This is a genomic window from Flexivirga lutea (assembly GCF_054778955.1).
Map to the genome: position 1 here is coordinate 480884 of NZ_BAAGZB010000001.1, position 56599 is coordinate 537482.

Here is a 56599-nt window from a genome sequence, read left to right on the forward strand (position 1 = left end):
ACCGCGCTCATCGAGTCCGGCTCCCGCATGGACGAGGTCATCTTCGAAGAGTTCAAGGGCACCGGCAACTGGGAGCTGCGCCTGTCGCGTCAGCTCGCCGAGCGTCGCATCTACCCGGCCGTCGACGTCAACCAGAGCAGCACCCGCCGCGAGGAGATCCTGCTCGGCAACGACGAGCTGAAGATCATGTGGAAGCTGCGCCGCGTGCTGGCCGCGCTCGACTCGCAGCAGGGCATCGAGGTGCTGCTGGACCGGTTGAAGAAGACCGGCTCCAACACCGAGTTCTTGATGCAGGTCCAGCAGACCAGCTCCATCAAGCTCGACGACGAGGACTGAGTCCTCTCGCTGCGCTCCTCGCAAGACAAGGCCGGCCCCGCACGAGCAAGCTCGTGCGGGGCCGGCCTTGTCTTGGTCGTCGCTTCGCGGGCGTCCACTTATCGTTCGGTTGCGGTCTCCTGGCCTCTTACTGTGGCCGGCCTTTCGTGCGGTTGCCTTCTCCTTGCCTGTCGCCCGCGTGGCTGGGTCGTCGTTTGGTGGCCGGCCGTTCGTGCGGTTGCCTTCTCTTTGCCTGTCGCCCGCGCGGTCGGCTCGTCGTTGGTGGCCGGACCCTCGTGCGGTTGCCCCCTCTTTGCCTGACCTCCTGTCACCTGCGAGGAGTCGGAGCAATCAACTCAACTCGACGTCGTCGGCCCGGACGTACATGACCCGGTGGCCGAAGTAGACCAGGTAGTACTTCGTCGTGCCGACGATGTCGATGTGGTCGTTCGGCGTCGTGATGTCGTAATACCAGGCCTTGTAGTAGTCCGTCGGCACGTTCGTGTCCGCGATGACGTACTCCTGGTCGGCACCCCACACATAGTTGAACGGCGCCACGCCCTGGTCCCACGACGGGTCCGGGTATGCCGACGACTCCGGGTAGGCGCGGCCGTAGACCTGGATGTCCTTGCCGTTCGGCTTCGCCTTCACGCCCTTCTTCAGGATCCGGGCAGTCGGTGACGTCCGCGGGTTGTGGAACCACGACTTCTGGCCGAGGTACCAGATCGCGGTCCAGTCGCCATACACATCGGCGACGACGAAGTCGGTCCCGGCGTTGGCGCGCGCACCGACGTCGTCCGGCTTGGTGGTCGACGCGGAACCGTCGGGATGGAGCCCGATGTCCTTCACCAGCGGGGCGCCCTCGTCCGGCTGCTGGTGCAGCGCGACGAAGTTGGTCGCCGGCTGCGGCCCGTCGACGACACAGATCGGCGGGTTGTTGGTGTCACAGCCGGTGACGATCTGTTCGTTGCCGTCGAAGCCCGGCAGGATCCGGATGAGGTCGCCCACCGCGAACTTCTTCTTGGCCTTGGTGCCCTTGTCGAGCGGGGCGCCGAGCAGTTCGAAGTAGTGCTCCCAGTCCCAGAAAGGACCCGGGTCCCAGTGCATCGACCGGATGCCGGCATTGGTGGTGGCCGGCACCTGGTCGTGGCCGATGATGTGCGCCCGGTCGACCGGGATCTTGTACTCCTTGCACAGGTAGGCGATCAGCCGCGCCGACTTGCGGTACATCGGCTCGGAGAACCACGTCGGTCCCGACACCGCGAAGCCCTCGTGCTCGACGCCGATCGAGTGCGAGTTGACGTACCAGTTGCCCGCGTGCCAGCCGACGTCCGCAGCCTCCAGGTGCTGGGCGATCAAGCCATCGCTGGAGCGCACCGAGTAGTTCCATGCCAGATAGGTCGGGTCCTGCACCAGCTTCAGACTGCCGCTGTAGTAGCCCTCCATGTCGTGGATGACGATGGTGTTGAGCGCGGGGGAGGCGGGCCGGCGGGCGAGATCGTGGTTGCCGTAGTTGCCCGGGTCGGCGCTCAACTGCTCGTAGGGCGCAGGCACCCAGTCGACCGGCAGGTTCTTGGGCGCGTCGATCGGGTATGGCGCGGGCTTCTGCTTCGTGGCGGCCGTCTCGACCCGCCGGGTGATGACCGCACGCTGGGCGGTGACACTGCCGACCTTGCCGGCCCGCAACTGCAGCTGGACACCCGAGGCCTTCTTGGCCACGCCGGACCGCAGGTCGCTGATCACGTCGTCGGCGAAACTGCGCTGGCTCGCTGCGGTGGCGAAACCGCAGCTGGAGGCGATGGCGGCATACCAGGTGGCCGGGTCGGTGTGGACGCCGACGGCGTGGCCGAGGGTGCGCTGGGCGTCGGCGAGGACCGCGGCGGCGCCCATGATGTTGGCGGCGGTGTCGGTGCGCAGCGTGTCCTTGGACAGACCGGTCAGGGTCGACGCCTGGCCGAGGGTGTCGACGACTCCGGCGGTGTCCGCGCCCTTGCCGGCGGCGGCGTCCCGCTGGGCCTGCGCGGCGGCGCCGTCGATCAGGTGCATCGGCCCGTAGCCGAGGCTCGTGCTGGGCCGGCCGGCATGGTCCTCCCAGCGGGTCTGGCCGTAGGAGATCGCGGCCAGGACGGCGGCCGGCACGCCGTACTTCCCGGCTGCCGCGGTGAACTGGTCGTGCTGGTCGACCGCGAGCGCGGGACCGGCGGTGGCGGCAGCGGTTCCGGCGGCGACCGGCACCGCCAACGCGGCCACCAGGAAGTTGCGACGGGACAAAGGACGACTCATGGTGACTCCGTGATCATCAAGGGGCGATCGGCCCTGCGAGAGCTGACTCTTTCACCTTGCCACTCCGGAACGCGTAAATGGTTTCCAGTGACCGACGACTTCGCCGAGACCATGACCAGGTGACAGTGAAGGCCCGGTCGAGCGCGCTCGACCGGGCCTTCGCTGTCACTCGCGAGGAGTCGACGCGGAGAACTCAGCTCAGCCGCACGTCCTTGGCCTGGACGTACATGACCCGGTGGCCGAAGTAGACCAGGTAGTACTTGGTCTTGCCGACGATGTCGATGTGGTCGTTCGGGGTCGTGGCGTCATACGTCTTGGCCTTGTAGTAGTCCGTCGGCACGTCCGTGTCGGCGATGACGTACTCCTGGTCGCCGCCCCACACGTAACTGAACGGCGAGATGGCCTGCACGTCGGCCGGATCGCTGTATGCCGAGGCCTCCGGGTAGGCGCGGCCGTAGACCTGCACGTCCTTGCCGCGGCGTGGCGTGGCCTTGACGCCGTTCTTGACCAGCCGGGCGGTCGGCGACTTGTGCGGGTTGTGGAACCACGCCTGCTGGCCGAGGTACCAGATGGCGGTCCAGTCGCCATACACGTCGGCCACGACGTAGTCCTCACCGGCGGCGGCACGCGCTCCGACGTCGTCCGGCTTCGTGGTGGACGCCGAACCGTCGGGGTGCAGTCCGATGTCCTTGACCAGCGGGGCGCCCTCGTCCGGCTGCTGGTGCAGCGCGACGAAGTTGGCGGCCGGCTGCGGGCCGTCCACGACACAGATCGGCGGGTTGTTGGTGTCGCAGCCGGTGACGATCTGCTCGTTGCCGTCGAAGCCGGGCAGGATCCGGACGATGTCGCCGACTGCGAGCTTCTTCTTCGGGCGCGTGCCGCGGGACAGCGGGGCGCCGAGCAGCTCGAAGTAGTGCTCCCAGTCCCAGAAGGGGCCCGGGTCCCAGTGCATCGACTTGATGCCGGAGTTGGTGGTGGCCGGGACCTGGTCGTGGCCGATGATGTGCGCCCGGTCCAGCGGGATCTTGTATTCCTTGGCCAGGTAGGACACCAATCGCGCCGACTTGCGGTACATCGGCTCGGAGAACCAGGTCGGACCCGCGGTGGCGTATCCCTCGTGCTCGATGCCGATGGAGTGGGTGTTGACATACCAGTTGCCCGCGTGCCAGCCGATGTCCTTGGCCTCCAGGTGCTGGGCGATCAGGCCGTCGCTGGAGCGGACGGTGTAGTTCCACGCCAGGTAGGTCGGGTCCTGCACCAGGCTGAGCGCCTCGTCGTAGGAGCACTCGGTGTCGTGGATGACGATGGTGTTGAGCGCGGGAGTCACCGGTCGGCGGCCCAGGTCGTGGTTGCCGTAGTCGCCGGGGTCGTCGCCGAGCTTCTCGTAGGGCGCCGGAACCCAGTCGACGGGCAGGTGCTTCGGCGCGTCGATCGGGTATGGCGCCGGCTTCTTCTTCCTGGCGGCCGTCTCGACCCGCTTCGTGAGCACCGCGCGCTGGGCGGTGACGCTGCCGACCTTGCCGGCCCGCAACTGCAGCTTGACGCCCGAGGCGTTCTTGGCGACGCCGGACCGCAGGTCGTTGATCACGTCGTCGGCGAAGCTGCGCTGGCTGGCCGCGGTGCTGAAACCGCTGGTCGTGGCGACCGCTTCGTACCAGCTCGCGGGGTCGGTGTGGACGCCGACGGCGTGGCCGAGGGTGCGCTGCGCGTGCGCGATGACGGCGGCGGCGCCCATGATGTTGGCGGCCGTGTCGGTGCGCAGCGTGTCCTTGGACTGGCCGGTCAGCGCGGCGGCGCGGCCGAGCGTGTCGATGACGTGACCGGCGGACTTGCCGGCGGCCGCGTCGCGCTGGGCCTGCGCAGCGGCGCCGTCGATCAGGTGCATCGGCCCGTAGCCGAGGCTGGTGCTGGGCCGGCCGGCGTGGTCCTCCCACCGGGTCTGGCCGTAGGAGACGGCGGCCAGCACGGAGGCGGGCACGCCATACCGGGTGGCCGCTGCGGTGAACTGGTCGTGCTGGTCGACCGCCAGGGCCGGTGCGGCGGTCGCCGCGGTGGCGCCGGCCGCGACCGGCACGGCCAGGGCGGCAACCAGGAAGTTGCGTCGGGACAAAGGACGATTCATCGTGACTCCGTGACCATCAGAGGAAATGATCAGCCCAGGGGAGAGCTGACTCTTTCACCTTGGCACGACGGGACACGTAAATGGTTTCCGGAGAACGGCCAATTTCCCCGGCGCGCCGGCAGGGGTGCGTGCCACGGAATATGCCGGGCAGCGTTCTCGTTTGGACTGGACGTCTGCCAGCTGGCAGAATCATCGGTTGGTCCACCGGTTCACGCGGGCGCACTCAGCGGCTGCGACCCGGAGGGCAGAACATCGCGAGGAGATTCCCATGAAGAAGGACATTCACCCGTCCTACGGTGAGACCCAGGTGACCTGCACCTGCGGCGCCACCTTCACCACCCGCAGCACCGCCCCGTCCGGCTCGATCAGCGCCGACGTGTGCTCGCAGTGCCACCCCTTCTACACCGGCAAGCAGAAGATTCTGGACACCGGTGGTCGTGTCGCCCGCTTCCAGGAGCGCTACGGCAAGAAGGCCGCCAAGTAGCTTCGCCGCACCGCCGGTCCCACTCTCGAACGAGAGAAGGGGCCGGCGGTTTGCTGTGCCGCCACGCCCGAGCTGACGAAGAAGGCCCACCCATGATCGAGTCCGCAGCAGCCGTCGCCGACGAATACGCCGACCTGGAGCGCCAGTTGGCCGACCCGGCCGTGCACGGCGACCCCAAGACGCTGCGCCGGCTCAACAAGAGGTATGCCGCCCTCGCGCCGACCGTCGCGGCATACCGCGCCTGGACCGCGGCCCGCGACGACCTGGCCGCTGCGCGCGAGCTCGCCGCCGAGGACGACGCCTTCGCCGAGGAACTGCCGGCTCTGGAGGAGGCGGTCACGGCGACCGAGGACAAGCTGCGCAAGCTGCTGCTACCCCGGGACGAGGACGACGACCGGGACGTCATACTCGAGGTGAAGGCGGGTGCCGGCGGCGCCGAATCCGCTTTGTTCGCAGCGGATCTGGTGCGCATGTACCTCCGGTATGCCGAGCACGCCGGCTGGCGCGCGGAGATCACCGACGGCACCGAGTCCGATCTCGGCGGCTACACCGACGTGCGCCTGACGATCCGTGCCAAGGGTCAACCCGAGCCGGGGCAGGCGCCGTGGGCGAAGTTGAAGTACGAGGGCGGCGTGCACCGGGTCCAGCGGGTCCCGGTCACCGAGAGCCAGGGACGCATCCACACCTCCGCCGTCGGTGTGCTGGTGATGCCGGACCTGGACGACGGGGACGACGAGGAGATCGAGTTCGGCCCGAACGACCTGAAGGTCGACGTCTACCGCTCGTCCGGTCCGGGCGGGCAGTCGGTCAACACCACCGACTCCGCGGTGCGCATCACCCACCTGCCGACCGGCCTGGTGGTGTCCTGCCAGAACGAGAAGTCGCAGCTGCAGAACAAGGAAGCGGCGTTGCGCGTGCTGAAGGCCAGACTGCGCCAGCTGGCGCAGGAGGAACGCGACGCGGAGGCCTCGGCCGCCCGCCGCTCGCAGGTCCGCACCGTCGACCGCAGCGAGCGGATCCGCACCTACAACTTCCCGGAGAACCGCATAGCCGATCACCGCACCGGTTACAAGTCCTACAACCTGGACGCCGTCCTCGACGGCGACCTGGCAGCGGTCATCCAGTCGGCCATCGACACTGATGAGGCGGCGAAAATGGCTGCCGTCGCTGAAGGTTCGACCACGTCGTGAGCGATGTCCGCTCGCTGCTCGCGTCGGCGACCGAGCAACTCGTCGCGGCGGGTGTGCCGAGTGCCGCGGCCGACGCGCGGCTGCTGCTGGCTCACTCCTGGGCGGTGTCGCCGGGGGAGCTGCAGCGCCGGCAGGTGCTTGGCCAAACGCCGGACCACGAGACCGAGGCGCGGTTCCGGACGTTGGTCGACCAGCGAACCGCCCGGGTGCCACTGCAGCATCTCACCGGCACTGCACCCTTCCGCGGCCTCGAACTCCACGTCGGGCCAGGGGTTTTCGTGCCGCGACCGGAAACCGAGATCGTCGTCGACATCGTGCTCGCAGAGCTTGCCGGGCATGCCGACGCGCGGGTGGTCGACCTGTGCACCGGGTCCGGTGCGATCGCGCTGGCGATCAAGCACGAGGCGCCCGCCGCAGAGGTCGCGGCGGTCGAACTCGACCCGATGGCACACGCCTGGGCAACCCGCAACGCGGAGCTGCTCGGCCTGGACGTGCCCATCGACCTCGGTGCGGCGCAGGAGGCCTTCGCCGGTCGCGAGGGATCCTTCGACGTCGTGGTGAGCAATCCGCCATACATCCCGGTCGGCATGGTGCCGGTCGATCCCGAGGTGCGTGAGCACGACCCGGAGATCGCCTTGTACGGCGGCAGCGACGACGGGCTGCGCATCCCGCTCGAAGTTGCCGACCGGGCGCGTGCGCTGCTGCGTCCCGGCGGTCTCCTGGTGATGGAACACGCTGACAGCCAAGGTCATTCGTTGCCGGGCGCACTGTTGCGACGAGGTTGGACCGATGTCGCGGACCACACCGACCTGGCCGGACGGCCGCGGGCGACGACAGCGCGCAGCCGACCTCTAACCTGACAGGCATGACGGGTCGCTGGACGGTGTGGGCGATGCTTCTCGGGGCGATCGTGCTGGAGGTGGGGGCGACGCTGAGCCTGCGCGCCTCCGACGGTCTGCGACAGCTGCTCTGGCTGATCCCGATCATCGTCGGGTATGGCGGCTCCTTCGTGCTGCTGGCCCAGGTGCTGAAAGACGGTATGCCGGTCGGTGTCGCCTACGGCATCTGGTCGGCGATCGGTGTCGCATTGACCGCGCTGCTGGGCAAGGCGATCTTCAGCGATCCGCTCACGATGAAGATGGGCATCGGCATCATGCTGGTCATCGGCGGCGTCGTGCTGCTGGAGAGCGAGTCCGCCCACTGACGGAGCGTGCATAACCGGCAACGGTCGCTGGAACGGCTGGGATCTGGGCGGAGTCACGTGCATAACCGGCAACGGTCGCTGGTTGGGCACGACCTCTGCCGTCATTGGACGATGGTCACCCCGGCGAGCTCGGTGATGATGTCCTCGGCCTGGCGCCCGGTGATGATGGCGCCCTTCAACGCACGCAACCGATCCACGTCGCACGGGCCGAGGGCGGCGCCGCGCAGGTCGGCGCCGTCGAGCTTGGCGCCCGCCAGATCTGCGTGGATCAGCTCGCAACCGTCGAACACCGACGAGCGCAGGTCCGCGCCACGCAGCACCGCCTCGGTGAAGCGGCAGCCGGTCAGGTCCGTGTGCGAGAGCACCGCGGCGGTCAGGTTCGCGGCGAACAGGTTCGAACGGTGCAGCGAGAATCCGAGGCCACGGGTGTGCGGCAGCGCGGCCCCCATCAACCGGCAGCCGGTGAACGTCGCCCCGCCGAGTGACGCGCCGTCCAGCCGGACCTCGTCGAGCACGCAGTCGGTGAATGTCACCTCGGTCAGGTCGGCATCCCGCAGGTCCGAACCGCGCAGGTCACACCGGACGAGAGTCAGCGGTGTCTCGGCGCGGGCCAGCACGTCGCGAAACGCCGGCCCGTCATACACCTCGTCGATCAGCTCCATGGGTGGCGAGTTTGTCAGGTGCTCGCGACAACGCAGCGGACCTCACGAGAGCACAACAATCGAAAAAGTCTACTTTTGCTAGAATTTCCTCATGAAGACGATCACGGTGGGGCAGCTCCGACAGAACCCGACGGCCGCTCTCGACGAGGTCGAGAGGGGTGAGACGTATGTCGTGACGCGCCATCGCCGCGAGATCGGTCGCCTGGTGCCACCCCCGCGTCGCAGCAAGGTGTCCGCGGAGGACTTCGCGGCGGCCGTGCAGACCAGCCCGCTCGCACAGGACTGGGCGGCAGAGATTGCCGAGCAACGTCGTGACGCCGACGACGTACCCAACCCGTGGGATGCGCGGTGATCGCACTCCTCGACACGAACATCTTGATCGCCCGCGGCACGCCGGACGAGCCTGCGCCCGACCTCTCCGGCTTCGACGATCTCGCGGTTAGCTCGCTCACGTGGGCGGAGCTCACGAAAGGGCTGCACACGACAGGTCAGCTGGCGGTGTTCAAGGAGCGATTGTCCAGACTGACCGCATTGCAGCGCACTTTCGGTGCGGGACTGCCGTTCGACGACGCGTGCGTGAGCGCCTATGACACGATCCTCGCCAGAGTCGCAGCGACGGGCGGGTCGGCTCGTTCCCATGTGGTGGACCGGATGATCGCCGCGACGGCGATGGCACATGGGTGCGTGCTGGTTTCGCGTGATACGAACGGTTTTCGTGGGCTGGAGGACCTGCTCACTCTTGAGGTTCGCTGATGGTCGGATCGATAACCGGTTGCCCCCGGCACTACGCGACACGTTGAATCGCGCGCATGGTGGACGTTCGCGAATTGAGGGCCGACGACCCCGCACTGGGTGCCTGGCGGGACGCGATTCGAGCCGCACACCTGGCCGGCCGGCAGGCGTCGTGGTGGGAGTCGCTGGAGTCGATCCGGGTCTATCTGGCACGTGACTCCTCGCGCGTCGCGCGCCACGCGATCGGTGCCTTCGAAGGAGGCTCCTGCGTCGGCGGCGCGGAGGTCACGCTGCCGCTGCAGCAGGACACCGAGACCATTGCCGTTGAGCTCGGTGTCGTGCCCACGCATCGCCGTCGCGGCGTCGGTTCGGCACTGCTGGCGTATGTCGAAGGCCTTGCGACACAGCGGGGTCGCACCATTCTGCAGGCGGAGTTGCACGTGCCGGCCGACCGGAGGCTGGAGGACACCGACGGCGGTCGCTTCGGGTTGCGCCGTGGCCTGCGATCGGTCAGCACCGAGGACCGTTTCCTGCTCGACCTGCCGGTCGACGAGTCGCGTGTGGCGGCGCTGGGCGGCGGCGAGGACGGTTACCGGGTGCTGTCGTTCGTCGATCGAGTGCCGGTCGAACACGTCGTGGAATGGGTGCGTATGGCGACGCAGATGAACGAAGACGTCCCGGTGGGGGAGCTCACCCACACCCCGGAACAGATCGACGTCGACCGGATCCGCCGCGCCGAGCGCGACTTCGCTGAACAGGGCTGGACGCGGCTGCGTTCCCTGGCACTGACCCCGGACGGGCTCGGCGCGGGATACACCGAGATGTTCGTGTCCCGGTATGACGCCGAGTTCGCCATACAGGACGACACGTTCGTCGACCGGGCGCACCGCGGACATGGGCTCGGCGCGCGGCTGAAGCTCGCCAACCTGCGCAACCTGGCCGAGCACGCGCAGCGCACCGGAGGGACGTGGCGGTGGGTGCAGACCTACACCGAGCAGCACAACGGCGCGATGCAGCGCACCAATGAGGCGCTCGGCTTCCGCCGGGTCGACGTCCTGCACGAGTTCGAAGGCCCTGTCGGTGGGCGCGACTAGTTTTGCTCCATGGCTATCGCACGCACTCCGAACACCGTGATCGACTGTCCCGACCCCGGGCAGCTCGCGACCTTCTACGGCAAGCTGCTCGACTTCGACGTCAAGGTCGACGAAGACAACAGCTGGGCCGACATCCGCAGTGGTGACTGGCCGCCGATCAGCTTCCAGCAGGTCGACGACTACCGGCCGCCGCAGTGGCCGGGCCAGGAGCACCCGCAGCAGATGCACCTCGACGTCGAGGTCGACGATCTCGACGCTGCGGAGGGTCCGACGCTGGAGCTCGGCGCGACCAAGCACAACGAGCAGCCCAATCCCGCCTCGTTCCGGGTCTTCCTCGACCCCGCCGGACACCCGTTCTGCCTGTGCGCTGCCTGACGCAGGACCCTGCACCGCATCACTGAGACACCACCGACGGCGCTCGGTGCCATCTGACACACTTGCCAGAGTGAGCCCTGTCTTCGATTGCAATCTCCCGGAGTCCCGGGGCGTTGGTGTCAGCACCGCCGCCGAGGCGATCTTCCGCGGCGAGTGCGTGGTCATGCCGACCGACACCGTTTACGGCATCGCCGCAGACGCCTTCAACCCGACCGCGGTGGCGCAGTTGCTGGAGGCCAAGGGGCGGGGTCGCGACATGCCGCCACCGGTGTTGATCCCGTCGCGGCAGACGGTCGACGGACTCGCGATGTCCGTGCCCTCCTACGCCGGCCGGTTGATGGACGCCTTCTGGCCCGGCGGCCTCACCCTGGTGTTTCGCGCGCAGCAGTCCCTCGCCTGGGACCTCGGCGACACCAACGGCACCGTGGGTCTGCGGATGCCGGACGACGAGATCGCGCTCGCGCTGCTGGAGAGCACCGGTCCGCTCGCGGTCAGCTCGGCCAACCGCACGGGCAAGCCCTCGGCGACCACCGTCACCGAGGCCGGCTTCATGCTGGGTCACTACGTCGACATCTATCTCGACGGCGGTGAGCGCGGCGCCGACACCTCCTCCACCATCCTGGACTGCACCAAGGCCGACCCGGTCGTGCTGCGCGAGGGCACCATCAGCAACGACCAGCTGCAGAAGGTCCTCGGTGACGTGGAGCTGATCACCGGCCGCGCGATCAATTCACCGGTCGACGACATCGAGGACGACATTCCGGACGACAGCCAGGACGAGGTCCAGCACGATGTCCAGCACGATGTCCAGCACGACGTCGAGGACGACATCCGCGACGACGTGCAGCACGACGCGGCGGCGGCCGTGGATCTCGACAAGCCGGCCGATACGCCGGCCGATGCGTCTGCCAATACGCCTTCAGTGACCACCCGCGACGACGAATAAGGTGTCCGACATGACCACCCCCTTCTACGGCTCCGACTTCGACGCGCTCGAGCAGTTCGACCCCGACATCGCCGGTGTGCTCCTCTCCGAGCTCGACCGCATCCGCAGCGGCCTGCAGCTGATCGCCAGTGAAAACATGTCCAGCCCCGCGGTGATCACCGCGCTCGGCTCCACCCTCACCAACAAGTACGCCGAGGGTTACCCCGGTCGCCGCTATTACGGCGGCTGCTCCGAGGTCGACAAGGCCGAGACGCTCGCGATCGACCGCTGCAAGGCGCTGTTCGACGCCGACCACGCCAACGTCCAGCCGCACTCCGGCGCCAGCGCCAACCAGGCGGTCTACGGCGCGTTCCTCAAGCCCGGCGAGACGATCCTGTCGATGTCGCTGCCGATGGGCGGTCACCTCACGCACGGCACCAAGGTCAGCTTCTCCGGCAAGTGGTTCAACGCCGTCACCTACGGCGTCGACAGGGAGACCGAGGACATCGACTACGCCGAGGTCGAGCGCCTGGCCAAGGAGCACAAACCCAAGGTCATCCTGGCCGGCGGCTCGGCGATCCCGCGCTTGATCGACTTCGAGTTCTTCCGCAAGCTGGCCGACGAGGTCGGCGCGATCTTCTGGGTGGACGCCGCCCACTTCATCGGCCTGGTCGCCGGCAAGGCGATCCCCAGCCCGGTCCCGTATGCCGACGTCGTCTCCTTCACCACCCACAAGGTGCTGCGTGGCCCGCGCGCCGGCGCGATCGTCTGCAAGGAGGAGCACGCCAAGGCCATCGACAAGGCCGTCTTCCCGATGATGCAGGGCGGCCCGCAGATGCACTCGATCGCCGCCAAGGCGGTCAACTTCAAGGAGTGCGCGACGCCCGAATACGCCGCGTACGCCCGGCAAGTCATCGCCAACGCACAACAGTTGGCGGCGTCGCTGGGGGAGCACGGCATCCGCCCGACCACCGGCGGCACCGACACCCACCTGTCGCTGCACGACCTGCAGGGCATCGGCGTCACCGGCGCCGACGCGGAGCAGCGGGCCGACGCCGCAGGCATCGTCCTGAACAAGAACGCCATTCCCTTCGACCCGGCCAAGCCGAACATCGCCTCCGGCATCCGCGTCGGCTCGCCCTGCGTCACCACCCAGGGCATGGGCACCGAGGAGATGAAGTTGATCGCCGACCTGATCCACACCGCGATCACCGAGGGTGACGGCGACCGCGAGCACGCGGCAGCCAAGAAGGTGCGCGCGCAGGTCACCGAGCTCGTGGAGCGTTTCCCGGCATACGCCCGCTGACGCTCCGTGCGGGAATATCTGCTCATCGCGATCGTCGCCGCGGCGATCACCTTCATCACGACCCCTGGCATCCGGTGGGCGGCGGTGCGCTGGAACGCCGTCACACCGGTGCGTGGGCGTGACGTGCACACGGTGCCGATCCCGCGGCTGGGCGGCGTCGCCCTGCTCGTCGGCTTCGCGGCGTCGATCCTGGTGGCCCGCCAGTTGCCCTACCTGGGCAGCAAGATCGACTACACCAGCCTGCTGTGGGTGCTGGCGGCGGCGGCGATCGTCACGGCGCTGGGCGCCATCGACGACCTGCGCGAACTGGATCCACTGACCAAGGTCGCCGGTACGATCGTCGCGGCGCTGGTGATGTCGGTGCTCGGCGGGGTGCAGCTGCTCTTCCTGCCGATCCTGGGCACGGCGACCTACTTCCCGCAGTCGGTGCTCTTCGCACTCACCGTGCTGGTGGTCCTGGCCACCACGCAGGCGGTCAACTTCGCCGACGGCCTCGACGGCCTGGCGGCGGGCACGACGGCGATCGCCGCGACGGCATTCTTCATCTGGAGCTACGCGACCCGCCAGAACTACGACTACGGCGTCTTCACCCTCGCCACCTTCATCTCGGCGGCGGTCGTGGGTTGTTGCATCGGTTTCCTCCCGCACAACTTCCACCCGGCCAAGCTCTTCATGGGCGACGCCGGGTCCTTGCTGCTCGGCCTGCTGTTGTCGGCGGCACTGATCTCCTTCACCGGCAACTTCGACCCCGCCGGCGACCAGGCGCGCACTTCGACGGTGGCGATCCTGCTGCCGATCGCGCTGCCGGTCCTGGTGCTCGCGCTGCCGGTGCTGGACGTGCTGCTGGCGTTCGTGCGCCGCGGCGGCAAGTTCTGGCATCCGGACAAGAAGCACCTGCACCACCGGCTGATGCGGATGGGTCACCCCCACCGGCAGGCCGTGCTGCTGCTCTACCTGTGGTCGGCGTCGGTCGCCGGGGGAGTGCTGCTGTTCAACTTCCTGTCCACCCCGGTCGCCGCCGCCGTGCTGATCGGCCTGATCGTGCTGTGTCTCGGCCTCACCCTCGGCCTGCCGCGACTGACCCGCTGATCGAGTCCGTGGCGCAACGGCCGTGATCGCTGAAGGAGCGCCCCGACGCGCGAATTTCCCTCGGAACCGGAGCTTGTGATAACTTTCACAAGCAGGACGAAGAGGTGATTCGAAGCCTCGAACGCCTCGAGTGAGACGCTCTTTCCACGCCCATGCATCACGCAGATTGGTACGAGCCCATGACGGACTCCCGACCGGAAGTTGCCCCGGCACCCCCGGCCGTTCCGTTCGCGACGATGTTGCGAGCGGGCATCGTGGCCAACGCCGTCTGCCTCCCCGTGCTGACGATCGTCTTCTGGATCCTGAACGGCCCCAAGGGTGGCGCCAGTGCCGCGATCGGCGTCCTCGTCGCGCTCGTCTTCTTCGCCGGCGGCCTCGGGCTGCTGCAGCGCGTCCCGAATGACAACACCATGTTGCTACTGGCGAGTGCGCTGGCGGTCTACCTTGGACAGGTCATCTTCCTCGGCATCATCATCCTGGCTCTGTCGGAGCGGGACTGGATCGATGGCTGGGCGTTCGGGCTCTCCGTCCTCGTGACGGCACTCGCCTGGCAAGTGGCTCAGGTCACCGCCTATGTGCGTGCGCCGAAGGCGGTCTATTCGGAGCTGTCCGGCGCGACCGAGGGGAGCACCCGATGAGTGGAGCGATGGGCGGAGCGATGAGCGAAGACCGTGTGCCGCAGCAGCACGACACCACCGAGTCGCCGCGGCAGCCCCGGCGCGACGGCCTCATCGGCACCTTCCTGGCCAGTTCGGCCGACTGGAAGACCGAGCGTCCCGGCATGACCGAGTCCGTCGGGGTGAGCGCCCTGAGCTACCTGCTGAGCGGACCGGTACTATTTGCCCTGATCGGCTACGGACTGGACCGACTGCTGCACGTCGGTTTCCTGGTCCCGGTCGGCCTCCTCGCGGGGATGGCCTTGTCGATCTACCTGATCTGGTTTCGGTACGGTGCGCAATGACAGCCTTGTTTCAGCTGCCGATGCGCGCCGTCGCTGAGCGACATACCTCGCCCAGCAAACACAGCATCAGACCAGAATTCCCGACCAACCTGAAAGAAGACTGAGGAGCGCCTGTGAGCTTCAGCCCACTTGCTGCGGTGAAGACGGACACGTTCGAGCCGCCGAACCCGCAGGAGTTCTACCAGCGGTTCTTCGGCCACGGTGACTGGTCGTTCACCCGGCCGATGGTGCTCTTCCTGATCGTCGGCGTCGTCGTGTGCGGCTACTTGGTGATGACGACCCGCAAGGCGGCCATCGTGCCGAGCAAGGGTCAGTGGCTCACCGAGCAGATCTACGCGCCGATCCGCAACGGCATCGCCCAGGACATCATCGGCACCAAGGAATTCCTCAAGTACGTCCCGTTGCTCTTCGCGGTGTTCTGCACCCTGCTGCTGAGCAACTTGATGAGCGTCATTCCGTTCTTCCAGTTCCCGCCGACCGGCCGGGTCGCGTTCCCCATCGCGCTGACGCTCTTCGTCTACGTGATCTACCAGGCGATCGCCTTCAAGCGGAAGGGTGTCGTCGGCTACCTCAAGAGCCTGATCCCGCCGGGGCTGCCGCTGTGGATCCGGCCGATGATCCTGGTGCTGGAGATCATCACCTACTTCGTCACCCGGCCCGTCACGCTGGCGCTGCGACTCTTCGGCAACATGTTCGCCGGCCACATGCTGCTGCTGCTGTTCATCACCGGCGGTGAGTTCATGCTGCTGCACCAGAACGGCTTCCAGTACAAGATCTTCGGCATCGGGTCGTTCCTGATGGCGGTGCTGATGACCTTGTTCGAGATCCTGATCGAGTTCCTGCAGGCCTACATCTTCACCCTGCTGGCGGCGACCTACATCGCCGACTCGATCGCCACGGAGCACTGAGCGCCAGCGGCGCGAGTGCACCCCACAGCCTCACAACCGAATACGCACCATCCACACACTTCCGGTCGGTCCCACCGGCCGGAGCAATGAAAGACAAACTCAGAAAGAGAGACCATCGTGTCAGGCAACATTGCGATTCTCGGCTACGGCCTCTCCGCCATCGGCCCCGGTGTCGGTATCGGTCTGATCTTCGCCGCCTACATCAACGGCGTTGCGCGCCAGCCCGAGGCCCGCGGCATGCTGCAGTCGATCGCCATTCTGGGCTTCGCGCTCGCCGAGGCGCTGGCCATCTTCGGTCTGGTCCTCGCGTTCGTCTTCAAGTCCTGAGCGCGACGCCATACCGCAAGCCATCAGCCCAGTCTCGTAGGAGAGAGTCATGCACAGTGTCGCCCTAGCGGCGCTCGCCGCCTCCAGCGACCACTCCGTCGCCGAGAGGGCGCCGATCCTGCCGCAGTGGTCGGAGTTGATCTTCGGCCTCGTCGTGTTCGCGGGCATCCTGTTCGTCATCTGGAAGAAGGTCGTCCCCAACCTGGAGAAGGCCTACCAGGAGCGGACGGCTGCCATCGAGGGCGGCATGGAGCAGGCAGCGGAGGTGCAGAAGCAGGCGGAGGAGGCCAAGTCGCAGTACGAGGCTCAGCTCGCCGACGCCCGCGCCGAGGCCGCCAGCATCCGGGAGGACGCCCGTTCGCAGGGCGCGCAGATCATCGCCGAGATGCGCGCACAGGCCAACGCCGAGTCCGAGCGCATCATCGACAGCGCGCACAAGCAGACCGAGGCCGAGCGTCAGCAGGCCCAGGTCGAGCTGCGCAGCCACGTCGGTCGGCTGTCGACCGACCTGGCCGGCAAGATCGTCGGTGAGTCGCTGGAGGACGAGGCCCGCCAGCGCGGCATCGTCGAGCGCTTCCTGGCCGACCTCGAGTCCGGTGACGTCAAGCCGGAGAAGGTCGGCACGACGCCGAACGAGGGTGCCTGATGCAGGGCGCTTCGCGTGGTTCGCTGCTGACCGTCCGGCAGGAGCTGAATGCCTCGCTGGAGTCCGGCGCGGACGCCACCGCGCTCGGCGATGAGCTGTTCGCCGTGTCCGGGGTGCTCGGGTCCAGCGCGTCGCTGCGGCGTGCGCTGACCGACCCGACCGCCGAGGAAGCCGGCAAGGCGTCGTTGGTGGACCGGCTCTTCGGCGGCAAGGTCAGCGACGCCGCCGTGCAGTTGCTGCGTCGCGCCGTCGGTCAGCGCTGGGCGGACGAGCGGGACCTCGGTGACGCGCTGGAACAGCTCGGGGTGGAGTGCACGCTCACCGCCGCCGAGCGCGCCGGTCGCATCGACGCGGTCGAGGACGAACTCTTCCGCTTCGAACGCACCGTCGCCGGCGATGCCGGCTTGCGGGACGCGCTCGGCGATCGCCGTCGCTCCGGCGAGGACAAGGCCGATCTGGTCGGCCGGCTGCTCGAGGGCAAGGCCGCTCCGGAGACGGTGCGTCTGGCCCGCCAGGCTGCCGCCAACCCCGGCGGTCGCCGCGTCGAACGCGTGCTCGAGTCGTATGTCGCAGTCGCCGCGCAGCTGCGCGACCGGCTCGCCGCGACCGTCACCTCGGCCGTGGAGCTCAGCGAGGATGACCGGTCCCGACTGGGCCACGCGCTGGCCCGCGTCTACGGCCGTCCTGTCCAGCTCAACGTCATCGTCGACCCGCGCATCGTCGGCGGCCTGCGGGTGCAGGTCGGGGACGAGGTCATCGACGGCACCATCGCAACCCGACTGGAGGAGGCCCGCCGCGCCATGGCGGGCTGACTCCGCGTCACACCACAGGCACCAGACACCTTCCGGCATACCGACGCTGGAGCAAGACCTAACGGGCCGTCGGCGGTCCACACAAGAGGAGAAACGAAATGACGGAGCTTTCGATCCGTCCGGACGAGATCCGGGAAGCACTGGACGGTTACGTCCGGTCGTACGAGCCGGGTGCCGCCAGCCGTGAGGAAGTCGGCACCGTCGTGGACGCCGCGGACGGCATCGCCCACGTCGAAGGCCTGCCCTCGGCCATGACCAACGAGCTGCTGGAGTTCGAGGACGGCACCCTGGGCATCGCCCTCAACCTGGACGTGCACGACATCGGTGTCGTCGTCCTGGGTGATTTCGGTGGCATCGAAGAAGGCCAGCAGGTCAAGCGCACCGGTGAGGTGCTCTCGGTGCCGGTCGGCGACGCCTTCCTCGGTCGCGTGGTGGACCCGCTTGGCCACCCGGTCGACGGCCTGGGTGACATCGAGGCCGAGACGCGCCGTGAGCTGGAGCTGCAGGCGCCCAACGTCGTCTCCCGCAAGTCGGTGCACGAGCCGCTGATGACCGGCATCAAGGCCATCGACTCGATGACCCCGATCGGCCGCGGCCAGCGTCAGCTGATCATCGGTGACCGCAAGACCGGCAAGACCACGATCGCCACCGACACGATCATCAACCAGAAGGCCAACTGGGAGTCCGGCGACCCCGCCAAGCAGGTGCGCTGCATCTACGTCGCGATCGGCCAGAAGAACTCCACCGTCGCCGAGATCCGCAGCACCCTGGAGACGGCCGGTGCGATGGAATACACCACCATTGTCAACGCCCCCGCCGGTGAGGCAGCGGGCTTCAAGTACCTCGCGCCGTTCACCGGTTCGGCCATCGGTCAGCACTGGATGTATGCCGGCAAGCACGTCCTGATCGTCTTCGACGACCTGACCAAGCAGGCCGAGGCCTACCGCGCCATGTCGCTGCTGCTGCGCCGCCCGCCGGGCCGCGAGGCCTACCCGGGTGACGTGTTCTACCTGCACAGCCGTCTGCTGGAGCGTTGCGCGAAGCTCTCCGACGAGCTGGGCGCGGGCTCGATGACCGGTCTGCCGATCATCGAGACCAAGGCGGGCGACGTCTCGGCATACATCCCGACCAACGTCATCTCGATCACCGACGGCCAGATCTACCTGCAGGCCGACCTGTTCAACGCCAACCAGCGCCCGGCGGTCGACGTCGGTGTGTCGGTGTCGCGTGTCGGTGGTGCCGCCATGACCAAGGCGATGAAGGCCGTCACCGGCTCGATCAAGGTCGACCTGGCCCAGTACCGCGAGATGCAGGCGTTCGCGATGTTCGCCTCCGACCTGGACGCCGCCTCCCGCCACCAGCTGGCCCGCGGTGACCGCCTGATGGCGCTGTTCAAGCAGCCGCAGAACAGCCCCTACTCGCTGTCCTCGCAGGTTGCCGCGATCTGGGCGGGCACGACCGGTCAGCTCGACGACATCGCCGTCGCCGACATCGGCCGGTTCGAGGCGGAGTTCCTCGACCTGCTGCGCCGCGAGCACAAGGGCACCCTCGACGCGATCGAGGAGAGCACCAAGCTCGACGACGACGGCAAGCAGGTCTTCGAGGAGGCCATCACGAAGCTGAAGTCGCAGTTCCAGGGTGGACCGGACCACGGTGGCGAAGGCGCCGAGTCCCACGACGAGATCGCCCAGGACCAGATCGACCAGGCGAAGATCGTCAAGGCAAAGCAGGGCTGAATCCCGAAGGCCGAGGCGGGGATCCGCTTTCGATCCTCGCCTCGACCACCGGGTCCGGCAGCCGGGCCCGCAGCACAATTTTCGACTAGGAAGGGGACACCATGGGCGCGCAGATGCGGATCTACCGCCAGCGCATCCGGTCTGTCCAGGCCACCAAGAAGATCACGCGCGCGATGGAACTCATCGCGGCATCGCGTGTGGTCAAGGCGCGCCGGCGGGTCGAGCAGTCGACGCCATACGCCATCGCGCTGACCCGTGCGTGCTCCGCCGTGGCGACGCACAGCAACACCGACCACGCCCTGACCACCGAGCGGGAGCAGCCCAAGCGCGCCGCGGTGCTGATCTGCACCAGCGACCGCGGTCTGGCAGGCGCCTACTCGGTCAACGCCATCAAGCAGTCCGCCGAGCTCATCGAGCGGCTGCGCGGCGAGGGCAAGGAGGTCGTCCCCTACCTGGTCGGTCGCAAGGCGGTCAGCTATTACAAGTTCCGCCGTCGTGAGTACGAGCAGGAGTGGACCGGCTTCACCGACAACCCCGACTTCGAGATCGCCAAGGAGGTCGGCGAGGCGCTCACCGAGCAGTTCGTCGACGGCAGCGACGAGGGCGGCGTCGACGAGGTGCACATCGTCTACACCCGGTTCGTCAGCATGGTCGCCCAGGAGCCGCAGGTCGTGCGGCTGCTGCCGCTGGAGGTCGTCGAGGGCGAGATCGACGCCGACGGTGACGGTGAGGCGGACGGACCGTTGCCGCTCTACGAGTTCGAGCCGAGCGCCGACGAGGTGCTGGACGCGCTGCTGCCCAAGTACGTCAATGCCCGCATCTACAACGCGTTCCTGCAGTCGGCCGCGTCCGAGCTGGCCGCCCGTCAGCGCGCGATGAAGTCGGCGACCGACAACGCCGAGGAACTCATCAAGACCTACACCCGCCTCGCCAACCAGGCGCGGCAGGCCGAGATCACCCAAGAGATCAGCGAGATCGTTGGTGGCGCCAGCGCTCTCGCGGACGCCTCCTGAAACGCCACGGAGAAAGAGATAGCCAATGAGTGAGACCAACGTTCTCGACACGCAGGCGGAGGAGACCGCGCCGGGCGCCGTGGGGCGCGTCGCGCGGGTCATCGGTCCGGTCATCGACGTCGAGTTCCCGACCGACGGTATGCCGGACATCTACAACCTGCTGACCCTCGAGGTCGACCTGTCCGCGGAGGGCGAGGAGACCGAGGGCAAGAAGCAGATCAAGCTCGAGGTCGAGCAGCACATCGGCGACAACATGGTGCGCGCGATCTCGCTGCAGCCGACCGACGGTGTCGTGCGCGGCCAGGCGGTGCAGGACACCGGCGGCCCCATCTCGGTGCCGGTCGGCGACGCGACCCTCGGCAAGGTCTTCAACGCCACCGGTGACTGCCTCAACCTCGAGGAGGGCGAGAAGCTCGAGGTCACCGAGCGCTGGGGCATCCACCGCAAGGCGCCGGCCTTCGACCAGCTGGAGTCCAAGACCCAGATGTTCGAGACCGGCATCAAGGTCATCGACCTGCTGACGCCGTACGTGCAGGGTGGCAAGATCGGCCTGTTCGGCGGTGCCGGTGTCGGCAAGACCGTCCTCATCCAGGAAATGATCGCCCGTGTGGCACGCGACCACGGCGGTGTGTCGGTGTTCGCCGGTGTCGGTGAGCGCACCCGTGAGGGCAACGACCTGATGGTCGAGATGGAGGAGGCCGGGGTTCTCGGTCAGACCGCCCTCGTCTTCGGCCAGATGGATGAGCCGCCGGGCACGCGTCTGCGCGTCGCCCTCTCGGCACTGACCATGGCGGAGTATTTCCGCGATGTCGCCAACCAGGACGTGCTGCTCTTCATCGACAACATCTTCCGGTTCACCCAGGCGGGTTCGGAGGTTTCGACCCTGCTCGGCCGTATGCCGTCGGCCGTGGGCTACCAGCCGACGCTGGCCGACGAGATGGGTGAGCTGCAGGAGCGGATCACCTCCACGCGTGGTCACTCGATCACCTCGATGCAGGCGATCTACGTGCCGGCCGACGACTACACCGACCCGGCCCCGGCCACGACGTTCGCGCACCTGGACGCCACGACCGAGCTGTCGCGTGACATCGCCTCGATGGGTATCTACCCGGCGGTGGACCCGCTGACCTCGACCTCGCGCATCCTGGACCCGCGCTACATCTCCCAGGAGCACTACGACACCGCGGTCCGTGTGAAGCAGATCCTGCAGCGCAACAAGGAGCTGCAGGACATCATCGCGATCCTCGGCATCGACGAGCTCTCCGAAGAGGACAAGATCCTCGTCAACCGCGCTCGCCGCATCCAGCGCTTCCTGTCCCAGAACACCTACGTCGCCAAGCAGTTCACCGGCATCGAGGGTTCGACGGTGCCCCTGGCGGACACCATCGAGGCGTTCAACAAGATCGCCGACGGCGACTACGACCAGACGCCGGAGCAGGCGTTCTTCATGTGCGGTGGCCTCGACGACGTCGAGAAGCGTGCCGCCGAGCTCGCCAAGGAAGACTGAGCCTCAGCGCCATACAGCAGTGCTGGCGAAGCCCCCGGATCACCTTGTGGTCCGGGGGTTTTCGCGTGCGTGGGCGTGCCGAAGTCTCCCCAGGGTCGAGAAATGACCGGGTATGCCGGCCGGCGGCGTACCGAAGTCTCCCCAGGGTCGGGAAGTGGCCGGGTTTGGCGGCCGGCGGCGTACCGAAGTCTCCCCAGGGTCGGGAAGTGGCCGGGTATGCCGGCCGGCGGCGTACCGAAGTCTCCCCAGGGTCGAGAAGTGACCGGGTATGGCGGCCGGCGGCGTACCGAAGTCTCCCCAGGGTCGAGAAGTGACCGGGTTTGGCGGCCGGCGGCGTACCGAAGTCTCCCCAGGGTCGACTTCGGGATGGGATCGTGTGCAGAACCGACAACGGTCGCTGGATATGCGGGGCGGAGGTGCGTTGTCGTGTGCAGAACCGACAACGGTCGCTGGATATGCGGGGCGGAGGTGCGTTGTCGTGTGCAGAACCGGCAACGGTCGCTGGATATGCGGGGGCGGAGACCGGATCGTGTGCAGAACCGGCAACGGTCGCCGGAAACCTAGGCCCAGTGCGTTGTCGTGTGCACAACCGGCGACGGTCGCCGGAACACGACGCCCAGTACCCTCGAACGTATGACGCAACCGCCCGAAAGCATCGACGACTACTACGCGAGGGTCCGGGCGGCGACGGATGCGGAAGGGCGCCTCCCGGTGGCGGCCGAGGAGATGCCGGGCTGGGACATCTTTCCCTTCGAGGTCGACAGCCTGCGGATCAAGCCGCTGCAACCGCTGGCGGAGAGCGAACCGCCTCGTGCCGGCGAGGACGCGAGCGATTGCCGCTGCGCAGCACCGGCGGCTCCCGACGACGGCACGCTGGTGTGGCACAACGATCGGTGGCGGCTGACGCTCATCGCCGACACCGGGCTGCCGATCACCGTGTCGCTCGGTCCGAAGCAGCACATGGATCTGCCCACCATGCCGCCGGACTGGGCGGCCGAATTCGGCCGGCTGACGGTGACGATCAGTGCCGCGATGGAGGCGTTGCCGAGTGTCGGTCGCGCCCAACTGGCCAAGTACGGCGACGGCAGTGCCCACTTGCACGTGTGGTTCTTCGGTCGGCCGGCGCGGATGCTGCAGCTGCGCGGCTCACCGTTGCTGGACTGGGAGGAGAACCTGCCGCGCGTCCCGCTGGAGGTGCTGCAGGCGAACGCACGGCCGATCGGCGAGGCGCTCGTGGCGGCATACGGGGGAGAGGTCGGCCGACCCGCCTGACGCCATATGCTGAGTGCCCGTGAGTCTTCTTCCCTCGTGGACCCTGCACGGTGACGGAAAATCGGTGTCCGCGGGCGAAGTGGTCGCCCCGGACGAGCGGCTGACCTGGCCGCGCACGGCAGGCATCGGCCTGCAGCACATCGTGGCGATGTTCGGCGCAACCTTCCTGGTGCCGCTGCTGACCGGCTTCCCGCCGTCGACGACGCTGTTCTTCTCGGGGCTCGGCACGATGATCTTCCTGCTGCTGACCGTGGGACGAGTGCCCAGCTACCTGGGTTCGTCGTTCGCCTTCATCGCCCCGATCGCGGCGGCCAAGGCCGATCACGGTATGGCGGGGGCGCTCGGGGGCATCGTCATGGCGGGCGTGGCGCTCGCCGTCGTCGGGCTCATCGTGCAGGTCGCCGGGGCCGGATGGGTCCGCGCGCTGCTGCCACCGCTGGTGACCGGCGCGATCGTGGCGCTGATCGGTCTCAACCTGGCCGGGGCGGCGAAGGACAACTACGTCAAGGCGCCGGTGACCGCCACCGTCACGGTGGTCGTCATCTGTCTGGTGACCGTGCTCGGCCGGGGCATCCTCGGACGTCTCGCGATCCTCGGTGGCGTGGTCGCCGGTTACGTCACCGCGTGTGTGCGCGGGGAAGTGGATTTCGGCGCGGTCGGCACGGCGGACTGGATCGGCCTGCCGACCTTCCACAGCCCACACTTCGACACCGGCGTGATCGCGCTGTTCGTGCCCGTGGTGCTGGTGCTCGTCGCAGAGAACATCGGTCACGTGAAGTCCGTGGCACAGATGACCAGCCGTGACCTGGACGACGTGCAGGGCCGCGCGCTGATCGCCGACGGCATCTCGACGGCGCTCGCCGGCGTCGGCGGCGGATCCGGCACCACCACCTACGCCGAGAACATCGGCGTCATGGCCGCCACCAAGGTCTACTCGACCGCGGCGTACTGGTTCGCCGCGCTGGGTGCGCTGGTACTCAGCTTCTGCCCGAAGTTCGGCCAGGCGATCGCCACCATCCCGGTCGGCGTGCTCGGCGGCGCGGGCGTGGTGCTCTACGGCATGATCGGCCTGCTCGGTGCACGGATCTGGATCGAGGCGCGTGTCGACTTCAGCAACGCCATCAACCTGACACCGGCCGCAATCGGGCTGATCGTGGGCATTGCCGACTTCACCTGGACGATCGGCAACGTGCAACTGGCCGGCATCGCGCTGGGCACCATGGCGGTCCTGGTCGCCTACCACCTCATGCGGGCGATCAACCGGGTCAGCGGCGTGCTGCCGGATCCGGCGACGCCGGCGCCCGCGGTGCAGCTCGACGAGCAGCCTGACGGAAGCGGTGCCCGGCAGGCCGGCGCCGACCTGGCGACCTAGGCGACGCGTCCAGCGGCGATCGACTGTCCCCGCCGCATGGCAGGCTGCCTGGTATGCCGAAAGACTCATCACCGGGCCGGCCCGGCGGCACGCCCGAGCGGCCCGCGCGGTTCTTCGCCGACGCCGCCGAGTTCGGTGCCTGGCTGGCCGCGCACCACGACACCGAGACCGAGTTGTGGATGGGGTTGGCCAAGCGGCACGTCGCCGACCGCGGGCTGACCTGGGCCGACGCGGTGCCCGAGGCGCTGTGCTGGGGCTGGATCGACTCGGTGGCCCAGCGGATCGACGACGACTACGTCCGGCAGCGATGGACCCCGCGCAAGCGCACCAGCCACTGGAGCAAGGTCAACCTCGAGCTGGTGGAGCGGTTGCGCGCCGAGGGGCGGATGCAGCCGGCCGGTTTGGCGATCTGGGAAGCCAGGCGCCGGGAGGCGGCGCCATACACCCACGAGCAGCAGGGCCCGCTCGAGCTGCCTGCCGCCTACGCCGCACAGCTGGCGGCGTCACCGGCCGCGACGGCGTTCTGGGGCCAGGCCACGCGCAGCTACCGCCGGGTGTGCGTCAACTGGGTGCTCACCGCCAAACAGGAGTCGACGCGTGACCGGCGGATGACGACACTGGTCGAGGACAGTGCGGCCGGTCGACTGATCCCGAGCCAGCGCTACGGTGCGGCGCCCGCGTGGGTGGAGCGGGCTGCGGCGGCGGCCGCCGCGGTACGCTGAACCGGTCAGTTGTCGATCTCCGCGCGGGCGGCCAGCGCCATACAGCCGCCGAGCGCGGCAACGAACCCCAAGCCGGCGACCACCGGGAAGCCGGACCGCACCCCGTCGCCCAGGAAGGCCAGGCCGATGGCTGCCGGTATGACGGTCTCCGTCGCGAAGGTGATCGCGGCGACGCTGGTCGCCCGGCCGCGGTCCAGCGCGAAACCGTAGGCCACGACGGCCACCGCGCCGGCGACCACCAGCGCCCACAGCTGCGGCTGGAAGACGGTGTGCCACCACGGGTTCGACGGATGGAGCACCCGCGCGACGATCCCGGTAAGGCCGAAGCCCAGACCGCTCGCGACGGCCAGCACGACAGCGGAGCGGTCGGGCCCGTGATCGAGCAGGCCCGCCACGAACAGCGCCGCCACGACGACGCCGCCGGCCAGCAGCAGCCAGCCGCCGGAGCCGGCGATCGTGCGGGCCGGCCCCTCGCGTGCGCTGGCCGCCAGGAGCACCAGGCCCAGTCCGACCACGGCCAGGGCAGCCACCTCCCGTCCGGAGAGCCGCACCCCGAGGAAGAGGACCGCCAGCACGGCCGTCACCCCGACGGACGACGCGAGCATGGACTCCACCAGGAAGAGCGGCAAAGTCTGCAGCGCGGCCAGACTGGCCAGGAATCCGCCGCCGTCCAGCGCGAGCCCGACGCCGTAGAGCCAGCCGGCACGGCCGCGCTGCCACAGCGATGATCCGGCCGGTGCCTCCGCCAGGCGCCGGACGCCGACGGCCTGCAGCACGGTTGCGGCGCCATACGCGATGGCGGCCACGACGGCACCGGCGATGGCGAGCATGCGGTGATCGTGCCATGGCGGGCCCATGGTCGCCGCGCGCGGCCGGGACCCGGCCGGGACCCGGGCGCCGGAACCAGCCAGCGGAACCAGGCAGCAGAACCCAGGCCCGTCAGGCCAGAGCCGCGAAGTCGATCTGCTGGGCGAGCACCGGCTTCAGCCGCTCGGCGTAGGTCGTCGACAGGTGGTGGTCGTCGCGATAGACGATCGTGCCGTCCACGACGATCGGGCACACGTTGTCGGCGCACTCCCACGGCATCATGTCGACGTAGTGGGCACCGGTCTGTGCCGCGCTGGCCTTCCAGGCCGCGTCACGCGCGAACGTGACGGGGTTCGGCGGCTTCGCGCAGGTGCTCATGTCGGCCGACCGAGCGCCGAGGCAGGTGCCGGCGTCCTTGGGCAGTCGTGACTGGTCGGAGATGATGTCGACCTGGCCGGCCAGCCCATGCAGCTTCTGCAGCGTGCGGGCCGCACCCGCCTGGAAGAGTTTGGTCCCCTCCGCATCGGAGATCTTCTTGCCCTGGGCGTCCAGGATCGGGGTCTTCAGCAGGCCACTCAGGATGACCATCTGCGGTTTGAGTGTCTTGATCTGCTGCAGCGCCCACTTCCGGTAGGTGTCGCACTGCGTGTAGGGGCCGCCGAGGTAGTTCTGCAGCACGTCGGCGGGCAGGCAGTTGGCCTTGATCAGCGGGATCAGCTTGAGGTGGTGCTGCTTGGCCAGCGCACTGAGCGGCTTGAGCCATTGCGCTGCGTGTGAGTCGCCCCAGACGACGACGCTCTTCGACGCCGTGGTGTCCCCCTCGGGACAGATCTTGTGCGAGGTCTTCTCCTTGTTGCCGGCCCAGCACGGGCTCGGCGGCTCGGTCGCGTCCTCGGACAGGTGCACCAGGCTCGGAATGAGGGTGTCCGGCAGGGCGGCGCCGGCTTTGGCCTTGGAACTGGCGGTCGCGACCTCCTGACGCAGTGCCGAGACAGCGGACTTCTTGGTTGCTTCCTTCTGCGCCAGTTTGTGGGCCGTCGCGGCAGTGGTCGTGGACTGCGCCATCGTCGTCTGGTGCACCCAGATGGTCGGCACCAGCACCAGCGCCAGCGCGGCCGGCCACATGGCCAGGGCGCGCAGGTTGGTGTGTCGCGCGCGCCGCCTGCTGCGGAACGGCGTCTCCACGTAGCGGTAGCACAGCCAGGACAACCCGATCGTCAGCACGATGAGCGCCAGCTTGTAACGGATGCGCAGATGGCCGCCGGCATACGCGGTGGTGAGCACCAGCACCGGCCAGTGGATCAGGTAGACCGAGTAGGAGATGTCACCCACGAAGCGCAACGGCCGGAGGCTGAGAGCTGCGGTGGCGCCATACCGGGGGCCGTCGATGCCGCCGGCCAGGATGAGCACGGCGCCGAGCACCGGAACGAGCGCCGCCGAGCCCGGGAACGGCGTCGAGGGCGTGTAGAGGACCGCCGCGACCAGGACCGCGGCGAGGCCGGTCCACGACATCACCGCCTTCGCCACGGCGGGCAGCTGCCCCACGCGATGCGCGGTCAGCGCGAGCAACGCACCGAGTCCGAGCTCCCAGCCGCGGGTGAAGGTCGAGAAGTATGCCGAGTGCGGCGAGGAGGTCGTGTCGTGGATCGACCAGAGGAGGGAGACGATGCTCAACAGGGCGATCAGCACCGTCGCCCGACGCAGGGCCTGCACGCGACCCAGCGCGATGCGACTGCGGGTGGCGCGGGGACCGCCGACCCGGCTCTCTCGGCGACGCCAGGGGATCACCAGCATCAGCGCGATGAGCACCGGCCACAGCAGGTAGAACTGCTCCTCGACGGCCAGCGACCAGAAGTGCTGGACCGGGGTCTCGAAGAGCGCTGGTGCGAAGTAGTCGGTGCCGGCCTGCGCGAAGTTGAGGTTGGCGGCGAAGAATGCGGCCCAGATGACGTCGCTCGCCACCTTGGCCAGGTCACCGTCGGTGTAGACGAACATCGACACCAGCAGCGTCAGCAGCAGGGTCACCGAGGCTGCCGGAAGGATGCGTCGGGCGCGGCGTGCGTAGAAGGTCGCGAAGGACACCTTGCCGGTGTTGTGCACCTCGCGGGCCAGCAGTCCGGTGATCAGGAAGCCGGAGACGACGAAGAAGACGTCGACCCCGATGTAGCCGCCGCCGAGCCAGTGCTTGATGTTGGCGTGACTGGCGACGACCAGGAGTACGGCGATCGCCCGCATCCCCTGGATGTCGGACCGTTGCGCATGGCTCTTCGCGGCGCCGCCGGCCGCACCGCCGCGGCCCTGGTGTGCCGACCTTTCGCCACGGGGCCGGGCGTGCGACGGGCCAGGATGCCCCGTCGCTTCCGAAGCGTCCGTGTCTGGAGGAAGCACTGTGGCCACCGGTCACCCTTTGATCTGATCGACTGCATGGGACATCCGCGATGGGTCTGTTTCTGTCAACGGATGCTTGATCACGATTCCATAAATTCACTGTGAAAAGCCAACTGAGCACCTATGCGCATGTCGTTCTCGCCATCGATCATGCCGGACCGCTGCGCGGCCAGGGGCGGGACACTCCGGCCGACCGCACGACCCGCCACCCACCGCCCGGCGTGCCGCACGGGCCACAATGGGTGACATGGCAACGATTGCGGACTCCATCATCCGGACCCTCAAGGCCAGCGGCGTCCGCCGCTTGTATGGCGTGCCGGGCGACTCCCTCAACGGCCTGACCGACGCGCTGCGCCGAGACGGCGACCTGCAGTGGGCGCACGTGCGCCACGAGGAGGTCGGCGCGTTCGCGGCCGGCGCGGAGGCACAGCTGACCGGTGAACTCGCGGTCTGCGTCGGCAGCTGCGGTCCCGGCAACGTGCACCTCATCAACGGCCTGTATGACGCCGGGCGCAGCCACGCGCCGGTCCTCGCGATCGCCGCGCAGATCCCGCGGGAGGAGATCGGCAGCGGCTACTTCCAGGAGACCCATCCGACGCAGATCTTCGACGAGTGCAGCGTGTATGCCGAGCTGGTGTCGTGTCCGGAGCAGTTCCCGGTGGTGTTCCAGCAGGCGTTGCAGGCCGCGATCACCCGCCGCGGCGTCGCGGTGTTGGTCGTGCCGGGTGAGATCTTCATGGCGGAGTGGTCCGGACCGGACGTGCTGCCGGTGCGCACCCGGGAGACCGTCGTGCTGCCGCCGACGGCCGACCTCGACGCCGCCGCGGACGTGATCAGCCGCGCGAAGCGCCCCGCCATACTCGCCGGGGCCGGTTGCGCGGGCGCGCACGACGAGCTCGTCGGGTTCGCGCAGGCGATCAAGGCTCCGGTCGTGCACTCGCTGCGCGGCAAGGAATGGGTCGAGTGGGACAACCCGCTCGACGTCGGGCTGACCGGGCTGATCGGCTATGACTCCGGGTATCGCGCGATGGAGCACTGCGACGTGCTCATCATGGCGGGAACGGACTTCCCCTACCGGCCGTTCCTGCCCGACGACGTGCCGGTGATCCAGATCGACGTGCGGGGTGAGCGCATCGGGCGCCGGGTGCGGGTGTCGCACCCCCTGGTCGGCACCGTCCGCGACACCCTGCCGCAGCTGCAGTCCCGGATCACGCCCGGCAGCGACGGCGACTTCGCCGACCGGATCGTCAAGCACCACCGCAAGCGCCGGGCCAAGCTGGACGAGCTGGCCGAGCCGGGCAAGCCGGCGGAGACGCCGCTGCACCCGCAGTTCGTGACCGCCACGATCGACGAACTGGCGACCGACGACGCCGTCTTCACCTGCGACGTCGGCACGCCGACGGTGTGGGCCGCGCGCTACCTGCGGATGAACGGCCGGCGCCGGCTGCTCGGCTCGTTCAACCACGGGTCGATGGCCAACGCGCTCGCCCAGGCGATCGGCGCCGCGGCGGCATACCCGCAGCGACAGGTGATCGCGCTCGCCGGCGACGGCGGCCTGGCGATGCTGCTGGGCGACCTGATCACGCTGCGCCAGCTGGACCTGCCGGTGAAGGTGATGGTCTACAACAACAGCGCGCTCAGCTTCGTGGAGCTGGAGATGAAGCAGGCCGGGCTGATCAACTTCGGCACCGGCCTGGACAACCCGGACTTCGCGGCCATCGCCGACGCCGTCGGCATGCGCGGACTGCGCGCCGAACGCACCAGCGATGTCGTCGACACCGTCCCGGAGGCGCTGGCGTATGACGGCCCGGCGCTCGTCGACCTGCGGGTGGCGCGGCAGGAGTTGTCCCTGCCGCCGAAGATCACCCTGTCGCAGGTCAAGGGCTTCACGCTCTACGCCACGCGCACCGTGCTGTCCGGCCGGGGCAGCGAGATCGTCGAGCTCGCCCGCACGAACCTGGGCCAGCTGTAGCTGCACGCTGGTCGAGTACCGGGGGAGCGCAGCGGAGGAGGTGTATCGAGACCAAGTGCGCCGCGCACGTGGTCTCGATACGCTCGTACCTCGCTACTCGACCGACATGCCGTTTAGGCCGGTCGGGGCAGGACAAATAAGCTGGCCCGCATGTGTGGAATCGTCGGATACCTCGGCCCGGGTGGCAACGCGGCAGTGCTGCAGCGGATGAACGACTGCCAGGCGCACCGGGGTCCGGACGGCGAGGGCACGTTCACCGACGGCCCGGTCGGACTGGGCCACCGCCGCCTGTCGATCATCGACGTGGCGCACGGTCAGCAGCCGATGACCACCGCCGACGGCCGCTACACGATCGTCTACAACGGCGAGGTCTACAACTACCTGCCGCTGCGCGAGGAGCTGCAGGCCCTCGGCCACGAGTTCAGCACCGACTCCGACACGGAGGTGGTGCTCGAGGCGTTCGCGCAGTGGGGCACCGAGGCGTTCGACCGGTTCAACGGCATGTGGGGGCTGGCGATCTGGGACGCCCAGGAGCACCGGCTGACCCTCAGCCGTGACCACTTCGGCATCAAGCCGGTGTATGTCGCCCAGGTCGGCGACACGTTCCTGTTCGCCTCGGAGATCAAGGGCATCCTCGCCTCCGGCCTGTATGACGCCACACCCAACGACCGCACGATCTACCGCTACTTGCGGTTCCGCATCCACGAGGACGGGCGCGAGACCTTCTTCGACGGCATCGAGCGGCTCGAGCCGGGCGAGGCCATGACCATCGAGGCGACCGCCGACGGCACCAGCACCACGCGGGCGCCATACACCCGGCTGCGCGAGGAGCTGGCCGAGCTGGCCACGGAGCAGCGCCCGTATGACGCAGCGGCTGCCGCGGACTACAAGGCCCGGCTGATCGAGGCCGTGCGGCTGCGCCTGCAGTCCGAGGTGCCGGTCGGCACGTCGCTGTCCGGTGGCCTGGACTCCAGCGCGGTCGCCGTGATCATCAACCAGCTGCTCAATGACGGTGACGCGACAACCGCGGAATCTGTTGGTGGCAAACAAAATACGTTCTCCGCGGTCTTCCCGGGCTCGCTGAACGATGAGGAAAAGTACGTCGACGCGGTGCTCGACATCTGCCGGGGACACGTCGACGCACACAAGATCAAGCCGACGGCCGATGAGTTCAAGGCCGACATGCGCGACTTCATCCGGGCGCAGGAGGAGCCGCTGATCTCCTCGGGTCCCTACGCGCAGTACCAGGTGATGCGCGAGGCCACCCAGCACGTCACGGTGCTGCTCGACGGCCAGGGCGCCGACGAGATGATGGCCGGCTACATCCCCTACTACTTCGTCTACCTGCGCCAGCTCAAGGCACAGGGTGCCAAGCGGGCGGCCGCCGAGCTGTCCAAGAGCCTCGATGTCATCTACCGGCTCGGCCGGTTCAAGCTGCAAGCCAAGCTCAAGGGCCGCAAGGGCATCCCGATGACCCAGCTGCTGGCCGACGACTTCGTCGCAGCCCACACGGGGGAGACCTACACCGTCGAGGGCGCCAACCTCAAGAAGCGGCTCATCGAGGACCTCTTCGTGGGTTCGTTGCCGTCGCTACTGCGCTACGAGGACAAGAACACCATGCGCTTCTCGCTCGAGGGGCGCGTGCCGTTCCTCGACAAGGAGGTCGTGAAGTTCATCTTCAGCCTTTCCGACGAGGCGATCATCAAGGGCGGCTGGAACAAGCGCGTGCTGCGGGACGCCACCCGCGGCCTGCTGCCCGACATGATCAACCGGCGCCGCAACAAGATCGGCTTCACCACCCCGCAGGGTGAGTGGTTCATGCGGCTGAAGAACCACTTCTACAACATCTTCCTCTCCGAGTCGTTCGCGAACCGGCCCTACTTCGACCAGTCGGAGGTGCTGCACGCCTTCGAGGGCTGGATCAAGGGCACCAACGACGTCGACTCGATGGTCTTCTGGCGGATGCTCAACGTCGAGCTGTGGCTGCAGGAGTTCTTCGACGAGAAGCAGCCCGAGGACGACCGGCCCGCGCGTATCAAGACCGACCTCGAACCCAACGAGGGGAAGCAGCTCGACCTGGTCACCGCCACCGGCGCGACCGTGCGCCGCTACCCGCTGCGCACCGAGCTGTTCAGCCGCGACGACGACCTCGACAAGCGGGTGCTGGAGCAGGTCGACCGCTTCTTCCAGACGCTGCAGGGCGACCCGCAGCACGCTGCCGAGCTGGCCGGAAAGCGTTGGTATTACTTCATTTCCGAGAAGATCGTGGCCATCACCCAGGGGCGTTCCTACTTCATCTGGGACATCAACGTGGGTCGGCCGGCGCGGGTGCTGTCCAAGTACGTCACCCGCACCCCGGCCGGCATCGGGCTCGGCTCGCCGTTCACCATGCAGCTGGCCATCCAGGAGGCCGGCCTGCCGCGGGTGCTCTACGCCAGTGCCGGGGGAGCGGTCGGCAAGCTGATCGGCAAGCGGGGACTGTTCTACGAGCTGGTCGGCGGTGACATCCGCGCCATCGACGGCCCGACCGAATACTCGGCATACCCCTCGAATGTCTCGGCGAAGCTGGCGCCCAAGGACCCCGACGACGTCGCCGCCCGGCTCTCGGCCGCGATCCGCGAGCGCGTGCCGGCGGCATACAAGGACACCTTCGGGGGCACGATCGTCATGGACGCCAACGACATCGGCCGCAACGTGCTGGGTGCCGACGTGCCGGGCGACCGGGCGCGATTCGAGGAGATGTTCGCCGACAACCCGCTGGGGCAGGGCGGCGAGCAGACGCCGATGGCGATCGTCGTGGAGCGCTGACTCAGTCCGCCGGCGTCAGCGCCGACCGACGCTCCGCCTGCCGCTTGCGGTAGGTGAGGTTGAGCGCCTCGACGGCCATCGCGAAGGCGATCGGGCCGTAGATCACCGGCTTGTCGATGTGTATGTCGAAGCTCTCGCCGATGAGTGTCGAGCCGATCAGCACCAGGAAGCTCAGCGCCAGCATCTTGACCGTGGGGTGCCTGTTGACGAAGGCGCTGATGCGTCCGGCGAACACCATCATCAGTCCGATCGACAGGGTGACCGCAGCGATCATGATCGCCAGCTGGTCGACCATGCCGACGGCGGTGATCACCGAGTCGAGCGAGAAGACCGCGTCCAGCAACAGGATCTGGACGATGATGCGGGCGAAGCTGCTGGTGCCGCCGGTGGACGCAGCGGTCGTCTCCTCGCCGGCGCCCTCCAGCTTCTCGTGGATCTCGGTGACGGCCTTGTAGACCAGGAAGAGGCCGCCCACCAGCAGGATCAGGTCGCGACCGGACAACTGAAGGGCGTCGGAGGTGCCGATCGAGACGATCGTCGCCGTCAATCCGATGATCCAGGAGGCGACGGCCAGCAGCAGGATGCGCAGCACCAGTGCCAGCGCGAGGCCGATGGTGCGTGCCCGGGCGCGCTGCCGCTCCGGCAGACGGCCGGTCAGGATCGAGATGAAGACGACGTTGTCGATGCCGAGCACGAGCTCGAGGGCGAAGAGGGTCAGGAAGGCGACCCAGAGGTCGGGGCTGGTCATGAAGGCCATGGGATCGGTTCAACGCCGTTGCGGTGCTGTCGGTTCCCGTGTCGATCCCGCCGATCGGCGGGATCGCGCACCAAGCACCCCCTCCGGCCCGGTAAGCTGTAAGGCAAGGTCCACCCGTCCCGTCCGGTGGATTCTTCGCCGTACATCTCAAGGAGCTGACTCTTCGTGAGCCTGCAGGTCGAAATCGTCGCCCCGGACCGCATCGTGTGGTCGGGTGACGCACGCCAGCTGTCCGCCCGCACCGTCGAGGGTGAGATCGGCATCCTGCCCGGTCACGAGCCGATGCTCGCGGTGCTCGGCAACGGTGACGTCCTGGTCGACCCGGTCGACGGGCAGCGCGAGACGGTCACCATCGACGGCGGCTTCATGTCGGTCGACAACGACAAGGTCACGCTCGTCGCCGAGCGCGTCGACGCCGCCGGCCTCGGAGCCTGAAGGAGCACGGATGATCGCGACGATCGACTGGGCAGCAGTCGGTCTCGCGTGCCTGGCCCTGTTGGTCGTGCTCGGGCTGGGCTCCCTGGTGGTGCGTCGCCGGCTGATCGCCCGCGGTGAGCCGCTGGCCATGGTGGCCGTGCAGCGCCGCGAGGGCTGGAAGCTGGGCATGACCCGCTTCAGCACCGACAGTGTGCAGCTCTACTCCGTCATCGGGGTGGGCGTGCGCCCCCGTGCCGTATGGCGCCGCGGCGAGCTCGATCTCGGTGCGCCCACCCCGCTGACCCGCAACAGGCCGATCGCCATCGTCGACCCGGTCCAGGTCGAGTGCACCCTCGGCACCGAACGTTTCCTGATCGCGATCGCGCCGGGCGACTACACCGCGTTGCGTTCCTGGTCCGAGTCGGCTCCGCCCGGGCTCAACGCCAACGTGGCCTAGCGGCTCCGCCCCGTCTCGCCGCCGACTGGCACACTTCCCGCCGAGTGGCACTCCTGCACATGTGCCACTCGGCGGGAAGTGTGCGACTCGTCGTCAACTGTGCCGGTCGGCGAATCGCGGACGTCGTGGCTGAGCGACCGGGTCCCACCGGCGCCATGCGGCATCTGCTGCCGGGCGCACGCCCGCGGCATATAGAATCCGACGTAGTGGTTCGCCCTGCCATGCCTCCCGCCATACCCAGCGCTCGACCCCGAGGCCGGTACGCCGGATGCGACCCTCCCGGCGCTTCTCCTTCCAGAGCACGTCCGGCGAGATGTACTTGATCTTGCCGTCGAACTCGCCGACCAGTCCGGGCCAACCGAAGTCGGCGTAGCCGAAGCAGCCACCGTCGTCCTCGAGCTTGACCTGCAGATCCGGTTGCGCGAGGCCGAGCTCGTACATGCGCGCGCGGCTGAGCGACTCACCGGGCGACTCCGAGCGCCCGTCCGCGAGATGTATGGCGAGCGCGGCGCGACGCTTCCCTCGCGCGCCGCGGGGGAGCCTGGCGACCTCCTCGTCGAGTTCGGCCAGCGAGCATTTGCCGGCGTGCAGTGCAGCATCAGCCACGACCAGCCCCTGCGCCAGCGTCCCGACCCGCGCGAGGTCCACGACAGTGCGCGGGACCGGCGTGACGGGGAGCCCGTGGGACTCCGCGGGCGCCGGCAGGTCGGCAACCCGATGCCGCCGGATCAATCCGGTATGTCCGCCTGCAGTCGTCACCAGCACATCGATCCGCGGCGCCCAGCCACCCAGGACCGGGAGCTCGTGCAGCACCGCGGCGGCGTGGCGACAGGCGATCGGGGCGGGCTCGGTGAACATGGCGTCGTAGGTGCTGAGCACCAAGCCCCGGAAGCGGTTCGCGTCGTCCAGCTCCGACCATCGCTCGGCAGCGACATAGCCGCCGCGGCGCACCCGGGCGAGCCGTGGATCGGCTCGGCGTGCCTCCTCCCACGGTTGCATGCCACGTCTTTGCAGCTCCGCGGAGCTCAGGATCTCCTGTGGTCGTAGCCGCTCGACGTCATCGCGCATGCCTCGATCGTGGCGGCTCGCCGGTGGTCGTGGTCGTTGTCCACAGGTCCCCACGTCGACTCGCACACTTCCCGCCGACTGGCACACATGTAGCTGTGCCAGTCGGCGTCAAGTGTGCTGGTCGGCGGTATGACGCCACGGATGGCCTACCGCTGCTGACGCTCCTCGCGGCCGCCGCCGGGCTGCCAGAGCACGTCACCGCCGGGCAGGTTGGCGACCCGAGCGGTCAGGAAGAGCAGGTCGGACAGCCGGTTGAGGTATTGCGCCGTGAGCGGATTGACGCCGCCGGTGCCCTTCGGGCTGCCGGCCGGTGCCTCCGTCTCGCCATACGTCTCGATCGCCAGCCAGGCGGCTCGCTCGGCGCGACGCGCGACGGTCCGCGCGACGTGCAGGTGCGCCGAGCCCACGGTGCCGCCGGGCAGGATGAAGGACCGCAACGTCTCCAACTCGTCGCCGAGCCGGTCGCAGTCGGCCTCCAGGTCGTCGATCCACGGCTGCTTCACGCGCAGCGGCGGGAACTCCGGGTCGGCCACCAGCGGCGTGCACAGGTCGGCACCCACGTCGAAGAGTTCGTTCTGGATGCGGTGCAGCATGGTCACCAGATCCTCCCGCAGTGCGCCGGCGGCGACGGCGAGCCCGATGACGCTGCCCGTCTCGTCGGTGTCGGCGTAGGCGGTCAGCCGCGGGTCGTTCTTGCCGGTGCGGCTGAAGTCCCCGAGAGCTGTCGTGCCGGCATCGCCGGTGCGGGTGTAGATGCGGCTGAGGATGACCATGGGCCCATCGTGGCAGCCTCGTGACGGACCGCTCACATCGGCCGACGTGCCACGATCGTGACACCGGTTATCAAAACGTGACCGGATCCTGGACAACAATGCCGCGTCGTCGTGCGTCAATGAATGCGTGAGCCGCGACTGCGAGCGGTTCAGGAAGACGTTCAGACACCCTGACGGGGAAGGTGGCGGAACGATGACGCGGTTCGGAGACCAGGCAAGGATCGACGTGCTTCGACGGGGGACGGAGATATCCGTCACCGGGGAGCTCAATGTGCACACGGTGGCCGATGTCCGGGTGGCTTTCGGCGAGGCCATCGACAGCGGCATCGGTGATCTGGTGGTGCATCTCGGCGAGGCCGAGATCGGTGACGCAACCGGCCTGGGCGTCATCGTGGGTGCACACCATCGCGCGCTGCGCGCCGACCGCCGGCTGGTGCTGGCCGACGCGTCGATGCGCCTGGAGCGGTTGATGCGAGCGACCGGCCTGCACCGGGTGATCCCGTTGTCGCGACAGCTGCTCCCGCAACCGGTCATCCTGCCGGTCTGAGACCGGCGCTCAGCTGACCGCCGTGGCCGCGGCCCGGCGCGGGTCCGCTGCGGCGCCGAGTTCACCGGCGTCGGTGCCGTATGCCGCCCCGACGCCACCGAAGTACATGTCCAGTGCGTCGTGCGGCACGGCGACCACGGCCGTCCGGGCGACTCCTTGGGCCAGTGCGTCGTCCGTCTCGTAGTGCGCCCGCACCACGTCGCCGGTCAACTCCACGTGCAGTCGTGGCGCGTCGATGGCCGCTGTCAGCTCCACGCCATGCAGGCAGTGCCGGCCGATGACCTGTGCGAGCGCAGTGGTGATGCGGTCGGCGCCGGGTGTGCCGATGGCCAGCGTGACGCCGTGGTCACTGCGCGCGGTCACCGGTGCCATGTTGGAGGCCAGCCGGGTGCCCGGCGCCAGCGCGTGCAGGCCGAGCCGGTTGAGCTCCGGCTCGCCGAGGCAGTTGTTGAGCACCAGTCCGGTGCCCGGAACGGTGACCCCGGAGGAGTAGCCCGCGGAAGTCGTGATGGCGCAGGCGTTCCCGTCGCTGTCGACCACCGACACGTGCGCGGTGTCCGTGCTGGTGGGCAACGATTCCAGGCCGGTGGTCTCCAGCGTCAGCAAGAGCTCGGCGCCCGCGGCACGCAGGTCGGCCGCCCGGTCCAGGTGCTCGGCCCGATAGCCGAGCACCGTGCGCTGGATGTCCACCAGGGTGTCGGCGCCCAGACCGCGGTCGGCGATCAGGCGCAGCATCGCGGTCAGCACCGGGCCACCGATGGACGGCGGCGGATTGAGCGCGACGTCCCAGTCTCCGACGCGTGCGCGGCTGGCCGGCCGGCTGACCGGCCGGTAGGCGGCCAGGTCGGCGCGACCGATGAGCCCACCGGTGGCGGCCAGATGGTCGGCGATGGCCGCGCCGATGGATCCGGTATAGAGCTCCGAAATACCCTTGGTGGCAACGGTTTCCAGCGTGCGGGCCAGATCCGGGTTGGTCATCCGGGTGCCTGGGGCGGCGGGTGCCTCGCCGTCGAAGTGCTGCGCCCTCGTCTGTTCATCGAAGGACCACAGCTGCCGGCCGGTCAGCTGCAGGTAGTGCCCGGCCGCCTGGCCGAGCACGAATCCGTCGCGGGCTGCGGAGATCGCCGGCGCGAGGATGTCGGCCCAGGACGCCCGGCCGTACCGCTCGTGCGCCAACTCGTATGCCGCGAAAGACCCTGGTGTTGCAGCCGATCCGGGACCGGCGTTGATGGTGATGCCACCCCCGTAGTCCAGCCGTATGGCGCGCAGCCCGCCACCGAACCGGTCGGGCGTCGCGGTGCGGCCGGGCATCTCGCAGTTGCCGTCGATGACCTCCGGCTCCCCGTCGGCCGGCCAGACGTTGATGAAGGCGCCGCCCAGCGCGCTGACGATCCCCGGCTCGGTCACGTAGGTGACCGCGTGGGCCGCGATCGCGGCATCGACGGCGGTCCCGCCCATCGCCACCACGTCGATGCCGGCCTGCGCGGCCAGCGCGTTGGGTGCGGCGATGGCGGCGCGCGTCATACCCGACGGAGCGGGGGAGCCGGACATGACCGCCATCGTGCTAGAAGAGCCGGGAGTCGGCGTCGTCCATACCCTTGAGGGCCTCGTAATCCAAGGTGACGCAACGGATCCCGCGATCCTCGGCCAGCACCCGGGCCTGCGGCTTGATCAGCTGCGCGGCGAACACACCGGTGACCGGTGCGAGGTGGGGATCGCGGTTGAGCAGCTCCAGGTAACGGGTCAGCTGCTCGACGCCGTCGATGTCGCCGCGGCGTTTGAGTTCGACGGCGACCGTCGCGCCGTTCGCGTCCCGGCACATGATGTCGACCGGTCCGATGGCAGTCATGTATTCGCGACGGATCAGTGAGTACCCGTCACCGAGCGTGCCGATGTTCTCGGCGAGCAGCGCCTGCAGTTGGGCTTCGACGCCGTCCTTGATCAGGCCCGGATCAATTCCCAGCTCGTGGCTGGAGTCGTGCAGGATCTCGTGGATGCGCACGTGCAACCGGTCCTCGGACTTGGCGTGCTGCACCGACCAGACGTGTGCCACGCCCTCCTCGGCCTCGTCCGCGGTCGGGGCGATCTCGGCCATCGCGCACGGCGGTGACATCCAGTTCAGCGGCTTGTAGGAGCCGCCGTCACTGTGGATCAGCACCGAGCCGTCCGCCTTGACCATCAGCAGCCGGGTGGCGAGGGGCAGGTGGGCGGTCAGGCGGCCGACGTAGTCGACACTGCACCGGGCAATCACAACGCGCACGGCGACCCAGCGTAGTGGTTGGCCGTCGGGGACCCCGGACGCCGGCCCGGCCACCCCTGAGACACTGACCGCATGGATCCTGTCATCAAGAAGGTCGCGGTCATCGGGCTCGGCACCATGGGCGCCGGCATCGTGGAGGTTTTCGCCAAGGCGGAGTTCGCGGTGTATGCCGTGGAGGGCACCCCGGAGCTCGCCGAGCGCGGACGGGGATTCGTCACCACGTCGCTGGACCGCGCCGTCAGCAAGGGCAAGCTGGCCGAGGCGGACCGGGAGGCGACCCTGGAGCGGATCACCTTCACCGCCGAGCTGAAGGATCTGGTGGACGCCGACCTGGTCATCGAGGCGGTGCCCGAGCGGATGGAGATCAAGCACTCGATCTTCAGTGCCCTGGACGACATCGTGCGCTCCGACGCGATCCTGGCCTCCAACACCTCCAGCCTGTCCCTGACCGAGATCGCGGCCGGGACCCGGCACCCCGAACGTGTCGTCGGCATGCACTTCTTCAACCCCGCACCGGTGCTGCAGCTGGTCGAGGTCATCAGGACCGTCATGCTGGACGACGCCGTCGCCGACACCGTCCGTGAACTCGCCCTGCAGCTGGGCAAGAAGCCGGTCGTCGTGGGTGACCGCGCGGGGTTCGTCGCCAACGCGCTGCTGATCCCCTACCTGGCCCGCGCCATCGCGCTCTACCAGACCGGCACGGTCAGCCGGACCGACCTGGACAACGCGGGCCGGGTCGGCATCGGCCTGCCGATGGGCCCGCTGACGCTGTGCGACCTCGTCGGCCTCGATGTCGTCAAGGAGGTGTGCGACGTCATGTATGACGCGACCAAGCGCGCCTCCGATGCGTCCCCGTCGCTGCTGCGGCAGCTGGTGCTCGCCGGCCGGCTGGGACGCAAGACCGGTCGCGGCTTCTACGACTACGCCGCCGATGCCGGCGCCGAGGAGGACGCCGGCACCGACGCGATGACGACGGCGGCGGCAGTCGTCGGCACGGGGGAGCAGGCCGCCCAGCTGGCCGAGGCGTTCGCCCGGGCCGGCATCACCGTGACGACGATCGACGACCCGAGGGCGGACGTCCAACAGCTGGCCGGCAGCCCGCTGGTGGTGCTCGTGGGCGGCGACGAGGCCGACTGCGCCGACTGCAATGCCGGCGACTGCATGATCGATGAGGAGAGCGCGGACCCGACGGAGTGCGAGTGCTGCCATGGCGCGGCGCCCGGCAACTGGTTCTCCGAGGTCGCGGAGGTGCTCGACGCGCGCACCGTGGTGCTCGCCACCGACGAAGCCAGTGAGTTCGCCGTCGCCGGGGTGCTGGACGACGACGTGGCGGTCCTGCCGCTGCGCGTGCACCAGGAGACCAAGGCCGGGCAGGTGGCGGAGTTCGGTCTCCCGCTGGGGCTGTCCGCGGAGCACGCGGCGCTGGTCCGGGCGACGCTGACCGCGGCCGGCTTCGTCGCCGTCGCCGGTCCCGCCCGCCCGGGGCTGGTGGTCGACGCACTGCTCTTCCAGCACCTGAACGACGCCGTCGCCATGGTCGACGCCGGGTACGCGACGGCTGAGGATGTCGACACCGCGATGACCGCGGGTTGCGGCTACCCGCGCGGGCTGTTCGCCATACTCGATGACCTCGGCGCCGACGTCGTCGCCGACGGCCTGGCCGAGTTGTCCGCGCTGGACCCGTCGGTCGTGCCGAGCCCGCTGCTGCTGGAGCACGCCGCGCGCGACCTGCCGTTCCTCGGCTGACCGGCAGTCACCGTGCCGCGCCGCAACCGCCGTCCGGACCGCCGGTCAGGGGCACCTGACCGGCGGCCCGACGTGTCGCGCGTGCTGGAGAGCGGCATACGCCGTGAGTCGTATGACGGCAGGTCCTACGTGGTGCGGCCAGTGCGCGGCAACACCGCGGGGCGCAGTTACGTGTGTCCGGGCTGCCAGCAGTCGTTGGCCTCGACGGTCGCGCACGTGGTCGTGTGGCCGGACGACGGGCTCGGTGACGTGACCGACCGGCGGCACTGGCACACCGCCTGCTGGGCCGCCCGTGAGCGACGACCCCCGCGCGGATCCTGGCACTGAGCCGCACCGGTCCGGGCCGAGGCCCGAGCACGATCGCTGCTGCGGACTCCTTTATTCCAGGGCCGTTTCCGCTTCGAAATGAGCAGCCGTGGCGGCCGGGAGCGACGGTTTTCCGCCCTACTGTCCCCTCATCCGTAGGGAGCACAGACAGGGGAGAACCATGACTCACACATCCGTCCCACTCGTTTCCCGGCGCGCCGTGGCCAAGGGTGCGGCCTGGTCGCTCCCGGTGGTCGCGTTCGCGGCGTCCGCGCCGGCCGCGCGTGCTTCGGTCACCGCCGATGTGTGCGTCGTCGACATCACCGGTGTTGGCGTGAAGACCGTGAACGGCAAGACCGTCACGCTGACGTTCTCCACGCAGAACTACGAGAGCAGCGCGCGCCAGGTCACCATCGTCTCGGTCGCCGGCCCGGCGAACACCGAGTGGTCGGCGCCCAGTCCGGCCAGCTGGCAGGCGGCACCCGGCATCTCGACCCAGCAGGTGGCGCTGACCCGCGCCAACAACGCCAACGGCGATGCGGTGGTGACGCTGCTCGCCTGCGGCGCGAACACCACCACCAGCGCGTACGTCTCCCGGTGAGGCGCTGATCCGGCGCGATTACAGTGGACGGTATGACTTCGTCTGACAACAACACCGCCGTCATCGTCGCCGGCGCACGCACGCCGATGGGCAAGCTCCAGGGGTCCCTGTCCGGCTTCTCCGGCGCCGAGCTGGGTGGCTTCGCCATCAAGGGCGCACTGGACCGGGCCGGCGTGGCCGGCGACCAGGTCGACTACGTGATCATGGGCCAGGTGCTCACCGCCGGCGCCGGACAGCTGCCGGCCCGCCAGGCGGCGGCGAAGGCCGGCATCCCGATGAATGTTCCGTCGCTGACCATCAACAAGGTCTGCCTGTCGGGGCTGGACGCCATCGCGCTGGCAGCGCAGCTGATCCGCGCCGGTGAGTTCGAGGTCGTGGTCGCCGGCGGCCAGGAGTCGATGAGCCAGGCGCCGCACCTGCTGCCGGGCAGCCGAGGCGGTTTCAAGTACGGCGACGTCACGATGAAGGACCACATGGCGCATGACGGCCTGTGGGACGCCTTCACCGATCAGGCGATGGGCGCCCTCACCGAGCAGGCCAACACCGGCGAGCAGCAGGTCAGCCGCGAGGAACAGGACGCGTTCGGCGCGCGCAGCCACCAACTCGCCGCACGCGGCTGGAAGGACGGCATCTTCGACAACGAGGTCGTCCCCGTGCAGATCCCACAGCGCAAGGGCGACCCGATCGAGTTCAAGAACGACGAAGGCATCCGACCGGAGACCACGACCGAGAGCCTGGCGGGGCTGCGACCGGCATTCGCCAAGGACGGCACCATCACGGCCGGCTCCAGCTCGCCCATCTCGGACGGTGCGTGCGCGGTCGTGGTGATGAGCAAGGCCAAGGCCGACGCGCTCGGCCTCGAGTGGCTGGCCGAGGTGGGTGCACACGGCGTCGTCGCCGGCCCGGACTCCTCGCTGCAGTCGCAGCCGGCTCACGCGATCAACGCGGCGTGCGCCAAGGAGGGCATCACGGCGGCCGACCTGGACCTGGTGGAGATCAACGAGGCGTTCGCCGCGGTCGGCATCGTGTCGACCCGCGAACTCGGAGTCGACCCCGAGATCGTCAACGTCAACGGCGGCGCCATCGCGATGGGCCACCCGATCGGTATGTCGGGTGCCCGACTCGTGGTGCACCTGGCCTTGGAGCTGCAGCGCCGCGGCGGCGGTGTCGGTGCGGCCGGGCTGTGCGGTGGGGGTGGCCAGGGCGACGCACTCATCGTGCGGGTGCCGCAGCGGATCGAACTCGATTCGCAGGCACGTTCCTGACGCTCCACGAACAACTGACTACTGTCGTTACTTTCTCGCCCGAACCGGCTTCGCTGGACGAGAAAGTGACGACAGTAGCGATGTTTGCGGCGGCGTGGCACCACGTCGCCCGGCATACACTCGCGGCGTGAAGCAACTTCAGCCCGCCATCGTGCTGGTCGGTGACGGTCATGCCGAGCAGCTGCAGCGCGAGTTCACCCGATACGCGAGCGACTACCGGATCGAGTTCGCCCGGGGGCTCGGACCCGCGATGGCGCTCGTCCAGTCGCTCATCGCACAGCACGTCGAGGTCGCCCTGTTCGTCGTGGAGTTCAACCAGCCGGATGCCCCCGGGTTGGTGACCATGGACTGTCTGCACGCGGTCAGCGCCGTCACCAAACGGGCACTCGTCTACGGCCACCAGGAGTTCCGGGTCAACCGCGAGCCGGTGCGGGAGGCGCAGGTCGACGGCCGGATCGAGGCGGGCCTCGTCATACCCCGTGGTGAGCGGGACGAGGAGTTCCACACCGCGGTGACCGAGCTGTTGTCCGACTGGGGATGGAGTGTGAGCAAGCCGGTCTTCGAGGCGGTGCAGCTGATCTCGCCCCCGGGAAACTCCGAAGCCAGCCGGTTGCGCGACTTCCTGGATCGGCTGGGTATCCCCGCCCGCAACTACCTGCCGGAGTCGGAGGTGGCGCAGGCGATCCTGGACGACGTCGAATGGCCCGACGGCTCACCGACCTATCCGGTGCTCGCCTCGCCGCTGACCGACACCCTGGTCCGGCCCACGATCGCCGAGATCGGCCGCCGTTTCTATGCATTCGAGGACTTCGAGGAGGACGACGTCTTCGATCTGGCGATCATCGGTGCCGGGCCCGCAGGCCTCGCCGCCGCCGTGTATGGCGCCTCCGAGGGCCTGTCGACGGTCGTGTTCGACTCCGAGGCGATCGGCGGGCAGGCGGGCACGAGTTCGATGATCCGCAACTACCTGGGCTTCCCGCGTGGCATCTCCGGGATGCGACTGGCGCAGCGCGCGCGGGCCCAGGCGGCGCGGTTCGGCGCGAAGCTCTATTCGGCGCGCCCCGTCGTCGGCATGGACCTGGCCACCGAGACCGGTGGCACGCACGCATTGCGGTTGGACGACCGGGTGGTGCGCGCCCGCACGCTCATCATCGCCGCCGGCGTCGCCTACCGGCGCATCGGCGTCGAGCAGATCGAGAAGTTCGTCGGCCTCGGCGTCCACTACGGCGCAGCGACCAGCTCCGCGCGCGAATGTGTCGGCAAGGACGTCGTGGTCGTCGGGGGCGGCAACTCGGCCGGCCAGGCAGCCGTCCACCTTTCCCGCTTCGCCCGGTCCGTCAAGATCGTCATCCGCCGGCCGGACCTGTCGGAGACCATGTCGGATTACCTCATCCGGGAGATCGAGATCAACCCGCGGATCGGCGTCAAGCCGTGCTGCGAGGTCGTCGACGCCGGGGGAGCGACCCGGCTGGAATGGGTCACCCTGCGCGACAACCGCACCGGTGCCGAGCTGCAGAAGCCGTGCGGCGGACTCTTCCTGTTGCTCGGCGCGGACCCGTGCTGCGATTGGCTTCCCCGCGAAATCGCCCAGGACGCCAAGGGATTCGTGCTCACCGGACGCGACGTCCCGCGCGAGTCCTGGCGGGACGACTGCCCGCCGGAGCCGCTGGAGACCACGGTGCCCGGCATCTTCGCCGCAGGGGACATTCGGGCCGGGTCGATGAAGCGCGTCGCCTCGGCCAGCGGAGAGGGCGCGGCCGCCATACCGTCCGTGCACGGCTACCTGGCCTCGATCGCGCCCCGGATCGAGTCCGCGGACGTCGCCCCATAGCCTGGGACCATGCTCTTCGCCTTCTCCATCGCCCCCGGCACCACCGACGACCCCGACGGCTCGGTGAGCGCAGCCGTCGCCGAAGCAGTGCGGGTGGTGCGCGAGTCCGGACTACCCCACGAGACGACCTCGATGTTCACCACCATCGAGGGCGAGTGGGACGAATGCCTGGCCGTCGTGAAGGCCGCGTGCGAGGCCGTCGCCGCCACAAGCCCGCGGGTGAGCCTGGTGCTCAAGGCCGACATGCGCGCCGGGTTCACCGGCCAGCTCACCGAGAAGGTGCAGCGCATCGAGGAGCGGCTCCAGTCCCAGCAGTGAGCCAGCTCTTCCGGATCGAGCCGCCCACCGACGCCGACGCGCGCGAGCTCGCGGCCCTGCACATGCAGGTATGGCGCGACACGTATGCCGGGATGCTCTCGCAGAACTATCTGGACGGTATGCAACTCGAACCGCGAATAGCACGCTGGCGCAAGAGCATTGGGGTCGCCAGCGCACGGGAGAGCGAGGCCGGCGGTGTCATCGACGGCGTGCTCTTCCGGTCGCGTCTCGGCAGGCATACGCCGAGCGGTCGTATCGCCGGATTCTGCATTGTCGGTGCTGCGCGCGACGAGGACGCACCGCTGAAACAGGAGCTTGGTGTGCTCAATGTGCTCGGTGACTTCCACGGCACGGGCGTCGCGCGGCAACTCGTCGAGGCGACGCTGGGCGATCGCCCGGCATACCTGTGGGTGGTGCGACAGAACGCCCGGGCCATCGCGTTCTACCGCAAGCTCGGCTTCGCGCCGGACGGCGGGACCAAACGCGACGAGACGCTGGAGTGCGACGAGATCCGCATGGTGCGCGGCGCTCCGATCGATCGAGGGCGACCGGCCGGCCGCTCGGCCGACGGGTAAGAATGGGCACATGACTGACCAGCCCATCACTCCCGCGTCGCTGCGCGGTGCCGTCGATCTGTCCGCCCTTGCGCGTCCGTCGGCGCCCGCTGCGGGCGCTTCCGCCGCCGGCGGTGCCGGTGCCCACGACAATCTGGTGATTGCGGTCGACGACGCCACCTTCGCGGATGCGATGCAGACGTCCGCTCGCGTGCCGGTCATCGTCGCGCTGTGGTCCGGCAGCCGGCCCGACAGCAAGAAGCACCTCGACGCCCTGGCGCAGGAGGTGCGTTCGTATGCCGGCCGTCTGCAGCTGGCCACCGTCGACATCGACGTGTCGCTGCAAATCCGGCAGGCGCTCCAGGTCCAGCAGGTGCCGATGGTCCTGGCCATCCTCGCCGGCCAGCCGGTGCCCCTGTATGTCGGTGACCAGCCGGCCGATGCGATCCGCCAGGTGCTGGACAAGGTGCTCGAGGCGGCGGCCGCCAACGGCGTGACCGGCCGGCTGGACGCGGCGCCGGACTCCGGAGCGGACACGGACGAGGCCGAACCGGAGCTGCCGGAGACCCACCAGCGTGCGTTCGACGCCATCGAGCAGGGTGACTACGACGCGGCGAGTGCGGCATACGAGCAGGCACTCAAGGACAACCCGGCCGACGACGAGGCCCGGCTCGGTCTCGGCCAGGTCCGGCTGCTGAAGCGGACGGCCGGCGTCGATCTCAACACGGCGCGCGACCAGGCGGCAGCAGCGCCCACCGATGTCGAGAAGCAGACGATGGTCGCCGACCTGGATGTCCTCGGCGGCCACGTCGAGGACGCGTTCGCGCGCTTGATCGACCTGGTCAAGGCCACCACCGGCGACGAGCGGAACGCCGCCCGGGAGCATCTCGTGCAGCTCTTCGACGTCGTCGGCCCGACCGACGATCGCGTCAAGAAGGCCCGCACCGCCCTGATGTCCGCGTTGTACTGAATCTTTTCGCGCGCTCCTCGCAGGTCGGGCCGCTCCGGCGCTCGCAGGCTCGCAGCCGTCGGTGCCCGCCCTGGTCGTCGCCGCGCGGTTTCCTTTCGCGCGCTCCTCGCAGGTCGGGCCGCTCCGGCGCTCGCAGGCTCGCCGCCGTCGCATGACCCCCGACACTGACGGCGTCATGCACCAGTGACGGCCGTATCCGGCCGTCACTGGTGCCACGGACCGTCAGTGTCGGCGCATCTCGGCACCGCGACCGGCGGGGTGCCGCTGCCTCAGTCGGCGGTGATCTCGTCGAGGACCGCGAGGTCCTGCGGAGTCGGCTCCCAGCGCAGCGCCGCGGCGTTGGTGCGGACCTGTTCCGCGGAGGTCGCGCCGGAGATGACCGATGCCACGGCGGGCTGCGCCGCCAGTCCCGCGATCGCGACGTCGAGCACGGTGAGGTCGCGGTCGGCGGCATACGTCCGCAGTGCCTCGATGCGGTCCCAGTCGGCGTGCTCCAGCCACGGCGCCGGCCCGGAGGTGGCACGTGAGCCGGCCGGCGGCTGCTCGTCGCGTCGGTATTTGCCGGTCAGCAGGCCGTATTCCAGCGGGAAGTAGGGCAGCACGCCCAGGCCGAACGTCTCCGCGGCAGGCACTACTTCGGCCTCGATGGACCGGTCGAGCAGCGAATAGCGGTTCTGCACCGACACGAATCGCTCGAGACCGGCAGTGCGCGCCGTCCAGTCCGCGTCGGCCACCTCCCAACCGGCGAAGTTCGAGCAGCCCAGGTAGCCGACCTTGCCCTCCTGGACCAGATCGGTCAGCGCGGCGAGGGTCTCCTCGATCGGTGTCACCTCATCCGGCTGGTGCAGCTGATAAAGGTCGATGTGGTCGGTCTGCAGCCGCCGCAGCGACCCTTCGACCGCGCGGCGGATGTAGCGCCGCGACGCTCGCACCCCGTGATCGACGCCGTTGAGGCCACCGGTGTCCATGCCGAATTTCGTTGCGACGACGAAGTTCTCACGACGTCCTCGCAGTGCCGCACCGAGCAGCTCCTCGCTGGCACCGCTGCCGCCATAGATGTCGGCGGTGTCGAGCAAGGTCACGCCGACGTCCTGCGCGGCGTCCAGGATCTCCCGCACGCCGGCCGCGTCGACCCGTCGCCCGAACGCGTTGCAGCCGATGCCGACCGCACTCACCATGAGTCCCGAGTTGCCCAGTGGGCGGTATTCCATAGTCACGCACTCGACCCTACGACTGCGGACCGGTGAGGTCGTCCAACCTTCAACAAGTCCACAGCCTGCTCCCATGCTCCCCAGAAGTCGGCTGGTCACTCTCTGCTGATCACTACTCCAGAAAGTGCATGCCGATGATCCCGATCTTGCGCAGGACACGTCACCTCACCGTCGCCGGTATGGCGGCCGGCATCCTTGTCACGGCGGGACTCGTCGGGCAGTTGGCGACACAGCAGTCCCACCACGCCTCGGGCACGACCGTGCCGGCTCAGACCGCGACCGGTGGAGGGTCGGCCACCGCGTCGCCGAGTGTCTCCTCGGCACAGTCGTCACAGAGCGACAACTCCTACCGTCCGGTGCCGTCGGTGACGGACGGTGGCAACGGTGGCGCCGACACCACGACCCGCGGCTCATGAGCGCCGCGGTGGTGCTCGCGGCACGGTTCGCTGCGATCGGCACGACTTGCCGGGTGCTGGTGACCGATCGCTTCGCCGCGCTGCGGGCCGCCGAGATCGCGCTGCACGATGTCGACGAGCTGGATCGGGCGGCCTCGCGGTTCCGGCCCGACTCGGAGTTGCGCCGGTTCACCCATGACGGCTTGCCGCACCGGGTCTCGGTGGCACTCGGTGAGGTGGTCGCGGCCTCACTGCTCGCGGCGGCGCTCACCGACGGACTGGTCGATCCCACCGTAGGTGCGGCACTGGCGGCGCTCGGCTACGACGCGGACCTGGACGAGGTGCGCGCCCGTGGTGACAGCCGCGTGCGACCGTGTCCGTCCATCCCCACCTGGCGGTCGATCAGGTATGACGCGAGTCTGCACCTGCTCGCGCTTCCTCCGGGCTGCGAGCTCGACTTCGGTGCATCGGCCAAGGCCCTGCTCGCCGACCGCATCGCGGCGCGCATCCACACCGAGACCGGTAGCGGGGTGCTGGTCGACCTGGGCGGCGACATCGCGACGGCCGGTCCGTTGCCGGATCAGGGCTGGCGGATCGGTGTCCAGGCCGCCGCCGGTGAGATGTTGCAGACGGTCATCGGGGAAGGAACGGCGTTCGCCACGTCATCGACGGCGCTGCGCACCTGGTGCAGCGGTGGCGTGCAGCGACATCACATCCTCGACCCGCGCACCCTCGCGCCGGCGCCCACCGTGTGGCAGCAGGTGACCGTCGCGGGAAGCTCTGCGCTGGAGGCGAATTCGGCCTCGACCGCCGCCGTGGTGCTGGGTGCCGACGCGCCGTCCTGGTTGACGGCGCGCGGCCTGCCCGCACTGCTGGTCGCGCCGGACGGATCGCGGCGCCATACGCCCGGCTGGCCGGAGCGGGCGGTCGCGTGATGATCCTCTGGTACCTCTCGCGGGCCACGGGCGTGGCCGCACTCGTGCTCTTCACCGTCGTGTTGGTGCTCGGCATGCTGCTGTCCGGTCAGCGCAGACTCGGTCCGGGTGGCCAGGCGGTTGCGATGGGCGTCCATCGCAGCCTTGCGCTGGGCTCGACGGTGTTCCTCGTCGTGCACGTTCTCAGTGCCGTCCTGGACGATGACGTGCATGTCGGCTGGGTGGCCACCGTGCTGCCGTTCACGTCCGGCTACGAACGGACGTGGACCGCGTTCGGCACCTTCGCGCTCGACATCGCGCTCGCGGTGCTGGCGACGTCGTTGCTGCGCGACCGGATCACGCGGCGGACCTGGCGGTGGGTGCACCTGACGTCATACGCGTGCTGGCCGCTGGCAGTCGTGCACAGTTACGTGTCGGGCACCGCTGACGAGCCGTTGTTGCGCGGCATCACGGTGGGTTGCGCCCTGCTCGGCGTCGCGTGTGTCGGATGGCGTGTGTTCGCAACGCATTCGGACGCAGCACGACGTCGTATCGCTCGGAGGGGATGGGTATGAGCACCACACTGGAACACGCGGTCGCCGAGGCCGGTCTGACCGGCCGCGGTGGCGCAGCCTTCCCGACCGCGCGCAAGATCGCAGCGGCTCGGGAGAACGATGCGTCACTGATCGTGAATGCGTGCGACGGCGAACTCGACGCTGCCAAGGACTGGTTCGTCGTGTCGCGTCACCTGGCCGAACTGGTCGACGGCGCACGGGCGGTCAGCCCCACGGTGTCGTTCGCCGCCCGCCGGGGCAGCGCGACCCTCGACCAGTTGAGCGACGCCGGTCTGCCGGTGCTGGAGGTCCCCGACCGGTACGTCGCGTCCGAGGAGTCCGCGCTCGTCGCCTTCGCGCACGGCAACGACGCCCGGCCCGTCACCCGGAGCCGGCCGCTCGTCTTCGGCGGACGCGACGCGAACGGGCGGCGACTGCGTCCGACCCTCGTCCTCAACGCCGAGACCGTATGGCGCATCGCGCAGATCCTGCACAACGGGCCGCAGTGGTTCCGTTCGTTCGGCACACCGGCAGAACCTGGACCGCGACTGGTCACGGTCGCCGGCGCAGTCCGCCATCCGGGGATCGTGGAGACGGAGGCTGGCACTCCGTTGTCGCACCTGCTGCGGATCGCCGACGCGGCGCCGTACCGCGCGGTGAACCTCGGCGGTCTCAGCGGTGGGTTCCTCAGTGCGCCGGAGATTTCGCGATTGCCCTGGGAGACAGCGGCATTGACGGCATACGGGTGTACGACGGGCAGTGGCGTGCTCCGAGTGCTCGGCCGTGATGTGTGCCCGCTCGAGCAGGTCACCCGCACGCTCGAGAGGGCGGCCTCGGAAAGCGCCGGACAGTGCGGTCCCTGCATGTTCGGCGTCCCGGCCATCGCTTCCGACTTCGCGTCCGTGGCTGGCGGCGATCGTCGCAGTCTGGCCAGGCTGCAACGGCGGCTGGTGCTGTTGCCCGGCCGTGGAGCCTGCCGGTTCCCCGACGGTGTTGCCCAACACCTCGCCGGCGCGCTCCGCGTCTTCGGCGCTGACCTGGACGCGCACCTGTCCGGTGGTTGCGTGGCCGAGCTCGATCGCCATGCCGAGACTCAGTACAACCCCGACGACGACGGGCACGCGTATGCCAGCTGACCCGAGGAGCGAGACAGGGGTGCGGGTGGACCGCATCGCCTGCAGCGCGCACGGCGTCTGTCATGCGCTGGATCCGCAACGCGTGCCGTTGGACGAGTGGGGTTATCCGATCCCGTCCGAGATCGCCACGGACGCCGAGGCAGCGACCGCGCTGATCCGGCTGTGCCCTGCCGCGGCGTTGTCGCGCGGACCGTCCCGCTGACTGGATGGTGCCCCGGGGCCCGGTCGCGCCGCAAACTCGTTCCGCCGAAACCTCGTGCACTTCGCCGCGCGTGCGTCAGGATGAGCGGGTGGGTGAACGTGTCGAGTTGCCGGTGCCCGGGACGGACGTGTCGCTGGGCGTGATCCGCCACGGCCACTGGGGACGACCGGTGCTCGTGTTCCCCAGCGAGGCCGGTCGGGCCGAGGACTTCGCCGCCCACGGCATGGTCGAGGCCGTCCAGGGGCTGGTGGACGCCGGCCGGGTGTCGTTCTTCTGCGTCGATTCCGCGGACCGGTGGACCTGGTCCGACAACGCGGCCACCACCGAGGAGCGCGCCAACCGGCAGCACGCCTACACGCGCTGGCTGGAGTCCGCGGCGCTGCCCTGGATCGCCGATCAGGTCGGTGGTGAGCGGCCACTGATCACCCTCGGTGTCTCGATGGGCGCCTACCACGCGGTGCACTTCACCCTCACCCATGCCCATCAGGCGCCGCTGGCGATCGGGCTGTCCGGCAGCTACGACGTCACGTCGTGGCACGGGCACGGGGAGACCGGCGACGCGACCTATTTCGCCAACCCGATGGCGTATGTCGCCGGCCTGCACGGCGACCATCTCGACTGGCTGCGCCGCGCGGCCAGTGTGCTGCTCGTGGTGGGGGAGGGGCCGTTCGAGGTCTCGCCGACACAGGCGCTGCCGTCGACGACTGCGTTCGCGCAACTGTTGGCGGAGAAGGGGATTCCGCATCAACTGGACGTGTGGGGACATGACAGCGCGCACGACTGGCCGTGGTGGTGCAAGCAGCTGGCACACCATCTACCACGGTTCTGTTGACCGATCCGAGTCCACTGACAGTCAGCTCGACGGAAGGGAGCGCACGATGAGCGAACACCTGATCGGCCTGTTGCTGGGCGCCGAGGAGGATTGGCCCCGCGCCTTCGAGGAACTCGTGCGCCGGGTCGGACCGATCACGGCGCCGGACGGTTCGCGGCACGACATACGGACCGAGCGAATGACGATCGAACCGTTCAACTTGCGCGACAAGCCGCGCACCGACCTGGTGATCGACCGGCTGGCGCACTGGTATTACCACCCGCGCGAGTGGTTGAAGAAGGCCGCGCTGATGGACGATGTATATCTGCTCAACTCGCCGTTCACCTTCCAGTCGATGGAGAAGCACTCGGCATACTGCGCGCTCATGCGGCTGGGCATGCACGTGCCCGAGACGGTGCTCGTGCCCTACAAGAACCCGATCGACAACGTGCGCTGGGCTTACACGTCCGCGAAGTACAACCGGTCCTTCGACCTGCCGTCGGTGGCGGCCGAGCTGGGCTATCCGATGTTCATGAAGCCCTTCGACGGCGGTGCCTGGCGCGGCGTCTCGATGATCCGCGACGAGGCCGACCTGCGGCGCAGCTACGACGAGTCCGGCGAGATGCTGATGCATCTGCAACGTGCGGTCGACGGTTTCGAGGTGTTCGCCCGGGCCCTGACCATCGGCCCGGAGACGATGGTGATGAAGTTCCGCCCGGACGAGCCGATGCACGATCGCTACGAGGTCGCCTACGACTTCCTCACCCCGCAGATCGGCGCCGAGACCAGCACGATCGCGCAGACGGTCAACGCCTTCTTCCGGTGGGAGTTCAACAGTTGCGAGATGCTGGTCAAGGACGGCGTTGTCTACCCGATCGACTACGCGAACGCCTGCCCGGACGTCGCCGTGACGTCGTTGCACTACTACTTCCCCTGGGCGATCAAGTCGTTGCTGAAGTGGTCCATCTACTGCGTCGTCACCGGCCGCAAGGGGCACACGCAGGTGGACACCGGTCCGTGGTTCGAGGTCGCCGATCGCGACGACGACTACCAGGCGAAACTGACCGCTTACCAACACCTTTCGGATGTCTACTTCGAGACTGAGCGATACCGCGAGTTCGTCGACACCGCCCTCGGGCACGTCGACGAGATGGTGCTCGACTGGGTGTTGTCCGACGACTTCGACCGGCTGCTGGTCGAGACGGTCACATCGACCTATCCGGAATACGAGCACGAGCGCTTCCTCGGGCACTTCCGCGGCCTGACCGGCCTGTGGGCCAAGGACGAGGAGCAGATCCTCGGCTGAGGCGGCCGGTCAGATCCGGACATCGGCTTCCGGCACGCCCGCGAGGTGCACATCGCGGCAGCGGAGGGCGCCGCGCCCTACTTCGCCGACTGACGCATTGACCGCCGAGTGACGCATTCACACACTCGATGCCAATTGCGTCACTCGGTGATGGGTCGCGCGGCGGCTTGCCGGACGGGCTTCCTTTCGACGGTCGTCAACCGCCCAGTGCGGCGGCGACGATGTCCTTCGCCTCCGCCTGCACCCGGGCGAGATGCTCCGGACCCTGGAACGACTCGGCATAGATCTTGTAGACGTCCTCGGTGCCCGACGGACGCGCCGCGAACCACGCGTCCTCGGTCGTCACCTTCAGCCCGCCGATCGGTGCGTCGTTGCCCGGGGCGCGGGTCAGCTTCGCGGTGATCGGCTGCCCGGCCAGTGAGGTTGACGTGACGTCGTCGGGGGAGAGTGCGGCGAGCTTGGCCTTCTGCTCCCGATCGGCGGGCGCGTCGATGCGCGCGTATGCCGGATCGCCGTGCTCCCGCACCAACGTCGCGTAGTGCTGGCTGGGAGTCTGCCTCGTGCGTGCCAGGATCTCGGATGCGAGCAGTGCCAACACGATGCCGTCCTTGTCCGTGGTCCAGACCCGGCCGTCAGTGCGAAGGAACGACGCACCCGCCGACTCCTCGCCGCCGAAACCCACACTGCCGTCGAGCAATCCGGGCACGAACCACTTGAACCCGACCGGGACCTCCCACAACCGGGCACCCAGGGAGGCAACGACGCGGTCGATCATCGACGAGGACACCAACGTCTTGCCGACCCGGTCCGAGGACCAGCCCGGACGGGCACCGCCGTACAGGTAGTGGATGGCCACCGACAGATAGTGATTCGGGTTCATCAGTCCGCCGTCCGGCGTCACGATGCCGTGCCGGTCGGAGTCGGCGTCATTGCCGGTGGCGATGTCGAAGTCGTCGCGCTTGCCGATCAGGGACGCCATGGCGTGCGGGGACGAGCAGTCCATCCGGATCTTCTCGTCCCAGTCCAGGGTCATGAAACGCCAGGTCGGATCCACCAACGGGTTGACGACGGTGAGGTCGATGCCGAAGCGGTCGGCGATCGCCGCCCAGTAGGCCACCGAGGCGCCGCCGAGCGGGTCGGCACCGATGCGGACGCCGGCCGACGTGATGGCGTCGAGATCGATGACGTTCGGCAGGTCGTCGACATACGTGCCCAGGAAGTCGTATGGCGAGGCCGCCGCGCGCGCCCGACCGAAGGGGATGCGGGCGACGCCGTCCAGCCCGGCACGTAGATAGTCGTTGGCCGCTGCGGCGATGACCTTGGTGGCGTCACTGTCCGCAGGACCGCCGTGCGGCGGGTTGTACTTGAAACCGCCGTCCGACGGGGGGTTGTGGGACGGGGTGACGACGATGCCGTCGGCCAGTCCGGCGCCCGTCGTCCGTCCGTCGTTGGCCCGCAGGATCGCGTGCGAGACGGCCGGCGTCGGGGTGTAGCCGTCGGCACTGTCGACGAGCACCTGCACGTCGTTCGCGGCAAGCACTTCCAGTGCGGAGGCCCACGCGGGCTCGGACAGGGCGTGCGTGTCCCGGCCGATGAAGAGCGGCCCGTCATACCCCTGTGCGCGCCGGTAGTCCACGATCGCCTGCGTGGTGGCCAGGATGTGTGACTCGTTGAAGGCCGCCTTCAGTGACGAACCGCGATGTCCCGAGGTGCCGAAAACAACCTGCTGGTCGATGTTTTCCGGGTCGGGTTCGATCTCGTAGTAACTGGTGACCAGGTGCGGCACGTCGACCAGGTCGCTCGCGGTTGCAGGTTGTCCGGCTCGGGGCGCGCTCATGGGACCAGCCTGCCACGGCGGGCCGGATCGCGACATCGGCATACGACCCGAGGGACGGACCGGGGGCTGGAAAACCGGTTGACCGTGATCGCCCCGCCGCCTCCCGCAGGTCGCTAGTTTCGAAATATCCACGTTTTATGAAGGGAAGCTATATGCGCTCACACATCGCTCTGCTCGGCGCCGTCACCCTCGCCGCAGGCGCAGTCGGCGGTCCGGCGTTCGCAGCAGGCAACACGCACAACGACCACCGCAAAGTCGTGGCACACAGCGTGCAGTCACCGGGGCGATCCCTCGGTGCGGCGTCGACCGGCACCACCGAGCACTTCATCGTCACGTTCAAGTTGCGTGACCCGGCTGGCGCCGAAGCGTTCGTCAAGGCCGTATCGGACCCCTCGAGCCCGCAGCACGGCAAGTTTCTGTCCCCGGCTCAGTTCACCAAGCGGTTCGCCGCGTCGAAGTCCGATGTGGACAAGGCCGTCGCCTGGCTGCACAGCCAGGGCCTGAAGACCGGTGCGGTCTCCAAGAGCCGCAGCTATGTTCCGGTCAGCGGCACGGTCGCGCAGGTCAACAAGGCGTTCGGCACGAAGATGCAGAAGTACACCAAGAGCGGCCGCACCTTCTCGGCGCCGGCCAAGGCCGTGACAATGCCCGGCAGCGTGGCCGGTGTCGTGGGCGGCGTGGTCGGGCTGGACCACTCGCGCATGCTGCACACCACCAACGTCCGCACCAACGAGGCGTCCGCGCAGCAGCACAAGTCGGCCAAGACCCTCTCCGCGCTCGGTGCCGTGCCGGCGGCGAAGTCGGGCGCCAGCGATGCCTGCTCGTCGTACTACGGGCAGTACCACCTGCCCTACGCCCCGAAGGCCGCGCCCCCGCTGAAGGGCGTCCAGCCGGGCAGCCTGTGCGGCTACACCCCGCAGCAGATGCGGGCGGCTCGCGGCATGAAAGCGAAGGACACCGGCAAGGGTATGACGGTCGGCATCACGTTGTGGTGCAACGACCCTCGCATTGAAGCCGACACCAACACCTGGGCCAAGAACCTCGGCTTCCAGCCGCTGAAGAAGAACCAGCTGACGGTCATCGAGCCCGACGCCGGCTACGACCCCCTCTACTGCGACGACCAAGGCTCCGGTGGTGTCAACGGCGAGCAGGCGCTCGACGTGCAGTCCATCCACGGTGCCGCCCCCGACGCGAAGATCATCTACTCCGCGGCGTCCCGTCCCTTCGACGACGCGCTGATGACCTCGATGCACAAGCTGATCGACGACAACCTGGTCGACTCGTTCACCAACTCGTGGGGTGGAGGCGAGGTCGACGACCCGGCCACCAAC

The 56599-nt window shown here is 68.7% G+C and carries 57 protein-coding genes (2 of these 57 cut by a window edge); 45 read left to right on the forward strand and 12 right to left on the reverse strand.

The window, feature by feature from the left end; translation table 11 throughout:
• A protein-coding gene (rho, locus tag ACYVBN_RS02385; protein WP_460599127.1) for a transcription termination factor Rho crosses the window boundary here: on the forward strand, nt 1-336 show its 3' portion. Its footprint begins 1635 nt before the window's first position; the window shows 336 of its 1971 coding nt (coding positions 1636-1971); its start codon lies off the left edge, out of view; the stop codon is at nt 334-336.
• Nucleotides 337-666: 330 nt separating this feature from the next.
• Here rho and ACYVBN_RS02390 read toward each other — a convergent pair whose 3' ends face one another.
• Nucleotides 667-2598 (reverse strand): N-acetylmuramoyl-L-alanine amidase, encoded by a 1932-nt coding sequence (locus tag ACYVBN_RS02390; protein WP_460599128.1) that lies wholly within the window; start codon nt 2596-2598, stop codon nt 667-669.
• Nucleotides 2599-2791: 193 nt separating this feature from the next.
• On the reverse strand, nt 2792-4720 hold the full coding sequence (locus ACYVBN_RS02395; protein WP_460599129.1) for an N-acetylmuramoyl-L-alanine amidase: 1929 nt from the start codon (nt 4718-4720) through the stop codon (nt 2792-2794).
• Nucleotides 4721-4988: 268 nt separating this feature from the next.
• Between ACYVBN_RS02395 and rpmE the strand changes: the two genes are divergently transcribed.
• The 4 genes from rpmE (at nt 4989) to ACYVBN_RS02415 (ending at nt 7598) form a co-directional block, all read left to right on the forward strand.
• The gene (gene rpmE / locus ACYVBN_RS02400; RefSeq protein ID WP_460599130.1) at nt 4989-5204 is read left to right on the forward strand and encodes a 50S ribosomal protein L31; all 216 of its coding nucleotides are present in this window, start codon (nt 4989-4991) and stop codon (nt 5202-5204) included.
• Nucleotides 5205-5296: 92 nt separating this feature from the next.
• Nucleotides 5297-6394, forward strand: a complete 1098-nt coding sequence (gene prfA, locus ACYVBN_RS02405; RefSeq protein WP_460599131.1) for a peptide chain release factor 1 — start codon at nt 5297-5299, stop codon at nt 6392-6394.
• Nucleotides 6391-7254 carry a peptide chain release factor N(5)-glutamine methyltransferase gene (gene prmC, locus ACYVBN_RS02410; RefSeq protein ID WP_440282665.1) on the forward strand — a complete coding sequence of 288 codons (864 nt, stop codon included), beginning with the start codon at nt 6391-6393 and terminating at the stop codon, nt 7252-7254. The genes prfA and prmC overlap by 4 nt, the downstream gene beginning before the upstream one ends.
• 5 nt (nt 7255-7259) lie before the next feature.
• The gene (locus tag ACYVBN_RS02415) at nt 7260-7598 is read left to right on the forward strand and encodes a DMT family transporter (protein WP_460599132.1); all 339 of its coding nucleotides are present in this window, start codon (nt 7260-7262) and stop codon (nt 7596-7598) included.
• A gap of 101 nt (nt 7599-7699) precedes the next feature.
• Here ACYVBN_RS02415 and ACYVBN_RS02420 read toward each other — a convergent pair whose 3' ends face one another.
• On the reverse strand, nt 7700-8260 hold the full coding sequence (locus ACYVBN_RS02420) for a pentapeptide repeat-containing protein (protein WP_460599133.1): 561 nt from the start codon (nt 8258-8260) through the stop codon (nt 7700-7702).
• 91 nt (nt 8261-8351) lie between these two features.
• Between ACYVBN_RS02420 and ACYVBN_RS02425 the strand changes: the two genes are divergently transcribed.
• The 19 genes from ACYVBN_RS02425 (at nt 8352) to ACYVBN_RS02515 (ending at nt 25057) form a co-directional block, all read left to right on the forward strand.
• The gene (locus ACYVBN_RS02425; RefSeq protein WP_440282668.1) at nt 8352-8612 is read left to right on the forward strand and encodes a type II toxin-antitoxin system Phd/YefM family antitoxin; all 261 of its coding nucleotides are present in this window, start codon (nt 8352-8354) and stop codon (nt 8610-8612) included.
• A complete protein-coding gene (locus ACYVBN_RS02430) occupies nt 8609-9013 on the forward strand; it encodes a PIN domain-containing protein (RefSeq protein ID WP_460599134.1) in 405 nt (134 codons plus the stop codon). The genes ACYVBN_RS02425 and ACYVBN_RS02430 overlap by 4 nt, the downstream gene beginning before the upstream one ends.
• A gap of 56 nt (nt 9014-9069) precedes the next feature.
• A complete protein-coding gene (locus ACYVBN_RS02435; protein ID WP_460599135.1) occupies nt 9070-10086 on the forward strand; it encodes a GNAT family N-acetyltransferase in 1017 nt (338 codons plus the stop codon).
• A gap of 9 nt (nt 10087-10095) precedes the next feature.
• A complete protein-coding gene (locus ACYVBN_RS02440) occupies nt 10096-10461 on the forward strand; it encodes a VOC family protein (RefSeq protein ID WP_460599136.1) in 366 nt (121 codons plus the stop codon).
• Between the two features lie 70 nt (nt 10462-10531).
• Nucleotides 10532-11407, forward strand: a complete 876-nt coding sequence (locus ACYVBN_RS02445; protein WP_460599137.1) for an L-threonylcarbamoyladenylate synthase — start codon at nt 10532-10534, stop codon at nt 11405-11407.
• Between the two features lie 10 nt (nt 11408-11417).
• A complete protein-coding gene (locus ACYVBN_RS02450; protein ID WP_460599138.1) occupies nt 11418-12692 on the forward strand; it encodes a serine hydroxymethyltransferase in 1275 nt (424 codons plus the stop codon).
• 6 nt (nt 12693-12698) lie between these two features.
• The gene (locus tag ACYVBN_RS02455) at nt 12699-13781 is read left to right on the forward strand and encodes an MraY family glycosyltransferase (RefSeq protein WP_440282674.1); all 1083 of its coding nucleotides are present in this window, start codon (nt 12699-12701) and stop codon (nt 13779-13781) included.
• A 179-nt stretch (nt 13782-13960) separates the two neighbouring features.
• A complete protein-coding gene (locus tag ACYVBN_RS02460) occupies nt 13961-14419 on the forward strand; it encodes a hypothetical protein (RefSeq protein ID WP_460599139.1) in 459 nt (152 codons plus the stop codon).
• A gap of 20 nt (nt 14420-14439) precedes the next feature.
• Nucleotides 14440-14742: a hypothetical protein gene (locus ACYVBN_RS02465; RefSeq protein ID WP_460599140.1), complete on the forward strand. Its 303-nt coding sequence runs from the start codon at nt 14440-14442 to the stop codon at nt 14740-14742.
• Between the two features lie 113 nt (nt 14743-14855).
• Nucleotides 14856-15650 carry a F0F1 ATP synthase subunit A gene (gene atpB / locus ACYVBN_RS02470; protein ID WP_460599141.1) on the forward strand — a complete coding sequence of 265 codons (795 nt, stop codon included), beginning with the start codon at nt 14856-14858 and terminating at the stop codon, nt 15648-15650.
• A gap of 117 nt (nt 15651-15767) precedes the next feature.
• Nucleotides 15768-15977, forward strand: coding sequence for an ATP synthase F0 subunit C (gene atpE, locus ACYVBN_RS02475; RefSeq protein ID WP_440282678.1), 210 nt, complete (start codon nt 15768-15770; stop codon nt 15975-15977).
• 49 nt (nt 15978-16026) lie between these two features.
• Nucleotides 16027-16623: a F0F1 ATP synthase subunit B gene (locus tag ACYVBN_RS02480; RefSeq protein ID WP_440282679.1), complete on the forward strand. Its 597-nt coding sequence runs from the start codon at nt 16027-16029 to the stop codon at nt 16621-16623.
• Complete coding sequence (locus ACYVBN_RS02485) at nt 16623-17435, forward strand: F0F1 ATP synthase subunit delta (RefSeq protein ID WP_460599142.1); 813 nt, start codon at nt 16623-16625, stop codon at nt 17433-17435. Before ACYVBN_RS02480 ends, ACYVBN_RS02485 begins: the two co-directional genes overlap by 1 nt.
• Nucleotides 17436-17533: 98 nt before the next feature.
• Complete coding sequence (gene atpA, locus ACYVBN_RS02490; RefSeq protein WP_460599143.1) at nt 17534-19171, forward strand: F0F1 ATP synthase subunit alpha; 1638 nt, start codon at nt 17534-17536, stop codon at nt 19169-19171.
• Between the two features lie 101 nt (nt 19172-19272).
• Complete coding sequence (locus ACYVBN_RS02495) at nt 19273-20184, forward strand: F0F1 ATP synthase subunit gamma (protein WP_460599144.1); 912 nt, start codon at nt 19273-19275, stop codon at nt 20182-20184.
• Nucleotides 20185-20209: 25 nt separating this feature from the next.
• Nucleotides 20210-21691 carry a F0F1 ATP synthase subunit beta gene (atpD, locus tag ACYVBN_RS02500; RefSeq protein WP_460599145.1) on the forward strand — a complete coding sequence of 494 codons (1482 nt, stop codon included), beginning with the start codon at nt 20210-20212 and terminating at the stop codon, nt 21689-21691.
• A gap of 633 nt (nt 21692-22324) precedes the next feature.
• Nucleotides 22325-22963: a hypothetical protein gene (locus ACYVBN_RS02505; RefSeq protein ID WP_460599146.1), complete on the forward strand. Its 639-nt coding sequence runs from the start codon at nt 22325-22327 to the stop codon at nt 22961-22963.
• Between the two features lie 19 nt (nt 22964-22982).
• Nucleotides 22983-24335, forward strand: coding sequence for a uracil-xanthine permease family protein (locus ACYVBN_RS02510; RefSeq protein ID WP_460599147.1), 1353 nt, complete (start codon nt 22983-22985; stop codon nt 24333-24335).
• A 53-nt stretch (nt 24336-24388) separates the two neighbouring features.
• Nucleotides 24389-25057 carry a YdeI/OmpD-associated family protein gene (locus tag ACYVBN_RS02515; protein WP_460599148.1) on the forward strand — a complete coding sequence of 223 codons (669 nt, stop codon included), beginning with the start codon at nt 24389-24391 and terminating at the stop codon, nt 25055-25057.
• A gap of 5 nt (nt 25058-25062) precedes the next feature.
• Here the strand turns inward: ACYVBN_RS02515 and ACYVBN_RS02520 are convergent, their stop codons facing one another.
• Nucleotides 25063-25887, reverse strand: coding sequence for a hypothetical protein (locus ACYVBN_RS02520; RefSeq protein ID WP_460599149.1), 825 nt, complete (start codon nt 25885-25887; stop codon nt 25063-25065).
• Between the two features lie 109 nt (nt 25888-25996).
• Nucleotides 25997-28099: an acyltransferase family protein gene (locus tag ACYVBN_RS02525; RefSeq protein ID WP_460599150.1), complete on the reverse strand. Its 2103-nt coding sequence runs from the start codon at nt 28097-28099 to the stop codon at nt 25997-25999.
• A 400-nt stretch (nt 28100-28499) separates the two neighbouring features.
• Between ACYVBN_RS02525 and poxB the strand changes: the two genes are divergently transcribed.
• Together poxB and asnB are read left to right on the forward strand one after the other, a co-directional pair.
• Nucleotides 28500-30224: a ubiquinone-dependent pyruvate dehydrogenase gene (poxB, locus tag ACYVBN_RS02530; protein WP_460599151.1), complete on the forward strand. Its 1725-nt coding sequence runs from the start codon at nt 28500-28502 to the stop codon at nt 30222-30224.
• 150 nt (nt 30225-30374) lie between these two features.
• On the forward strand, nt 30375-33032 hold the full coding sequence (gene asnB, locus ACYVBN_RS02535) for an asparagine synthase (glutamine-hydrolyzing) (protein WP_460599152.1): 2658 nt from the start codon (nt 30375-30377) through the stop codon (nt 33030-33032).
• Nucleotide 33033: 1 nt separating this feature from the next.
• Here asnB and ACYVBN_RS02540 read toward each other — a convergent pair whose 3' ends face one another.
• A complete protein-coding gene (locus ACYVBN_RS02540) occupies nt 33034-33780 on the reverse strand; it encodes a TerC family protein (RefSeq protein ID WP_440282691.1) in 747 nt (248 codons plus the stop codon).
• 174 nt (nt 33781-33954) lie between these two features.
• Between ACYVBN_RS02540 and ACYVBN_RS02545 the strand changes: the two genes are divergently transcribed.
• Entirely contained in the window at nt 33955-34224 is a 270-nt protein-coding gene (locus tag ACYVBN_RS02545) for a F0F1 ATP synthase subunit epsilon (protein WP_440282692.1), read from the forward strand.
• A gap of 10 nt (nt 34225-34234) precedes the next feature.
• Complete coding sequence (locus ACYVBN_RS02550; protein ID WP_460599153.1) at nt 34235-34663, forward strand: DUF2550 family protein; 429 nt, start codon at nt 34235-34237, stop codon at nt 34661-34663.
• A 93-nt stretch (nt 34664-34756) separates the two neighbouring features.
• Here the strand turns inward: ACYVBN_RS02550 and ACYVBN_RS02555 are convergent, their stop codons facing one another.
• Entirely contained in the window at nt 34757-35731 is a 975-nt protein-coding gene (locus ACYVBN_RS02555) for a hypothetical protein (RefSeq protein ID WP_460599154.1), read from the reverse strand.
• 146 nt (nt 35732-35877) lie between these two features.
• On the reverse strand, nt 35878-36504 hold the full coding sequence (locus ACYVBN_RS02560) for an ATP:cob(I)alamin adenosyltransferase (RefSeq protein WP_460599155.1): 627 nt from the start codon (nt 36502-36504) through the stop codon (nt 35878-35880).
• Nucleotides 36505-36697: 193 nt separating this feature from the next.
• Between ACYVBN_RS02560 and ACYVBN_RS02565 the strand changes: the two genes are divergently transcribed.
• Nucleotides 36698-37051, forward strand: coding sequence for an STAS domain-containing protein (locus ACYVBN_RS02565; RefSeq protein WP_440282696.1), 354 nt, complete (start codon nt 36698-36700; stop codon nt 37049-37051).
• 9 nt (nt 37052-37060) lie between these two features.
• Here ACYVBN_RS02565 and ACYVBN_RS02570 read toward each other — a convergent pair whose 3' ends face one another.
• The gene (locus ACYVBN_RS02570) at nt 37061-38602 is read right to left on the reverse strand and encodes a gamma-glutamyltransferase family protein (protein WP_460599156.1); all 1542 of its coding nucleotides are present in this window, start codon (nt 38600-38602) and stop codon (nt 37061-37063) included.
• Between the two features lie 13 nt (nt 38603-38615).
• The gene (nucS, locus tag ACYVBN_RS02575) at nt 38616-39311 is read right to left on the reverse strand and encodes an endonuclease NucS (protein WP_440282698.1); all 696 of its coding nucleotides are present in this window, start codon (nt 39309-39311) and stop codon (nt 38616-38618) included.
• Between the two features lie 72 nt (nt 39312-39383).
• Between nucS and ACYVBN_RS02580 the strand changes: the two genes are divergently transcribed.
• The 8 genes from ACYVBN_RS02580 (at nt 39384) to ACYVBN_RS02615 (ending at nt 46902) form a co-directional block, all read left to right on the forward strand.
• Nucleotides 39384-41057, forward strand: coding sequence for a 3-hydroxybutyryl-CoA dehydrogenase (locus tag ACYVBN_RS02580; protein ID WP_460599157.1), 1674 nt, complete (start codon nt 39384-39386; stop codon nt 41055-41057).
• A gap of 72 nt (nt 41058-41129) precedes the next feature.
• Nucleotides 41130-41384, forward strand: coding sequence for a hypothetical protein (locus ACYVBN_RS02585; RefSeq protein WP_440282700.1), 255 nt, complete (start codon nt 41130-41132; stop codon nt 41382-41384).
• Between the two features lie 160 nt (nt 41385-41544).
• The gene (locus tag ACYVBN_RS02590) at nt 41545-41964 is read left to right on the forward strand and encodes a hypothetical protein (protein ID WP_460599158.1); all 420 of its coding nucleotides are present in this window, start codon (nt 41545-41547) and stop codon (nt 41962-41964) included.
• Nucleotides 41965-41996: 32 nt separating this feature from the next.
• A complete protein-coding gene (locus ACYVBN_RS02595; protein ID WP_460599159.1) occupies nt 41997-43229 on the forward strand; it encodes an acetyl-CoA C-acetyltransferase in 1233 nt (410 codons plus the stop codon).
• 127 nt (nt 43230-43356) lie between these two features.
• The gene (locus ACYVBN_RS02600) at nt 43357-45060 is read left to right on the forward strand and encodes an NAD(P)/FAD-dependent oxidoreductase (RefSeq protein ID WP_460599160.1); all 1704 of its coding nucleotides are present in this window, start codon (nt 43357-43359) and stop codon (nt 45058-45060) included.
• A gap of 9 nt (nt 45061-45069) precedes the next feature.
• The gene (locus ACYVBN_RS02605; protein WP_440282704.1) at nt 45070-45378 is read left to right on the forward strand and encodes an MTH1187 family thiamine-binding protein; all 309 of its coding nucleotides are present in this window, start codon (nt 45070-45072) and stop codon (nt 45376-45378) included.
• Nucleotides 45375-45953, forward strand: a complete 579-nt coding sequence (locus ACYVBN_RS02610; protein ID WP_460599161.1) for a GNAT family N-acetyltransferase — start codon at nt 45375-45377, stop codon at nt 45951-45953. The genes ACYVBN_RS02605 and ACYVBN_RS02610 overlap by 4 nt, the downstream gene beginning before the upstream one ends.
• A 10-nt stretch (nt 45954-45963) precedes the next feature.
• Nucleotides 45964-46902, forward strand: coding sequence for a tetratricopeptide repeat protein (locus tag ACYVBN_RS02615; protein ID WP_460599162.1), 939 nt, complete (start codon nt 45964-45966; stop codon nt 46900-46902).
• 269 nt (nt 46903-47171) lie between these two features.
• Here the strand turns inward: ACYVBN_RS02615 and ACYVBN_RS02620 are convergent, their stop codons facing one another.
• Entirely contained in the window at nt 47172-48113 is a 942-nt protein-coding gene (locus tag ACYVBN_RS02620) for an aldo/keto reductase (RefSeq protein ID WP_460599785.1), read from the reverse strand.
• Between the two features lie 134 nt (nt 48114-48247).
• Between ACYVBN_RS02620 and ACYVBN_RS02625 the strand changes: the two genes are divergently transcribed.
• The 7 genes from ACYVBN_RS02625 (at nt 48248) to ACYVBN_RS02655 (ending at nt 53431) form a co-directional block, all read left to right on the forward strand.
• On the forward strand, nt 48248-48529 hold the full coding sequence (locus ACYVBN_RS02625; RefSeq protein WP_460599163.1) for a hypothetical protein: 282 nt from the start codon (nt 48248-48250) through the stop codon (nt 48527-48529).
• Nucleotides 48526-49443, forward strand: coding sequence for an FAD:protein FMN transferase (locus ACYVBN_RS02630; protein ID WP_460599164.1), 918 nt, complete (start codon nt 48526-48528; stop codon nt 49441-49443). The genes ACYVBN_RS02625 and ACYVBN_RS02630 overlap by 4 nt, the downstream gene beginning before the upstream one ends.
• Nucleotides 49443-49997, forward strand: coding sequence for a ferric reductase-like transmembrane domain-containing protein (locus tag ACYVBN_RS02635; RefSeq protein WP_460599786.1), 555 nt, complete (start codon nt 49443-49445; stop codon nt 49995-49997). The genes ACYVBN_RS02630 and ACYVBN_RS02635 overlap by 1 nt, the downstream gene beginning before the upstream one ends.
• Nucleotides 49994-51112, forward strand: a complete 1119-nt coding sequence (locus ACYVBN_RS02640) for an NADH-ubiquinone oxidoreductase-F iron-sulfur binding region domain-containing protein (RefSeq protein ID WP_460599165.1) — start codon at nt 49994-49996, stop codon at nt 51110-51112. Before ACYVBN_RS02635 ends, ACYVBN_RS02640 begins: the two co-directional genes overlap by 4 nt.
• A gap of 19 nt (nt 51113-51131) precedes the next feature.
• On the forward strand, nt 51132-51314 hold the full coding sequence (locus ACYVBN_RS02645) for a ferredoxin (protein WP_460599166.1): 183 nt from the start codon (nt 51132-51134) through the stop codon (nt 51312-51314).
• 88 nt (nt 51315-51402) lie between these two features.
• Nucleotides 51403-52146 (forward strand): esterase family protein, encoded by a 744-nt coding sequence (locus tag ACYVBN_RS02650; RefSeq protein ID WP_460599167.1) that lies wholly within the window; start codon nt 51403-51405, stop codon nt 52144-52146.
• Nucleotides 52147-52192: 46 nt separating this feature from the next.
• Nucleotides 52193-53431 (forward strand): ATP-grasp domain-containing protein, encoded by a 1239-nt coding sequence (locus tag ACYVBN_RS02655; RefSeq protein WP_460599168.1) that lies wholly within the window; start codon nt 52193-52195, stop codon nt 53429-53431.
• A 196-nt stretch (nt 53432-53627) separates the two neighbouring features.
• Here ACYVBN_RS02655 and pgm read toward each other — a convergent pair whose 3' ends face one another.
• Nucleotides 53628-55268, reverse strand: a complete 1641-nt coding sequence (gene pgm, locus ACYVBN_RS02660; protein ID WP_460599169.1) for a phosphoglucomutase (alpha-D-glucose-1,6-bisphosphate-dependent) — start codon at nt 55266-55268, stop codon at nt 53628-53630.
• A gap of 137 nt (nt 55269-55405) precedes the next feature.
• Between pgm and ACYVBN_RS02665 the strand changes: the two genes are divergently transcribed.
• Nucleotides 55406-56599: the 5' portion of a S53 family peptidase gene (locus tag ACYVBN_RS02665; RefSeq protein WP_460599170.1), read on the forward strand. 765 nt of this gene lie beyond the right edge of the window; only the first 1194 of its 1959 coding nucleotides appear in the window; it begins with the start codon at nt 55406-55408; its stop codon lies off the right edge, out of view.

Coding starts and splice junctions, on each gene's coding strand:
- ACYVBN_RS02390 (WP_460599128.1), bottom strand. CDS start 2,598: ATGAGTCGTCCTTTGTCCCGTCGCAACTTCCTGGTGGCCGCGTTGGCG.
- ACYVBN_RS02395 (WP_460599129.1), bottom strand. CDS start 4,720: ATGAATCGTCCTTTGTCCCGACGCAACTTCCTGGTTGCCGCCCTGGCC.
- rpmE (WP_460599130.1), top strand. CDS start 4,989: ATGAAGAAGGACATTCACCCGTCCTACGGTGAGACCCAGGTGACCTGC.
- prfA (WP_460599131.1), top strand. CDS start 5,297: ATGATCGAGTCCGCAGCAGCCGTCGCCGACGAATACGCCGACCTGGAG.
- ACYVBN_RS02415 (WP_460599132.1), top strand. CDS start 7,260: ATGACGGGTCGCTGGACGGTGTGGGCGATGCTTCTCGGGGCGATCGTG.
- ACYVBN_RS02420 (WP_460599133.1), bottom strand. CDS start 8,260: ATGGAGCTGATCGACGAGGTGTATGACGGGCCGGCGTTTCGCGACGTG.
- ACYVBN_RS02425 (WP_440282668.1), top strand. CDS start 8,352: ATGAAGACGATCACGGTGGGGCAGCTCCGACAGAACCCGACGGCCGCT.
- ACYVBN_RS02435 (WP_460599135.1), top strand. CDS start 9,070: ATGGTGGACGTTCGCGAATTGAGGGCCGACGACCCCGCACTGGGTGCC.
- ACYVBN_RS02440 (WP_460599136.1), top strand. CDS start 10,096: ATGGCTATCGCACGCACTCCGAACACCGTGATCGACTGTCCCGACCCC.
- ACYVBN_RS02450 (WP_460599138.1), top strand. CDS start 11,418: ATGACCACCCCCTTCTACGGCTCCGACTTCGACGCGCTCGAGCAGTTC.
- ACYVBN_RS02460 (WP_460599139.1), top strand. CDS start 13,961: ATGACGGACTCCCGACCGGAAGTTGCCCCGGCACCCCCGGCCGTTCCG.
- ACYVBN_RS02465 (WP_460599140.1), top strand. CDS start 14,440: ATGAGCGAAGACCGTGTGCCGCAGCAGCACGACACCACCGAGTCGCCG.
- ACYVBN_RS02480 (WP_440282679.1), top strand. CDS start 16,027: ATGCACAGTGTCGCCCTAGCGGCGCTCGCCGCCTCCAGCGACCACTCC.
- ACYVBN_RS02485 (WP_460599142.1), top strand. CDS start 16,623: ATGCAGGGCGCTTCGCGTGGTTCGCTGCTGACCGTCCGGCAGGAGCTG.
- atpA (WP_460599143.1), top strand. CDS start 17,534: ATGACGGAGCTTTCGATCCGTCCGGACGAGATCCGGGAAGCACTGGAC.
- ACYVBN_RS02495 (WP_460599144.1), top strand. CDS start 19,273: ATGGGCGCGCAGATGCGGATCTACCGCCAGCGCATCCGGTCTGTCCAG.
- atpD (WP_460599145.1), top strand. CDS start 20,210: ATGAGTGAGACCAACGTTCTCGACACGCAGGCGGAGGAGACCGCGCCG.
- ACYVBN_RS02505 (WP_460599146.1), top strand. CDS start 22,325: ATGACGCAACCGCCCGAAAGCATCGACGACTACTACGCGAGGGTCCGG.
- ACYVBN_RS02515 (WP_460599148.1), top strand. CDS start 24,389: ATGCCGAAAGACTCATCACCGGGCCGGCCCGGCGGCACGCCCGAGCGG.
- ACYVBN_RS02520 (WP_460599149.1), bottom strand. CDS start 25,887: ATGCTCGCCATCGCCGGTGCCGTCGTGGCCGCCATCGCGTATGGCGCC.
- ACYVBN_RS02525 (WP_460599150.1), bottom strand. CDS start 28,099: ATGCGGGCGATCGCCGTACTCCTGGTCGTCGCCAGTCACGCCAACATC.
- poxB (WP_460599151.1), top strand. CDS start 28,500: ATGGCAACGATTGCGGACTCCATCATCCGGACCCTCAAGGCCAGCGGC.
- asnB (WP_460599152.1), top strand. CDS start 30,375: ATGTGTGGAATCGTCGGATACCTCGGCCCGGGTGGCAACGCGGCAGTG.
- ACYVBN_RS02540 (WP_440282691.1), bottom strand. CDS start 33,780: ATGACCAGCCCCGACCTCTGGGTCGCCTTCCTGACCCTCTTCGCCCTC.
- ACYVBN_RS02550 (WP_460599153.1), top strand. CDS start 34,235: ATGATCGCGACGATCGACTGGGCAGCAGTCGGTCTCGCGTGCCTGGCC.
- ACYVBN_RS02555 (WP_460599154.1), bottom strand. CDS start 35,731: ATGCGCGATGACGTCGAGCGGCTACGACCACAGGAGATCCTGAGCTCC.
- ACYVBN_RS02560 (WP_460599155.1), bottom strand. CDS start 36,504: ATGGTCATCCTCAGCCGCATCTACACCCGCACCGGCGATGCCGGCACG.
- ACYVBN_RS02565 (WP_440282696.1), top strand. CDS start 36,698: ATGACGCGGTTCGGAGACCAGGCAAGGATCGACGTGCTTCGACGGGGG.
- ACYVBN_RS02570 (WP_460599156.1), bottom strand. CDS start 38,602: ATGTCCGGCTCCCCCGCTCCGTCGGGTATGACGCGCGCCGCCATCGCC.
- ACYVBN_RS02580 (WP_460599157.1), top strand. CDS start 39,384: ATGGATCCTGTCATCAAGAAGGTCGCGGTCATCGGGCTCGGCACCATG.
- ACYVBN_RS02590 (WP_460599158.1), top strand. CDS start 41,545: ATGACTCACACATCCGTCCCACTCGTTTCCCGGCGCGCCGTGGCCAAG.
- ACYVBN_RS02595 (WP_460599159.1), top strand. CDS start 41,997: ATGACTTCGTCTGACAACAACACCGCCGTCATCGTCGCCGGCGCACGC.
- ACYVBN_RS02605 (WP_440282704.1), top strand. CDS start 45,070: ATGCTCTTCGCCTTCTCCATCGCCCCCGGCACCACCGACGACCCCGAC.
- ACYVBN_RS02615 (WP_460599162.1), top strand. CDS start 45,964: ATGACTGACCAGCCCATCACTCCCGCGTCGCTGCGCGGTGCCGTCGAT.
- ACYVBN_RS02620 (WP_460599785.1), bottom strand. CDS start 48,113: ATGGAATACCGCCCACTGGGCAACTCGGGACTCATGGTGAGTGCGGTC.
- ACYVBN_RS02625 (WP_460599163.1), top strand. CDS start 48,248: ATGATCCCGATCTTGCGCAGGACACGTCACCTCACCGTCGCCGGTATG.
- ACYVBN_RS02630 (WP_460599164.1), top strand. CDS start 48,526: ATGAGCGCCGCGGTGGTGCTCGCGGCACGGTTCGCTGCGATCGGCACG.
- ACYVBN_RS02635 (WP_460599786.1), top strand. CDS start 49,443: ATGATCCTCTGGTACCTCTCGCGGGCCACGGGCGTGGCCGCACTCGTG.
- ACYVBN_RS02640 (WP_460599165.1), top strand. CDS start 49,994: ATGAGCACCACACTGGAACACGCGGTCGCCGAGGCCGGTCTGACCGGC.
- ACYVBN_RS02655 (WP_460599168.1), top strand. CDS start 52,193: ATGAGCGAACACCTGATCGGCCTGTTGCTGGGCGCCGAGGAGGATTGG.
- pgm (WP_460599169.1), bottom strand. CDS start 55,268: ATGAGCGCGCCCCGAGCCGGACAACCTGCAACCGCGAGCGACCTGGTC.